This is a genomic window from Aeromonas sp. Lyrl_2, from assembly GCF_051948815.1.
In the GTDB taxonomy this organism is placed as follows: Bacteria; Pseudomonadota; Gammaproteobacteria; order Enterobacterales; family Aeromonadaceae; genus Aeromonas; species Aeromonas veronii.
In genome coordinates this window covers 168600-224795 of the sequence record NZ_JAYJLJ010000004.1, presented here as the reverse complement: position 1 = coordinate 224795, position 56196 = coordinate 168600, and the positions used below count along the sequence as shown (strand labels likewise).

Annotated in this window: 52 protein-coding genes, 1 tRNA gene and 1 riboswitch (1 of these 54 cut by a window edge); of the genes, 23 read left to right on the top strand and 30 right to left on the bottom strand. The window is 61.1% G+C overall.

Annotation, left to right across the window (positions count from 1 at the left end):
* Nucleotides 1-143 precede the first annotated feature (143 nt).
* A complete protein-coding gene (locus VF684_RS05360) occupies nucleotides 144-320 on the bottom strand; it encodes a hypothetical protein (RefSeq protein ID WP_139440331.1) in 177 nt (58 codons plus the stop codon).
* A 100-nt stretch (nucleotides 321-420) separates the two neighbouring features.
* Here VF684_RS05360 and sgrR point away from each other — a divergent pair, with 100 nt between their 5' ends.
* The 4 genes from sgrR to VF684_RS05340 all read left to right on the top strand — a co-directional run bounded on the left by sgrR (nucleotide 421) and on the right by VF684_RS05340 (nucleotide 5853).
* Nucleotides 421-2124 carry an HTH-type transcriptional regulator SgrR gene (gene sgrR, locus VF684_RS05355; protein WP_162516063.1) on the top strand — a complete coding sequence of 568 codons (1704 nt, stop codon included), beginning with the start codon at nucleotides 421-423 and terminating at the stop codon, nucleotides 2122-2124.
* Nucleotides 2125-2269: 145 nt separating this feature from the next.
* The gene (gene katG, locus VF684_RS05350) at nucleotides 2270-4447 is read left to right on the top strand and encodes a catalase/peroxidase HPI (protein ID WP_139440329.1); all 2178 of its coding nucleotides are present in this window, start codon (nucleotides 2270-2272) and stop codon (nucleotides 4445-4447) included.
* A 264-nt stretch (nucleotides 4448-4711) separates the two neighbouring features.
* Nucleotides 4712-5107 (top strand): acyl-CoA thioesterase, encoded by a 396-nt coding sequence (locus tag VF684_RS05345; protein ID WP_021231790.1) that lies wholly within the window; start codon nucleotides 4712-4714, stop codon nucleotides 5105-5107.
* Nucleotides 5108-5151: 44 nt separating this feature from the next.
* Nucleotides 5152-5853 (top strand): hypothetical protein, encoded by a 702-nt coding sequence (locus VF684_RS05340; RefSeq protein WP_139440360.1) that lies wholly within the window; start codon nucleotides 5152-5154, stop codon nucleotides 5851-5853.
* Nucleotides 5854-5889: 36 nt separating this feature from the next.
* Here the strand turns inward: VF684_RS05340 and VF684_RS05335 are convergent, their stop codons facing one another.
* The 3 genes from VF684_RS05335 to tyrS all read right to left on the bottom strand — a co-directional run bounded on the left by VF684_RS05335 (nucleotide 5890) and on the right by tyrS (nucleotide 8981).
* The gene (locus tag VF684_RS05335; protein ID WP_440173879.1) at nucleotides 5890-6639 is read right to left on the bottom strand and encodes a lipase secretion chaperone; all 750 of its coding nucleotides are present in this window, start codon (nucleotides 6637-6639) and stop codon (nucleotides 5890-5892) included.
* Nucleotides 6636-7547, bottom strand: coding sequence for a lipase family alpha/beta hydrolase (locus VF684_RS05330; RefSeq protein WP_236284927.1), 912 nt, complete (start codon nucleotides 7545-7547; stop codon nucleotides 6636-6638). The genes VF684_RS05335 and VF684_RS05330 overlap by 4 nt, the downstream gene beginning before the upstream one ends.
* Nucleotides 7548-7715: 168 nt before the next feature.
* Entirely contained in the window at nucleotides 7716-8981 is a 1266-nt protein-coding gene (gene tyrS, locus VF684_RS05325) for a tyrosine--tRNA ligase (RefSeq protein ID WP_440173877.1), read from the bottom strand.
* A gap of 145 nt (nucleotides 8982-9126) precedes the next feature.
* Here tyrS and VF684_RS05320 point away from each other — a divergent pair, with 145 nt between their 5' ends.
* The gene (locus tag VF684_RS05320) at nucleotides 9127-9975 is read left to right on the top strand and encodes a helix-turn-helix transcriptional regulator (RefSeq protein ID WP_139440326.1); all 849 of its coding nucleotides are present in this window, start codon (nucleotides 9127-9129) and stop codon (nucleotides 9973-9975) included.
* A gap of 12 nt (nucleotides 9976-9987) precedes the next feature.
* On the opposite strand, the gene VF684_RS05315 is transcribed toward VF684_RS05320, so the two are convergent.
* Both VF684_RS05315 and VF684_RS05310 read right to left on the bottom strand, forming a co-directional pair.
* Complete coding sequence (locus VF684_RS05315) at nucleotides 9988-10764, bottom strand: substrate-binding periplasmic protein (RefSeq protein ID WP_139440325.1); 777 nt, start codon at nucleotides 10762-10764, stop codon at nucleotides 9988-9990.
* Between the two features lie 109 nt (nucleotides 10765-10873).
* Nucleotides 10874-12244 (bottom strand): hypothetical protein, encoded by a 1371-nt coding sequence (locus VF684_RS05310; protein WP_139440324.1) that lies wholly within the window; start codon nucleotides 12242-12244, stop codon nucleotides 10874-10876.
* Nucleotides 12245-12467: 223 nt separating this feature from the next.
* Between VF684_RS05310 and VF684_RS05305 the strand changes: the two genes are divergently transcribed.
* Entirely contained in the window at nucleotides 12468-12785 is a 318-nt protein-coding gene (locus tag VF684_RS05305) for a DUF1496 domain-containing protein (RefSeq protein ID WP_139440323.1), read from the top strand.
* A gap of 309 nt (nucleotides 12786-13094) precedes the next feature.
* On the opposite strand, the gene VF684_RS05300 is transcribed toward VF684_RS05305, so the two are convergent.
* Nucleotides 13095-14543, bottom strand: coding sequence for a catalase (locus VF684_RS05300; protein WP_139440322.1), 1449 nt, complete (start codon nucleotides 14541-14543; stop codon nucleotides 13095-13097).
* Between the two features lie 161 nt (nucleotides 14544-14704).
* Here VF684_RS05300 and VF684_RS05295 point away from each other — a divergent pair, with 161 nt between their 5' ends.
* Together VF684_RS05295 and VF684_RS05290 are read left to right on the top strand one after the other, a co-directional pair.
* Nucleotides 14705-15202: a GNAT family N-acetyltransferase gene (locus VF684_RS05295; RefSeq protein WP_005356757.1), complete on the top strand. Its 498-nt coding sequence runs from the start codon at nucleotides 14705-14707 to the stop codon at nucleotides 15200-15202.
* A gap of 4 nt (nucleotides 15203-15206) precedes the next feature.
* The gene (locus tag VF684_RS05290; protein WP_139440321.1) at nucleotides 15207-16064 is read left to right on the top strand and encodes an AraC family transcriptional regulator; all 858 of its coding nucleotides are present in this window, start codon (nucleotides 15207-15209) and stop codon (nucleotides 16062-16064) included.
* A gap of 97 nt (nucleotides 16065-16161) precedes the next feature.
* Here VF684_RS05290 and VF684_RS05285 read toward each other — a convergent pair whose 3' ends face one another.
* Nucleotides 16162-16749 (bottom strand): superinfection exclusion B family protein, encoded by a 588-nt coding sequence (locus tag VF684_RS05285; RefSeq protein WP_005336432.1) that lies wholly within the window; start codon nucleotides 16747-16749, stop codon nucleotides 16162-16164.
* A 172-nt stretch (nucleotides 16750-16921) separates the two neighbouring features.
* Nucleotides 16922-17029: riboswitch (yybP-ykoY riboswitch) on the top strand.
* 87 nt (nucleotides 17030-17116) lie between these two features.
* Here VF684_RS05285 and VF684_RS05280 point away from each other — a divergent pair.
* Complete coding sequence (locus VF684_RS05280; protein WP_440173873.1) at nucleotides 17117-18103, top strand: sodium:calcium antiporter; 987 nt, start codon at nucleotides 17117-17119, stop codon at nucleotides 18101-18103.
* 67 nt (nucleotides 18104-18170) lie between these two features.
* Here VF684_RS05280 and VF684_RS05275 read toward each other — a convergent pair whose 3' ends face one another.
* The 3 genes from VF684_RS05275 to pepA all read right to left on the bottom strand — a co-directional run bounded on the left by VF684_RS05275 (nucleotide 18171) and on the right by pepA (nucleotide 23226).
* On the bottom strand, nucleotides 18171-21023 hold the full coding sequence (locus tag VF684_RS05275; RefSeq protein WP_106843440.1) for a valine--tRNA ligase: 2853 nt from the start codon (nucleotides 21021-21023) through the stop codon (nucleotides 18171-18173).
* Between the two features lie 64 nt (nucleotides 21024-21087).
* On the bottom strand, nucleotides 21088-21543 hold the full coding sequence (locus VF684_RS05270; RefSeq protein ID WP_167566148.1) for a DNA polymerase III subunit chi: 456 nt from the start codon (nucleotides 21541-21543) through the stop codon (nucleotides 21088-21090).
* A 174-nt stretch (nucleotides 21544-21717) separates the two neighbouring features.
* Nucleotides 21718-23226, bottom strand: a complete 1509-nt coding sequence (gene pepA / locus VF684_RS05265; RefSeq protein WP_005336423.1) for a leucyl aminopeptidase — start codon at nucleotides 23224-23226, stop codon at nucleotides 21718-21720.
* A gap of 172 nt (nucleotides 23227-23398) precedes the next feature.
* On the opposite strand from pepA, the gene lptF reads away from it, so the two are divergent.
* Both lptF and lptG read left to right on the top strand, forming a co-directional pair.
* Complete coding sequence (gene lptF / locus VF684_RS05260) at nucleotides 23399-24511, top strand: LPS export ABC transporter permease LptF (RefSeq protein ID WP_005356742.1); 1113 nt, start codon at nucleotides 23399-23401, stop codon at nucleotides 24509-24511.
* 25 nt (nucleotides 24512-24536) lie between these two features.
* The gene (lptG, locus tag VF684_RS05255) at nucleotides 24537-25607 is read left to right on the top strand and encodes an LPS export ABC transporter permease LptG (protein WP_005355217.1); all 1071 of its coding nucleotides are present in this window, start codon (nucleotides 24537-24539) and stop codon (nucleotides 25605-25607) included.
* Between the two features lie 74 nt (nucleotides 25608-25681).
* Here the strand turns inward: lptG and VF684_RS05250 are convergent, their stop codons facing one another.
* Nucleotides 25682-26215 (bottom strand): RDD family protein, encoded by a 534-nt coding sequence (locus VF684_RS05250; RefSeq protein ID WP_042053459.1) that lies wholly within the window; start codon nucleotides 26213-26215, stop codon nucleotides 25682-25684.
* 143 nt (nucleotides 26216-26358) lie between these two features.
* On the opposite strand from VF684_RS05250, the gene VF684_RS05245 reads away from it, so the two are divergent.
* Nucleotides 26359-26444 (top strand) — tRNA-Leu (locus VF684_RS05245).
* Between the two features lie 239 nt (nucleotides 26445-26683).
* Here VF684_RS05245 and VF684_RS05240 read toward each other — a convergent pair.
* The 8 genes from VF684_RS05240 to VF684_RS05205 all read right to left on the bottom strand — a co-directional run bounded on the left by VF684_RS05240 (nucleotide 26684) and on the right by VF684_RS05205 (nucleotide 37051).
* Entirely contained in the window at nucleotides 26684-27349 is a 666-nt protein-coding gene (locus VF684_RS05240) for a PepSY-associated TM helix domain-containing protein (RefSeq protein WP_374884879.1), read from the bottom strand.
* A 21-nt stretch (nucleotides 27350-27370) separates the two neighbouring features.
* On the bottom strand, nucleotides 27371-29413 hold the full coding sequence (locus VF684_RS05235; protein WP_139731417.1) for a TonB-dependent receptor: 2043 nt from the start codon (nucleotides 29411-29413) through the stop codon (nucleotides 27371-27373).
* A 294-nt stretch (nucleotides 29414-29707) separates the two neighbouring features.
* Complete coding sequence (locus tag VF684_RS05230; protein ID WP_139731418.1) at nucleotides 29708-30745, bottom strand: acyltransferase; 1038 nt, start codon at nucleotides 30743-30745, stop codon at nucleotides 29708-29710.
* A gap of 223 nt (nucleotides 30746-30968) precedes the next feature.
* A complete protein-coding gene (gene pbpG, locus VF684_RS05225; protein WP_139428262.1) occupies nucleotides 30969-31880 on the bottom strand; it encodes a D-alanyl-D-alanine endopeptidase in 912 nt (303 codons plus the stop codon).
* Nucleotides 31881-32139: 259 nt separating this feature from the next.
* Complete coding sequence (gene yjeM, locus VF684_RS05220) at nucleotides 32140-33606, bottom strand: glutamate/gamma-aminobutyrate family transporter YjeM (protein ID WP_064341782.1); 1467 nt, start codon at nucleotides 33604-33606, stop codon at nucleotides 32140-32142.
* Nucleotides 33607-34041: 435 nt separating this feature from the next.
* The gene (locus VF684_RS05215) at nucleotides 34042-34884 is read right to left on the bottom strand and encodes a DMT family transporter (protein ID WP_201998022.1); all 843 of its coding nucleotides are present in this window, start codon (nucleotides 34882-34884) and stop codon (nucleotides 34042-34044) included.
* 70 nt (nucleotides 34885-34954) lie between these two features.
* Nucleotides 34955-35875 (bottom strand): ABC transporter substrate-binding protein, encoded by a 921-nt coding sequence (locus VF684_RS05210; protein WP_128834413.1) that lies wholly within the window; start codon nucleotides 35873-35875, stop codon nucleotides 34955-34957.
* Between the two features lie 120 nt (nucleotides 35876-35995).
* The gene (locus VF684_RS05205) at nucleotides 35996-37051 is read right to left on the bottom strand and encodes a porin (protein WP_440173869.1); all 1056 of its coding nucleotides are present in this window, start codon (nucleotides 37049-37051) and stop codon (nucleotides 35996-35998) included.
* 221 nt (nucleotides 37052-37272) lie between these two features.
* Between VF684_RS05205 and glpX the strand changes: the two genes are divergently transcribed.
* On the top strand, nucleotides 37273-38283 hold the full coding sequence (gene glpX, locus VF684_RS05200) for a class II fructose-bisphosphatase (protein ID WP_005336386.1): 1011 nt from the start codon (nucleotides 37273-37275) through the stop codon (nucleotides 38281-38283).
* A 134-nt stretch (nucleotides 38284-38417) separates the two neighbouring features.
* Nucleotides 38418-38669, top strand: a complete 252-nt coding sequence (locus VF684_RS05195) for a YkgJ family cysteine cluster protein (RefSeq protein WP_005336384.1) — start codon at nucleotides 38418-38420, stop codon at nucleotides 38667-38669.
* Between the two features lie 70 nt (nucleotides 38670-38739).
* On the opposite strand, the gene VF684_RS05190 is transcribed toward VF684_RS05195, so the two are convergent.
* From VF684_RS05190 to hemC, 4 genes are read right to left on the bottom strand one after another with little or no spacing between them, the layout of a single operon-like run.
* Entirely contained in the window at nucleotides 38740-39903 is a 1164-nt protein-coding gene (locus tag VF684_RS05190) for a heme biosynthesis HemY N-terminal domain-containing protein (protein WP_113740243.1), read from the bottom strand.
* A gap of 10 nt (nucleotides 39904-39913) precedes the next feature.
* Nucleotides 39914-40963, bottom strand: coding sequence for a uroporphyrinogen-III C-methyltransferase (locus VF684_RS05185; RefSeq protein ID WP_076495577.1), 1050 nt, complete (start codon nucleotides 40961-40963; stop codon nucleotides 39914-39916).
* Nucleotides 40960-41694: a uroporphyrinogen-III synthase gene (locus tag VF684_RS05180; RefSeq protein WP_440173867.1), complete on the bottom strand. Its 735-nt coding sequence runs from the start codon at nucleotides 41692-41694 to the stop codon at nucleotides 40960-40962. Before VF684_RS05180 ends, VF684_RS05185 begins: the two co-directional genes overlap by 4 nt.
* A complete protein-coding gene (gene hemC, locus VF684_RS05175) occupies nucleotides 41691-42620 on the bottom strand; it encodes a hydroxymethylbilane synthase (RefSeq protein ID WP_139440358.1) in 930 nt (309 codons plus the stop codon). The genes VF684_RS05180 and hemC overlap by 4 nt, the downstream gene beginning before the upstream one ends.
* 323 nt (nucleotides 42621-42943) lie before the next feature.
* Here hemC and VF684_RS05170 point away from each other — a divergent pair, with 323 nt between their 5' ends.
* Nucleotides 42944-45463, top strand: a complete 2520-nt coding sequence (locus VF684_RS05170; protein WP_021231823.1) for a class I adenylate cyclase — start codon at nucleotides 42944-42946, stop codon at nucleotides 45461-45463.
* A 66-nt stretch (nucleotides 45464-45529) separates the two neighbouring features.
* Here VF684_RS05170 and VF684_RS05165 read toward each other — a convergent pair whose 3' ends face one another.
* A complete protein-coding gene (locus VF684_RS05165; protein ID WP_139440310.1) occupies nucleotides 45530-46183 on the bottom strand; it encodes an alpha/beta hydrolase in 654 nt (217 codons plus the stop codon).
* The gene (cyaY, locus tag VF684_RS05160) at nucleotides 46180-46494 is read right to left on the bottom strand and encodes an iron donor protein CyaY (protein WP_139440309.1); all 315 of its coding nucleotides are present in this window, start codon (nucleotides 46492-46494) and stop codon (nucleotides 46180-46182) included. The genes VF684_RS05165 and cyaY overlap by 4 nt, the downstream gene beginning before the upstream one ends.
* Nucleotides 46495-46567: 73 nt before the next feature.
* Here cyaY and lptM point away from each other — a divergent pair, with 73 nt between their 5' ends.
* The 6 genes from lptM (at nucleotide 46568) to VF684_RS05130 (ending at nucleotide 51507) form a co-directional block, all read left to right on the top strand.
* Nucleotides 46568-46744 (top strand): LPS translocon maturation chaperone LptM, encoded by a 177-nt coding sequence (gene lptM, locus VF684_RS05155; protein WP_139440308.1) that lies wholly within the window; start codon nucleotides 46568-46570, stop codon nucleotides 46742-46744.
* 32 nt (nucleotides 46745-46776) lie between these two features.
* The gene (gene lysA / locus VF684_RS05150) at nucleotides 46777-48027 is read left to right on the top strand and encodes a diaminopimelate decarboxylase (protein ID WP_064335261.1); all 1251 of its coding nucleotides are present in this window, start codon (nucleotides 46777-46779) and stop codon (nucleotides 48025-48027) included.
* Nucleotides 48028-48191: 164 nt separating this feature from the next.
* Nucleotides 48192-49022, top strand: coding sequence for a diaminopimelate epimerase (dapF, locus tag VF684_RS05145; protein ID WP_005336371.1), 831 nt, complete (start codon nucleotides 48192-48194; stop codon nucleotides 49020-49022).
* Nucleotides 49023-49113: 91 nt separating this feature from the next.
* A complete protein-coding gene (locus tag VF684_RS05140) occupies nucleotides 49114-49794 on the top strand; it encodes a DUF484 family protein (RefSeq protein WP_005336370.1) in 681 nt (226 codons plus the stop codon).
* Nucleotides 49787-50764: a tyrosine recombinase XerC gene (gene xerC / locus VF684_RS05135; RefSeq protein ID WP_139440307.1), complete on the top strand. Its 978-nt coding sequence runs from the start codon at nucleotides 49787-49789 to the stop codon at nucleotides 50762-50764. Before VF684_RS05140 ends, xerC begins: the two co-directional genes overlap by 8 nt.
* 32 nt (nucleotides 50765-50796) lie before the next feature.
* Nucleotides 50797-51507 carry an HAD-IA family hydrolase gene (locus VF684_RS05130; RefSeq protein WP_139440306.1) on the top strand — a complete coding sequence of 237 codons (711 nt, stop codon included), beginning with the start codon at nucleotides 50797-50799 and terminating at the stop codon, nucleotides 51505-51507.
* Nucleotides 51508-51583: 76 nt separating this feature from the next.
* Here VF684_RS05130 and VF684_RS05125 read toward each other — a convergent pair whose 3' ends face one another.
* Nucleotides 51584-51982 (bottom strand): STY0301 family protein, encoded by a 399-nt coding sequence (locus VF684_RS05125; protein ID WP_139440305.1) that lies wholly within the window; start codon nucleotides 51980-51982, stop codon nucleotides 51584-51586.
* 45 nt (nucleotides 51983-52027) lie between these two features.
* Complete coding sequence (locus VF684_RS05120) at nucleotides 52028-53554, bottom strand: mechanosensitive ion channel family protein (protein WP_139440304.1); 1527 nt, start codon at nucleotides 53552-53554, stop codon at nucleotides 52028-52030.
* Nucleotides 53555-53699: 145 nt separating this feature from the next.
* Between VF684_RS05120 and VF684_RS05115 the strand changes: the two genes are divergently transcribed.
* On the top strand, nucleotides 53700-54083 hold the full coding sequence (locus tag VF684_RS05115; protein WP_088868371.1) for a hypothetical protein: 384 nt from the start codon (nucleotides 53700-53702) through the stop codon (nucleotides 54081-54083).
* Between the two features lie 12 nt (nucleotides 54084-54095).
* Here VF684_RS05115 and VF684_RS05110 read toward each other — a convergent pair whose 3' ends face one another.
* Nucleotides 54096-54878, bottom strand: coding sequence for a gamma-glutamyl-gamma-aminobutyrate hydrolase family protein (locus tag VF684_RS05110; protein WP_076495568.1), 783 nt, complete (start codon nucleotides 54876-54878; stop codon nucleotides 54096-54098).
* Between the two features lie 396 nt (nucleotides 54879-55274).
* Nucleotides 55275-55799 carry a ribosome biogenesis factor YjgA gene (gene yjgA, locus VF684_RS05105; RefSeq protein WP_440173862.1) on the bottom strand — a complete coding sequence of 175 codons (525 nt, stop codon included), beginning with the start codon at nucleotides 55797-55799 and terminating at the stop codon, nucleotides 55275-55277.
* A gap of 114 nt (nucleotides 55800-55913) precedes the next feature.
* Here yjgA and pmbA point away from each other — a divergent pair, with 114 nt between their 5' ends.
* On the top strand, nucleotides 55914-56196 hold the beginning of the coding sequence (pmbA, locus tag VF684_RS05100) for a metalloprotease PmbA (RefSeq protein WP_040068810.1). The gene runs 1061 nt beyond the window's last position; only the first 283 of its 1344 coding nucleotides appear in the window; its start codon is at nucleotides 55914-55916; the stop codon falls past the right edge of the window.

Sequence of the window (56196 nt, the reverse complement as noted above, 5' to 3'; positions counted from 1 at the left end):
TCCTTGTTGGATGTTGCTTATGGCAGTTATAGATGGATAGACGTCCAATCTATCAGGCCCGTGGCCGATGTAAACAGCAAGATCCGGCAAAGCAGTGTCGCCCGCAGGGGATGCGCGTCCCGAGTGGTTGGCATGGCCCGCACTCAGAAACGACGGCGATACTCCTTGTCATCGATCTGGTTCATATCCCACTGCATCAGGCGGTTGAGCTGCTGCATGGGATCCTCGATGAGCGCCAGCGGGCGCGGCAGGATCCGCTTGAAGTAACGGCGCAAGGTCTGCTGGATCCGGTTCGGTTTGATGGGGTTGGCGTGGCTCATGATGGTGCTCCTCTGCTGTGGTTCTCACGTTCATCAGCAGTATTGAGCTAAAATGCGGAAGTAAAAACTGATGACTTACAGCAACGGGATTTCCTCTTTTATGCCGACCGGTCGCCTCTACCAGCAATTTCAACGACTCGCCCAGCTGCTTGGCAGCGACGAGCGGGAGATCAGTCTCGCCGAGGTGGCGGATCTGCTCTGCTGCACCCCGCGCAACGCTCGCCTGCTGCTGCGGCGGATGCAGGATCTGGGCTGGCTCAGCTGGTCGGCAGAAGCGGGGCGGGGGCGGCGCTCCCGACTCACCCTGCTCGATAGTCAGGAGAGCCTGACCCGGCGCCGCTTGCGGGAGCTGCTCAGTCAGGGCCAGCTGGCGCAGGCGGTACGGCTGGCCGAAGATCGCCTCGATCTGCTCACTCCGTTGCTGATCGAACAGCTCGGTCAGGCCACCCGCGAGGGGCGCCAGATCCTGCGAGTGCCCTACTACCGACCGCTGCCGCAGTTGCTGCCCACCGGCCCGATGCGCCGCTCCGAAATTCACCTGAGCCGCCAGATCTTCAACGGCCTCACCCGGCGAAATGAGGAAAATGGGGAAATCGAAGGGGATCTCGCCCACCACTGGGAGTGTCTGGGCCCCTGTCACTGGCGTTTCTACCTGCGCCCGGCGGTGCGTTTTCACCACGGTCGCGAGCTGGTGGTGGAAGATGTGATGGAAAGTCTGCTGGCCCTGCGGGATCGGCCGCTGTTTTCCCATCTGACTCGGCTGGAGAGCCCCTGGCCGCGCACCCTGGATCTCTATCTCGACAGCCCGGATCCCTGGCTGCCCCACCTGCTGGCGGAGCCGGTGGCGACCATTTTGCCGCGGGAGCTCAAGGGGGAGGCGGGCTTTGCCCTGCAACCGGTGGGCACAGGCCCCTACCGGGTGGCCGCCAACGATCCCCTGCATCTTTGCCTTGCGGCGTTTGACGACTACTTCGGCCTGCGCGCCCTGCTCGACGAGATCGATATCTGGATGCTGCCGGAGCTGGCGGAGCGGCTGGAGACCCACCTGCAGCTGGGGCGCGACAGCCCTGAGCTCGGCACCATGCGCGGCGAATCGGAGCTGGAGTCGGGCTGCTACTTCCTGCTGCAGGACGATCGTTCCGGATCCTTGCAGGATCCCGCCCTGCGCCAGTGGCTGGGCCAGCTGCTCAATCCGGTGGCTCTGATGGGGCGGGTCGCCCCCGAGTTGCAACGGGGCTGGACCAGCGCCCTCGGCCTGCTGCCCCACTGGCGCGAAGCACTGCCCGCCCCCTTGCCCACACCGGCGCAGTTGCCGACGACCTTGGTGCTTGCCTGCTTCAACCAGCATCTGGAGTTCAACGAGTGCGCCAACGCCATGAGCAGCCTGCTGGCCGAACAGGGGATCCGGCTGGAGGTGCGCACCCTCGATTACGGCCGCTGGGTGAGTGGCGAGGATGAAGACGTGGATCTCTGGCTCGGCACCCTCAACCTCGAACATGCCGGCCCCTTTGCCCCCTACGCCTGGTTGCAGGGCACCCCGTTGCTGCGCAAGGTGTGGGGCAGTCAGCATGAGTTGTGGCAAGGGTTGATGCAGTGGCGGGCCAGTGGTGAGGAGCCCGGCCCCCGCGCCCTGCTGGCAAGGGTGCAGCAGCAGAGCTGGTTTGTGCCGCTGTTTCACCACTGGCTGGAGCTGGAGAGCCGGGTCGGCGTACACGGGGTGCGGATGACAGCGCTCGGCTGGTTCGATTTTCGCAGCGCCTGGCTGCGGCCCGAGCCGCCCCATCAGCCCGCAGAGGCGCCATAGTTCGTCCAATTTCTGTCGCGGCTGACGGTCGCTCCGTGGCCGCTTGCGTGAAAGATCCGTAAATCGGCCGCTGCTGCACAGTTTGTGTCACGCCTCTGTGCCATGCTGTTTCAGGTTATGGACAGCAGAGCAAATGAGGAAAACGATGAGCAACAATTCAGACAGTTCCGCAGGAAAATGCCCGGTCATGCACGGGGGAACCACCTCCGTCGAGACGTCCAGAATGGAGTGGTGGCCGAAGAGCCTCAACCTCGACATTCTTCACCAACACGATACCAAGACCAATCCGCTGGGGGCCGGTTTCAACTATCGGGAAGCCTTGAAGGGGCTCGATATGGCGGCCCTCAAGCAGGATGTGACCGCCCTGATGACCGACAGTCAGGAGTGGTGGCCCGCCGACTGGGGCCACTACGGCGGCCTGATGATCCGCATGGCCTGGCACTCGGCCGGGACTTACCGCATCGCCGATGGCCGCGGCGGCGGTGGCAGCGGCAACCAGCGTTTCGCCCCTCTCAACTCCTGGCCGGATAACGCCAACCTCGACAAGGCCCGTCGCCTGCTATGGCCCATTAAGAAGAAGTACGGCAACAAGATCAGCTGGGCCGATCTGATCATTCTTGCGGGCACCGTGGCCTATGAGTCCATGGGGCTCAAGACCTTCGGCTTCGCCTTTGGCCGCGAGGATATCTGGCATCCGGAGAAGGATATCTACTGGGGATCGGAGAAGGAATGGCTGGCGCCCAGCGGCAAGCCGGGCGGTCGTTACTCCGGCGAGCGGGATCTGGAAAACCCGCTGGCGGCGGTGATGATGGGGCTTATCTACGTCAACCCGGAAGGGGTGGATGGCCAGCCCGACCCCCTGAAAACTGCGCAGGATATGCGGGTCACCTTCGCCCGCATGGCGATGGATGATGAAGAGACGGTGGCGCTGACCGCCGGTGGCCACACTGTCGGCAAGGCTCACGGCAACGGCGACGCCAAACAGCTCGGGCCCGAGCCGGAAGGGGCCAGCCTCGAGGAGCAGGGGCTCGGCTGGATTAACCACCACAGCCGCGGCATCGGCCGCAACACTGTGACCAGCGGCATCGAGGGGGCGTGGACCACCCACCCGACCCAATGGGACAACGGCTACTTCGAGCTGCTGTTCAAGTACGACTGGTGGTTGCAAAAATCACCGGCGGGGGCCCATCAGTGGGAACCGATCAATATCGCCGAAGAGGATATGCCGGTGGATGTGGAGGACCCGTCGATCCGCTGCAAACCCATGATGACGGATGCCGACATGGCGCTCAAATTCGACCCCGACTACCGCAAGATTGCCGAGCGCTTCCGCGATGATCCGGCGGCCTTCTCCGACGCCTTCGCCCGCGCCTGGTTCAAGCTGACCCACAGGGATATGGGGCCGAAGAGCCGCTATGTCGGCCCCTATGTGCCGACAGAAGATCTGATCTGGCAGGATCCGGTGCCAGCCGGACGTGCCGATTATGACGTGGCGGCGGTCAAGGCCAGGATTGCCGCCAGCGGCCTCTCCATCAGCGAGCGGGTCACTACCGCCTGGGATAGTGCCCGTACCTTCCGAGGCTCCGACAAGCGGGGCGGAGCCAACGGTGCCCGCATCCGGCTGGCGCCGCAGAAGGATTGGCCGGGCAACGAACCGGCGAAGTTGGCGAAGGTGCTGGCGGTCTATGACAAGCTGGCGGCCGAGTGTGGCGTCAGCGTCGCGGATCTCATCGTGCTGGGGGGCAACCTCGCCATCGAGCAGGCTGCCCAGGCCGCCGGAGTGACGGTGAGCGTGCCGTTTGCGCCGGGCCGGGGGGACGCCACTCAGGCCCAGACCGATGTGGCCTCGTTCGAGGTGTTGGAGCCGCTGGCCGATGGCTTCCGCAACTGGCTCAAGCAGGACTATGTGGTGACGGCGGAGGAGCTGCTGCTGGATCGCGCCCAGCTGATGGGGCTCACCGCCTGCGAGATGACGGCGCTGGTCGGCGGGATGCGGGTGCTCGGCACCAACCACGGCGGAACCGGGCACGGGGTCTTTACCGACCGGGTTGGGGTGCTCAGCAACGACTTCTTCGTCAACCTGACCGACATGGGCTACCAGTGGCTGCCGAAAGCGAGCAATCTCTACGAGATCCGCGATCGCCGCAGCGGCGCGCTGAAGTGGACGGCCACCCGGGTGGATCTGGTGTTCGGCTCCAACTCGGTGCTGCGCGCTTATGCCGAGGTCTATGCCCAGGATGACAACAAGGAGAAGTTTGTCTGTGACTTCATCACCGCCTGGAACAAGGTGATGAATGCGGATCGCTTCGATCTGTTAGGCTAGTCCCCGAGCCGTTTGGTTATCTGCATCAGCCCCGCACAGCCAAGGTGTGCGGGGCTTTTTACTGCCCGCTTTTCTGTGCAGCCCTACAATCCGCCGCACTGCGACACCTGCTGGCTGGTCGCGCAGGGTCGTGGGCATCTCTGTGCTTGGGCCAGCAGTATCATGTAACATGCTGATCCGCTGATGATGCCCGGCGGCCACCCATTGGCCACTGATGTCCCATGAACGGACAAGGACAGAAACAAAGAGACAAGGAGTCAACCCATGCTGGAAATGCAGATCCAACCCCGCTTTCAGGAGACGGATGCCCTCGGCCATATCAACAATACGGTGCCGGCGGTCTGGTTCGAATCGGCGCGGGATCCCCTGTTCCGGATCTTCTCCCCCGATCTGGATGTGCATAACTGGCATCTGATCATCGCGGGCTATGCGGTGCAGTTCAAACGGGAGCTGTTCTACGGCCAGCCGGTCACCATCAAGACTGGCGTACGCCGCATCGGCACCAGCTCATTTACGGTCTGGCAGGAGGCCTGGCAGGGCGGCGAACTGGCCGTCACCGCCGAAACGACCCTGATCCATTTTGACTACCGGGCCCGCCAATCCCTGCCCCTGAGCGATGCTCACCGGGAAGGGCTGCGGGCCTGGCTGACAGAGAGTTAACCACGGGCCGGATGGCCCATCACAGGAGTGTTATGTACAACTCAATGCGCAACACAGCGATCGCGCTGACCCTGGGATTCTGCTCCCTCCCTTCTCTGGCCGCTTCTCTCGCCGAGCAGTTTACCCTGATGGAGAAGGGGGCCGAGAGCGCCCTCGATACCCGTCAATTCAGCCATGACGGCGTCGATATCAAGGCCTGGATCGATGGCGCCCCCGTCATCATCGCCGTGCCCATCATGAACGAGCTGGGCAAGCTGGAAGGGGAGAGCCGCTACTACTTCAAGGGCGGCAAGCTGTTCGGGGTCAAAGAGCCCGCCGCCCAGTTTGCCTTTGATGACAGCGGCAAGCTGACCCAGTGGCTGGACGAGAAGGGCCAGCCCGCCGAGTTCGTCAGCAAGATGAGCATGCAGCAGCGTCAGGAGTGGCTCACCAAGCGGGCCGCCGAGCTGAGCAAGCTGTTTGTGGTGAGCGCGGGCGAACAGAAGGCGGCCAAGGGTGGCGTCAAGCTGAAGGGGGCGGATCTCGCTCACTGGCTCTGCAACGGCAAGCTGATGGATCTCGCCCACGGCGACAAGGTGATCTTCGAGCAGGATAAGCTGAAGATTGGCGAGCAGGGGATCGAAGGGAAGGTCTCCCTGCGTCAGGAGAAGGGGTGGCAGGAGCTGAGCCTCAAGTGCGAGGTGCAGGGCACTCAGGTGACCCGCCTCACCTGGCAGCCGCTGCCGGGTGCCAACAAGCCGCAATAAGCGCAGTAGCAAGGTGGCCCATCACGGGCCCCCTTCTCATTCGGCTTGTGGCTCCCCCAGCTTGAGGCGGGTGAGCGCCTCGACCCGGCGCCACTGTCCGGGCTCGAACCAGCGGGCCAGCACCTCCTGCTGCTGTTCGGCCCTGGCCTCGTTCGGTAGTTGCCTGAGCTCGGCCAGAAAACCGCTGAGCTGCTCCTCGAACCCTTGCCGGTTCTGCTCCAGCTGGCGCATCCGATCCACCGCTTCCGGCCCCCCTGTCTCCAGCAGCAGAGCCTCCCGTTTGGCCGGGTCCATCTGCGCCAGCCCTTGCAACTCCTCAAGCAGACGGCTGTTGGCCTCCGCCTCGCGAAACCAGCCCGGTTGCTCCGCCAGCCAGAGATCCAGCTCGCTGGCCAGCTGCGACTTGTCGCTGTCTCTTGCCTCCGCCAGCGCCCTGCGGCGCAGGGTCAGCTGCTCCATCAGTCGATCCTCGGCAAACAGCTGGGCCTGCTCGGCCGGGGTAAAGCTCTGCTGGCGCAGCTGCTCCCGCTCGTCAAACAGGATCTGCAAGCTGGCGAGGGAGATCTCGGTGGGCACCGTCAGGCTGCTCTGGGCGGAGACAAAGGTGCGATAGCGCGCCTGCAGGGCATCGGCGGCCTCCTGCTCGGGATCGTGCGGGTGGCTCTGTGCATGCTGGCTGGCTTGAGCGGGGGATGAGTCTGCCGTCGGTGCCGTGGGCCAGAGCAACACCCCGCCAAGCAGCAGGGTGATGGCGCAGGGCACGACGAGCAGGGTGGCTATCTTCATAGTCCCAGCTCCTTGAGACGGTTGGCATGCTGGCGATAGAGGGTGACCGGATCGGTCTCGAACAGATGGTGGATGCCGAAGGACTGGTTCACTTCGTCCAGATGGTTCATCCGGTAGCCGGTGCCGATCACCTTGCCGAGGTGGCTGCTGCAGACCCCGACCAGTCCGTCATTGGGCTCCTTGAAGAAGGCGCCGGTCAGCGCCAGCGCAGGATCCACCGGATCCAGCAGATTGGTCAGGTTGCCGCGTCCGCTCCAGGAGAAGTAGTAGACGCCGTTGCTGGCCTGCATCGGCCCCTCGCCGCAATAGCGGCTGGGCAGTCCCTCCGGGTAGCGCTGGTTGAACTGGCTGGCTCCCTTGCTGGTGAGGGCATCGAGGGCGGCGACCGGATCTTGCGGCAGTTGGCTCCCGCCCGAGAGCAGTGAAATCATGCCGGAGAGGGCGTGGGCAGCGGCGGCAGCCAGCTTCTCGGCGGCACTGCTGGGGGCGGCATTGGCCCGCACCAGATCGGCAATCTCGGAGCCGTAGTTGACGCCGCCGACGCTGGTGGCGGAGGCGACCAGCTCGGGGGCGACCGAGGCGACATAGCGGATGGTAGGGCCGCCGTGGGAATGGCCGATCAGGTTGACCTTCTCGGCGCCGGTGGCCGCCAGCAGCAGCTCAATCTGGGCGAGCAGCTGCTCCCCCCGTTGTTCCGAACTGGCGGTGGCTGACACCTGGGCCACGTAGACTTTGGCACCATCCCGGCTCAGGGCCTGGGGAATGCCGTAGAAGTAATCGACCCCGAGCAGCTTGTCGAAGCCGAACAGGCCGTGCACCAGCACTATGGGGTAGCGGGTCTGGGTGTATCCGCTGGCGTGTGCCAGCATGGGCAGGGTGCAGAGCAGCACCAGAAGCCATCTCTTCATCATCAGCATCCTTGTTGAATCGTGAGGAACAGATTGTGTGGCGTACTCCATGTTCGCCGGTGCCAGTATGGTGGCTGCTGACGGGAGAGGCTGTGAGGGGGATCGCAACTCGGGATTCAAAAGGGGTTCAGGGTGCGGGCGGGGAGGCTGTGCTCCCCGCCCTGCGGCTTATTGCCACTCCACCAGATGATACTGCTTCTTGCCCCGGCGCAGCAGCAGGTAGCGGCCAAACAGCCGATCATTGGCACTCAGCTGATCATCTTGCTTGAGCGCACCATTGAGGCTGATGGCGCCTGCCGCCAGCAGTTCGCGGGCGATACGCCTGGAGTTAGCCAGACCGCAGCTGACCAGCAGGCTGACCAGATCGGTCTCGCCGCTGACGGTGCTGCTCGGCATGCCATCCTGCGCCAGCTGGGCCAGATCGCTCTCGCCGAGGCGGGCCACATCGCCGCTAAACAGCAACTCGCTGATGCGCTGCACCGCTGCCAGCGCCGCCTTGCCGTGTACCAGCTCGGTCAGCTCGTTCGCCAGCACCTGCTGGGCCTGCTTTCGCCCCTGCCGCTTCGCGTCTTCCGCCTCCAGTGCATCAATCTCGCTCAGCGACATAAAGCTGTAGTAGCGCAGGAAGCGGTAGACATCCTCATCCGCGGTGCCGAGCCAGAACTGGTAGAAGGCGTAAGGAGAGGTGAGCGCCGGATCGAGCCAGACCGCGCCACCCTCGGTCTTGCCGAACTTGGTGCCGTCTGCCTTGGTGATAAGGGGCAGGGTCATGCCGTGCACCTGAGCCTGATGGAGGCGACGGGTGAGATCCATGCCGCTGGTGATATTGCCCCACTGGTCGTTGCCGCCAATCTGCAGGGTGCAGCCGAGTCGCTGGTGCAGCACTGCAAAGTCGTAGGATTGCAGCAGAGCGTAGGAGAACTCGGTGAACGAGATGCCCTGATCCGGGCGGGCCAGCCGCTGGCGCACCGACTCCCGCGCCAGCATGGCGTTGACCGAGAAGTGCTTGCCGATATCCCGCAGAAAATCGAGGGCGGACATCTGCCCCATCCAGTCGCCATTGTTGACCAGTTGCGGGGCCGACAGGCCATCATCGGCGGGCAGCAGCGCCCTGATTTGGGCCGACAGGCTGGCGACCCAACCCTGCACAGTATCGGCACTGTTGAGGCTGCGCTCGGTCGCCTTGAAGCTGGGATCGCCGATAAGGCCGGTTGCCCCGCCCACCAGTGCCACCGGGGTGTGGCCCGCCAGCTGGAAGCGGCGCAGCATCAAGAGCGGCACCAGATGACCGATATGCAGGCTGCCGGCGGTGGGATCGAACCCGCAATAGACGGTGCGCGAGGTGGCAAGATGATCGGCCAGGGCCGCCGGGTCGGAATTCTGGGCCACAAGGCCGCGCTCGGTCAGCTCATCGAGCAGGTGGGGGTTGATCATGTGTGCTCCAACAACAGGGGAAAAGCCGTCATCCTCGCCGTTCTGGCTGGTGGCGGATATGTCCCCTGAGGGACAGTTTTGCCACTCTCGTGCTAGCATTCAGCCATAGCGGAGAATCGCTCCCCGTCACCGGAAACGTGCCAACATGACCCAGCCATTCACCACAGATGCCTTGACCCGCAGCATGACCGAGGTGGTCGATGCCCTGCACAGCAGCGCCTTTGCGGCGGCGCTGGTGCGGCTGATCCAGCAGCAGGTGGCGTTTGATTGCGCCCTGCTGCTCGGGGTGGGGCAGCGGCCCGTCTACCTCTACGACAACCTCAACCATCAGCGGGCTCTGCTGTTTGATCGCTACCTCACCAGCCACTTCAGTCAGGATCCCTTTATGCAGGCGCTGGAACAGGGCTTGCCTGCCGGCGTCTGGACCCTGGCGCAGGTCTCCCAAGGGCGGCTCGATCCCGAATATCGCCACCACTTCTATCAGGCCACCGGCTGGCAGGAGGAGGTGGGGCTGATCCTGCCGGTGCGGGACGGACTGACGCTGATGCTGTTTCTGGGGCGGCTCGACAAGCGCAGTACCCTCAGTCGTGACGAGCTGGCGAGGCTGGAGCAGCTGTTCCCGCTGGTGCATTCGCTCTGTCGTCAGCAGTGGCGGCAGAGCCAGCCGCTGTTGGCCCAGAGCACTGCGCTGCCAGACTGCGCCAGCCTCCGGAGTGCGGTGGAGCAGGCTATGGCGAGTGTCGGGGGGGATCTGCTCACCCGGCGCGAGCGGCAGGTGGCGGAGTTGTTGCTGCAGGGGCTGGATACGGAGGCGATTGCCGCGGAGCTCGGGATTGGCAGCGGTACGGTGAAGAATCACCGCAAGCATCTCTATGGCAAGCTGCGGCTCGGCTCGCGGGCAGAGCTGTTCAATCTCTTTCTGAACCACCTCATTACGGCGCCGATGGAGGCATCCCCCGTTTCATCGATGGGAGATACAACGAGCCCACCATAGGGCGGGCCGGGGTTACTCGAGGCGCGGGATGGGGGGATTGGTTTCGGGCAGGATACTGAGCAACTGGTAGCGCTTCACCAGCTGCTTGTATTCATCCCCCTGTCTGACCTTGTCCAGCGCCTGTTGCAGGCGGGCAACCTGTTGTTTGTCTGCCCTCAGGTTGAAGGCGAAGCAGTTGTCCTGCTCTTCAAGAATCGCGACGGTGACAAAATCCTCGCTGGGGAAACCCAGCTCCTTGGCCTGATGGCGCAGCATCACCTCGTTGCCCGCCACCAGATCGGTGCGTGCCATGATGAGCTGGCGCACCACCTGATCCATGCGCTCCACCGACATCATATTGCCCGGGCTGATCCCGCGGTTGAGCAGCAACTGCTCCCCGACATCCGCCTGCATCACGCCGATCTGCAGCTTGGCGAGATCCGCTTTGCTGGCCACTTTGGGGGCATCCTGCTTGCGGCCGACCAGCGCGACCCTGGAGTGGCTGATGGGGCAGACCCAGAGGAAGTGGGGATCCCGCTCCTTGGTATGGGCCGTGGTAAACAGCACGGCCTCTTGCTGCTGGGTCAGCAGATACCAGCCGCGGGCCCAGGGCAGAAAGTGGATGGGTTGCTCCGGCTCTCCCATTTCACGCCACATCAGGCGCAGCAACTCGACCGCCAACCCCACAGGCTGACCATTTTTATCCTGGCCATTGAGCGGCATGTTCTGCTCCGAATAGTAGATAAGTGCCGGAGCCGGGAGCGCGATAAACAGAGCGAGAAAAGCGAGAGCAGGGAGTAGACGACGCATGATGCACTCCTTGTGCGGGTAGTTACCTAAGAGTCTATGTGGCCTTTTCCATAACGTCATGATCCGGTAGCGGGATAAAAAACAGGCCACCTTGCGGTGGCCTGTCGGTTTATTTGAGCAGGGCTTCCATCTCCGCCTCTGCCTTGGCGCGAGCCTTGGCCTCCGCCGCTCTGGCGGCATCGGCGACGCTCTCTCCGGCCGTATGGGAGGCAGCGCTGACGGCCTGTTTGGCCGGAGCGGCAACGGCTTTGGTCGCTTCTTGTGTCACGGTAGCTGTGGCACTGCTGACTGCCTGTTTGGCCGGAGCGGTAACGGCCTTGGTGGCTTCTTGCGTCGCGGTTGCAGCGGCGCTGTTGACAGCCTGTTTGGCAGGCGCGGCAAGGTCTTTGGTGGCTTCTTGCGTCGCGGTCGCAGCGGCGCTGCTGACGGCCTGTTTGGCAGGAGCGGTAACAGCCTTGGTGGCTTCTTGGGTCACGGTCGCAGCGGCACTGCTGACAGCTTGTTTGGCAGGAGCGGCAACGGCTTTGGTCGCTTCTTGTGTCACGGTTGCTGTAGCGCTGTTGACGGCTTGCTTGGCAGGAGCGGCAACAGCCTTGGTGGCTTCTTGGGTCGCGGTCGCAGCGGCGCTGTTGACGGCTTGCTTGGCAGGAGTGGCAACGGCCTTGGTGGCTTCTTGGGTTACGGTCGCAGCGGCGCTGCTGACGGCTTGCTGGGCAGGAACGTCAACGGCTTTGGCCGCTTCTTGCGTTGCGGTCGCAGCGGTGCTGCTCACCGCTTGCTTGGCTGGCGCAGTGACAGCGGTGGTTGCACTACGGGTCAGATCGGTCGCACTTTGGCTCACCGTTTGGGTGGCCTGCCCTGTGGCGTTTGCGGCTGCGCCGCTGATGGCCTGGCTGGCGCTGTTGGTCAGCGAGCCGGTGACGCCGCGGGTCACTGTGCCCAGCGCGCTGCCAAGGGAGAAGGGGGAGGCGCCACTCTGACTGGTCGCCGCGCCGGTCAGGGCATTGGTAGTCGGGGTGAGCTGGCTGGTGGGGGTCTGCCAGCCCTGCATGGCGGTTGGCCAGGTCGGTGCCGTGCCCGCCAGATTTTCGCCTAAGGTCAGGGTGGTGCCATCCCCTTTTTGCAGCAATACCGACATCTGGTTGGTTTGCGAGTTCCACACCATCCCCGCCTGCTTGGCGATATCCGGCACGGGCGCATACTCGGAGACCACATAGAAAAGCGGCCCCTCCTGCTGTAACTTGTCGGCAGTCTTGAGCAACTGCATGGTGCTGTCGTAGTTGGGGCCAAGGATGGCGGTCATCCGATCCTTGATCAGGGGTTGTTCGAACAGATTGACCTCGTTCGGGTCAAAGCCGACCAGCGGCTTGAGCAGGGCCCACATCAGCTGGCTGGTGGGGCTCATCATCAGCAATGGGGCAACGCAGGCGGACAACATCAGGCTCAGGCAGGCCGCCTGAAGCAACGGCATGATACGCATTGGGATAATATCCAAATAACGATTTGATAAATAAGGTTATATTTTGTCAGGACGTGACAAATTCACCGGAAGTTTGCGCGTGGCAGCGAGAGACTGCCCGCAGGCGCTGGCAGGCTACCATATTGGTTCCACAATGCCAGCAGGCAGTATGATTGTCAGTCAAGTAAACCCCGGGGCTGGTCGACTCTTCGAGAATGCCTCCCATCGAAACAGGATCACCCTCATGAAAAATGTACTGCTTTGCCTGCTGGCCTCCCTCTGGCTCGCCCCCGCTCTGGCCGCGTCCAAAACCACTGTGGTGGGCGAGTCTGCCAGTCCCGAGCTGGTGTTGCCGCTGGGCTCATTGCCCGAGCGGGTCTGCTGGTTTGCGGATCAGAAATATTCCGAAGGGGCCCGCATTCTGCAGGGCGATATCTGGCTGGAGTGCGGCCCGCTGAACGACCTCGAGAGCAATGGCGCGCTGGCCTGGCGCTCTCCTGTGGTGGTGTTGCCTGCCACCCGGGGAGCAAAAGATCAGAAGACGATTTCCGTGGGTCAGTGAGGCTTTTCTTGATCCAGCTAAAGACATGGACGTGATCCCTGTCGCATAATGCAGCTCCTTTCTTCTCTTGGCTGGAACCTAAGAAATGGCTCGTCGCTCTTCCAATGCACAACGTCGTCGCAGTAGCTGGTGGTACAAACGCTTGTTGGCAAGGGAGCGGGAAGAGCGCGAAGCGCGTTCCGTCCGGGATTGATACTGCATTGAAAAACGGAGCCTCGGGCTCCGATTTCTATTTCTCACCGTCAATAGCACGATAACGGGGGCCATCAGGCCCCCGTTTTGCTTTTGCAGATGTTGCCTGCTTGCGGCTTAGCGCTGCAAGGCGGCCAGTGCCAGTTCGACTCGTTTGGCGTACTCGGGGTCGGCCTGCTCGAAGTGTTTGAGCTGGGCCGCGACGATGGCGTCATCCTCCACATTGACAAGGGATCGGGCCAGGTTGGCGGCGAGCCGTGAACGCTGCCCCTCGTCCATGATGCGGAACAGGTTACCCGGCTGGCTGTAGTAGTCGCTGTCGTAGTCACGGAAGTCGTAGTGCAGGGCGGCCCCTTCCAGACTCAGCGCCGGTTCGTGCTGTTCGCTCGGTTGCTGAGTACCGAAACGGTTCGGCTGATAGTTGGGGCTGGCGCCGCCATTGCTGTCCGCCCGCATGGCACCGTCACGATGGGCGCCGTGATGGAACGGGCAGCGTGGGGCGTTGACCGGCAGCAGACCGTGGTTGACGCCGAGGCGATAGCGCTGGGTGTCGCCGTAGGAGAAGAGTCGCCCTTGCAACATGCGATCCGGCGAGAAGCCGATTCCGGGCACCACGTTGGCCGGGGTAAAGGCGGCCTGCTCCACATGGGCGAAGTAGTTGTCCGGGTTCTGGTTGAGCTCCAGCACGCCCACCGGGATCAGCGGGTAGTCGCTGTGCGGCCACACCTTGGTCAGGTCGAACGGGTGGATGTTGTAAGTCTGGGCTTCGGCCTCCGGCATCACCTGCACATAGACCTTCCAGCGCGGGAAGTCGCCCCGCTCGATGGCATTGAACAGATCCGCCTGGCTGGTCTCCCGATCCTGCCCGACAGCGGTGGCGGCCTCTTCATCTGTGTAGAAGCTGTGGCCCTGCTCGGTCTTGAAGTGGAACTTGACCCAGAAGCGCTCGTTGGCATCGTTGATAAAGCTGAAGGTGTGGCTGCCGTAGCCGTTCATCTCTCTCAGGCTCTTGGGGATGCCGCGATCGCTGAACAGTATGGTGACCTGATGCAGGGATTCCGGATGGCGTGACCAGAAGTCCCAGGCGGCGGTGGCGCTGCGCAGGTTGGTGCGCGGATCCCGCTTCTGGGTGTGGATGAAGTCAGGGAATTTCAGCGGATCACGGATGAAAAAGACCGGGGTGTTGTTGCCCACCAGATCCCAGTTGCCCTGCTCGGTATAGAACTTGAGAGCGAAGCCGCGCACGTCGCGCTCGGCATCGGCGGCGCCCTTCTCACCGGCCACGGTGGAGAAGCGCAGGAAGACCGGGGTCTGCTTGCCGATGGCGCTGAACAGATCGGCCTTGCTGAACGCTCTGATGTCGTGGGTCACGGTAAAGGTGCCGTAGGCGCCCGAGCCCTTAGCGTGAACCACCCGCTCGGGAATGCGCTCGCGGTCGAAGTGGGCGAGTTTCTCCATCAACCAGATATCTTGCATCAGGATGGGGCCGCGCGGACCGGCGGTGAGGCTGTTGTTGTTGTCGACGACGGGGGCGCCGTTGGCGCTGTGCAGGGTCTTGTCAGTCATGGCTTCTCTCCTTGTTGATATGGGGTCAGCCTACGGATCTGCGCCGTGCTCGGCCAATGGGCCTTTCCTCGCCCTTTGATAGGCAAGACAAATGGGTGTTGCTGGGGGATGTGTAACCGCGCCGGATATTGCATGATGGTGGCTTCGAGAAGGAGCCTCATATGCAGATTACTATCCGTCATGCCGAACCCGCTGATGCCCCCGCCTTGCGGGATCTTTACGCCATGCCCAATGCCCAGGCGGGCACTTTGCACTTGCCTATGCCACCCCTTAGCCAGTGGCAAAAACGGTTGGAGAACGGTGATGTGGTCGCCTTGGTGGCGGAGGCCGATGGGAGGCTGGTGGGTCAGATCTCCTTGCATGTGGAGCCCAATCCCAGACGCAAGCATGTGGCCGGGATTGGCATGGGAGTGCGGGATGACTGGGCTGGCAAGGGGGTTGGCTCTACCCTGATGGCCGCGGCGCTGGATCTGGCCGATAACTGGCTCAACCTGCACCGGATTGAGCTGACCGTCTATACCGACAATGAGGCCGCACAGGCGCTTTATCGCAAGTTCGGTTTTACCGAGGAGGGGCGAGCCCGTGACTATGCCTTCCGCCAGGGGCGTTATGTGGATGCGCTCTATATGGCCAGAGTCGCGGGGGGCGCCAGTCGCTAACGGTATGGTCGATTATCAGGCCAGATTGCGCCCGGTGATCCGGGCGCTGGAGCAGAATCCCGATCTCTCCATCGAAACGCTGGCGAGCAGTGCCTGCTTGTCTTTCTACCATTTTCACCGTGTGTTTACGGCTGTGGCGGGGGAGACGCCCGGGGAGATGTGTCGTCTGCGCATCCAGCGGGCTGCTTGGCAGCTCTGCTATACCGATGCCAGTGTCACGGCCATTGCGTTGGGGGCGGGGCTCGCCAGCTCCCAGGCGTTTGCCAAGGTATTTCGCCGTTACTATGGTTGTACGCCGGGAGAGTTTCGCCGCGACAAGAGCAAAAATGGACACTTGATGAGCAAGGATGGATACGCATTTGTGAAGCCGAATCCTTATGCTGAGGGTCACTCATCTGCAAGGAGCAATACCATGAAAATCATCGAGATGGACGCCCGTACTCTGGCCTATATGCGTGTCACCGGCCCCTATGGCGAGGGGTATGACCCCGTCTGCAGCCAGCTGCATCAGTGGGCCAGCGCCCGCGGTCTGGAAGGTGGGGAGTGGATCTTCATCTATCACGATAACCCCGAGGTGACCCCGCCAGCCCAGTGTCGCACTGACATCGGGGTGACGGTGCCTGCGGGGACGGTGGGGATGGGAGCGGTCGAGATCCAGCTTATTCCCGCCGGTCGTTACGCCCAGTCCCGTTATCTTATTACCGACCGCAGCCAGTATGGCCCGCGTTGGCAGGAACATATCGGCGACATCGTTGCTGCCGGGCTGGAGTTTGGCAATGGTCCCTGCTTCGAGCTCTATCACAACATGAGCGATGATCCGGTGCAGGACGATGTCAGCTTTTGCTCCAGCCTCAAGGGGTAGGGCACAACAAGACGCAAGGGATGGTACAGAACGTCGCGCAGAAACGAGAGAGCCGGACAGTGTCCGGCTCTTTTGCATCTGGCGGATGGGGCGGCGGTTAGCGCTGGAACCCCTTCTGGGCGAACTTGGGTCTGGCATTCATGATCTGCTCCACCTGCTCGTCGCTCATCTTGCCGCGCGACAGCCCCAGCACCTTGTAGGTGAGCAGCGGTCGGGCGGGCAGGGCGATCATCAGGGCGCGGATCTGGTTCTCGTCATCCTTCTCCCGGGTCGGCTTGCCGTAGGCGTAGGTGAGGACGCCGGCATCCATCAGGTTTTTGACGGCGGGTTCGGTGATCGGCAAGTTTATGACGCTTTTACGCTGCAGCACGAACTCGCGCAGCACCGCCTTCTCGTTGAAGTCGAGGAAGCCGATCATCTGGGCCAGCTGGTCCTGCTGACGGCGCGCCTGCCACTCTTCGCATGCCCACTCCCAGGCGATCAGGAAGCCCTGACTGCAGAAGTAGGAGATGGCGATCAGCATGCCGACCCCCAGCCAGGCCGCATGATCCGCAGCCCACTGGCTGACGGCCCCTTTCATCAGCCCGGCCGGAAACAGCAGAATGATGCTGCAGCAGAGCAACAACCAGACCATCAGCCAATTGAGGCGGTTCAGTTGATAGAAATGTTGGATCCACCGTTTCATTGTTCATCCTTCCCAAACTGTTGTGGATAGTGAACTACCTACAGCAATCGGTGTGCCAACAGCGCAATAGCGGTGGGGAGGAGGGACTGGCGAGGTTACATTCCCTTACAACTTATTGAATGAGTTGTCATTAATTTGCCTTGTGAGGCGGTGGTCGAGTTGCTAAAACGTCTCCTCAGTCATTGGGGAGTAGCAACCCGCCCGCATTCCGGGCCGGGCCCATGTCAACACTCTTGGATCCTCGCATCCATGGCATGGGCGGCGATAGGCACTATCGCTCTGCAAGACCTTTGGCCTCGATATGCACGCCAGCCGGGCGAGCCATGTCGGGTCCATCGGTTATTCTGCTCGCCTGGCGGTATCTATTATGTTGATTACCCTGCTGTTATTTCTCGTCTCTGCGGTCACCATCTACCTTGCCTGCGAATACTTCGTCAACGGCATTGAGTGGACCGGCCACCACTTCAAACTCTCCCAAAGCGCCACCGGTTCGCTGCTGGCGGCACTGGGTACGGCGCTACCCGAGTGTATCGTGACCCTGACCGCTCTGCTGATGGGCAACACAACCGCCCAGCAGGAGATCGGCATTGGCGCCGCCCTTGGCGGGCCGCTGGTGTTGGCGACCATCGGCTATGCGGCAGTCGGCCTCACCCTGCTGCTTTGCATGGGGCGTACCGAACGGGCCATCGATGGCGAGGTGCAGCGCGAGATTGGCCGGGATCAGCGCTGGTTTATCGGGATCTTTCTGGTGGCGACCGCGCTGGGGCTGGTCGCCTTCACCGGCAAGAGCTGGCTGGCCCCGCTCTTCCTGCTGGTCTACCTCGTCTATGTAAGGCGCGAGCTGAAACAGAGTGACAGTCACGAGGTCGAATTGCCGGAGCCCCTCAAGCTGGCCCCAGATGCGGTGATCCCGCCCCTTGGCAAGGTGCTGTTGCAGACGCTGGCTGCGCTGGTAGTGGTGGCGCTGGCGGCCCAGCTGTTTGTTCATCAGCTGGAGAGCGTGGGCGAACTGTTTGGCCTCTCGCCGGTGCTGGCAGCCCTGCTGTTGAGTCCGGTGGCGACCGAGATGCCGGAGCTGATGAACGTGCTGATCTGGGTGCGACAGGGCAAGAACCGGCTGGCGCTGGCCAATATCTCCGGGGCCATGATGATCCAGGGCACTATCCCCAAGGCGTTCTGTCTGCTATTCACCCCCTGGCTGCAGGATGGCGCCATGATGGCCTCCTCGCTGGTGACGCTGCTGGCGGTGGGGTTGCTCTGGTGGGGGTTCAGAAAGGGGGCCATGACCGCCGGACGGCTGGCACTGGTCGGTCTGCTCTATCTCGGTTTTTGCGGCTGGTTGCTGGTGAGCTGAAGCGGGAAGCGCGGATATGAAAAAGCCCCCTTGGCAGGGGGCTTTGTTGTATCGGTTGGGGCGGTGCTTACAGCGCGGCGATCTCGGCCTGCTGGGCTTCCAGCTTGGTCAGCTGGAGACGGTAATCTTCCAGCTTCTCGCGCTCTTTGGCGATGACCGCTTCCGGCGCCTTGGCGACGAAGGCTTCGTTGCCAAGCTTGCCTTCGATGCGACCACACTCGCCCACCAGACGGGCAACCTCTTTGGCCAGACGGGCCAGTTCGGCATCCTTGTCGATGAGACCGGCCATCGGGATCATCAGCTCGGTCGCACCGATCAGCTTCTTCACTGACAGCGGGGCGGTTTCACCGTCCGCCAATACGCGGATAGATTCCAGACGGGCCAGCGACTTGAGGAAGGCCTCGTTGTCAGCGGCGCGCTGGGCATCCTTGGCATCGCACTGGAGAAGCACGTTCAGGGGCACGCTCGGCGCCACGTTCATCTCGGCACGGATGTTGCGGATACTGACGATGAACTCCTTCACCCACTCCTGATCCGCCATCGCGGCTTCGTCCACCTTGGCGGCATCGAACTCCGGGAAGGCCTGAATCATGATGGTGTCGGCGTGTACGCCAGCCAGCGGGGCGACCGATTTCCAGATGGTCTCGGTGATGAACGGGATGATCGGGTGTGCCAGACGCAGCAGGGTTTCCAGCACGGTCACCAGGGTATGGCGGGCAGCGCGCTGCTCGGCCTCGGAACCCTTGGTCAGTACCGGCTTGGTCAGCTCCAGATACCAGTCACAGAACTGGTTCCAGATAAATTCGTACAGCACGCCAGCCGCGATATCGAAGCGGTAGGTATCGAGGGCGGTACGGAAGTCACGGATGGCCACTTGCAGCTGGGACTGGATCCAGCGATCCGCCAGACTGAACTGCATCTCGCCACCGGCAAAACCGCAGTCCTGATCTTCGGTGTTCATCAGCACATAGCGGGAGGCGTTCCACAGCTTGTTGCAGAAGTTGTTGTAGCCGTCCAGGCGCTTCATGTCCCAGTTGATGTCACGACCGGTAGAGGCCAGCGCGGCCAGAGTGAAGCGCAGGGCGTCGGTGCCGTGGGCATCGATCCCTTCCGGGAACTGCTTGGCGGTACGCTTGGCGATCTTCTCGGCCATCTGCGGCTGCATCATGTTGCCGGTGCGCTTCTCCAGCAGATCTTCCAGCGAGATGCCGTCGATCATGTCGAGCGGGTCCAGCACGTTGCCCTTGGACTTGGACATCTTCTGGCCCTCTTCGTCACGGATAAGGCCAGTGATGTAGACGGTCTTGAACGGGACTTGCGGCTGGCCGTTTTCGTCCTTGATGAAGTGCATGGTCATCATGATCATCCGGGCAATCCAGAAGAAGATGATGTCGAAGCCGCTCATCAGCACGTCGGTCGGGTGGAAGGTCTTGAGTGCCTCGGTGTTGTTCGGCCAGCCCAGGGTGGAGAAAGTCCACAGGGCGGAGCTGAACCAGGTGTCGAGCACGTCTTCGTCCTGACGCAGTACGGTTACGGCCGGGATGCTGTGCTTGGCGCGCACTTCGTCTTCGCTGCGGCCAACGTAGACGTTGCCGGCGTCGTCATACCATGCCGGGATACGGTGACCCCACCACAGCTGACGGGAGACGCACCAGTCCTGAATGTCGCGCATCCAGGAGAAGTACATGTTTTCGTACTGCTTCGGCACGAACTGGATGCGGCCATCTTCCACCGCTTCGATGGCGGTCTTGGCCATCGGTGCCACGCGCACGTACCACTGGTCGGTCAACATCGGCTCGATGGGCACGCCACCGCGATCGCCGTAAGGCTGTTGCAGCACGTGATCCTTGATCTCGTCCAGCAGACCCAGCTCTTCGAGCTTGGCCAGAATCGCTTTACGGGCAGCGAAGCGCTCCAGACCGGCGAACTCGGCCGGCAGGGCAGCGTCGTAGGCTGTGCTCGGGTTGCCGTTGGTATCGACAACTTCGGCCTCGGCACGCACGTGGGCGTCCAGGGTGAAGATGTTGATCATCGGCAGGCTGTGGCGCTTGCCCACTTCGTTATCGTTGAAGTCGTGGGCAGGGGTGATCTTCACGCACCCGGTGCCCTTCTCCATGTCGGCGTGTTCATCGGCAACGATGGGGATCAGGCGGTTCACCAGCGGCAGCAGGATGTGCTGGCCGATCAGCGCCTTGTAGCGCGGGTCTTCCGGGTTCACGGCCACGGCGGTATCGCCCAGCATGGTCTCCGGACGGGTGGTGGCGACGATCAGGTAATCCTTGCCTTCGGCAGTCTTGGCGCCGTTGGCCAGCGGATAGCGCAGGTGCCACATGTGGCCCTTGATCTCGCGGTTCTCCACTTCCAGATCGGAGATGGCGGTGTTGAGTTTCGGATCCCAGTTCACCAGACGCTTGCCGCGGTACATCAGGCCATCTTCGTAGAGACGAACAAACACTTCCTGCACGGCGGCGGAGAGACCCTCATCCATGGTGAAGCGCTCGCGCTCCCAATCCACGGAGTCGCCCAGACGGCGCATCTGGCGGGTGATGGTGCCACCGGACTCTTCCTTCCACTGCCAAATCTTGTCGATGAAGGCATCACGGCCGTAATCGTGGCGAGTCTTGCCCTCTTCTGCGGCGATCTTGCGCTCAACCACCATCTGGGTGGCGATACCGGCGTGGTCGGTACCTGCCTGCCACAGGGTGTTTTTGCCCTGCATGCGGTTGTAGCGGATCAGGGTATCCATCAGGGTTTGCTGGAAGGCGTGACCCATGTGCAGGCTGCCGGTGACGTTCGGCGGCGGGATCATGATGCAGAAGGAGTCTTTGCTGGTGTCGCCGTGGGGCTTGAAGTAACCCTGGGCTTCCCAGTGCTGATAGAGCGCCTGTTCGATGGCGTTGTGATTAAAAGTCTTTTCCATGGTCTCGCCGTAATCTGGATGGATGGAGTCTGGTGTTGATTCTTTATGGATCAATTGGTTGCAGTCAGGGCTGCGCCGGATCCGGTGCGGCAAGGACGGGCTGCTCCCTCATTTCGAGGGTATGGCCTGCCTGGCGATAGTGCTTGTAGCGCTCGCGGGCTTGCTGCTTTTGTGTTTCGTCAGTGGGGACAAAATCTACCACTTGAGCGAAGTGTCCTGCAAACAAAGGTGTCGCAGTGGCCAGATTGATGAGGCGGGCGTAGCGCCGTTTCGGTGGCTGATAGCCGATCTCCACCGGGGCCATGCCGCTTTCGCCCTGCAGCTGGTGCGGCACAAAGCGCTCCGGCGGCAGTTGCCACAACAGCTCGTCCAGACGCAGGGCCTGGGCCTCGTCGTTGCAGAACAGGTAGATATGGCCCGCGCCCCACGACTCGGCAGCAAGAGTGCAGGCCAGTCGCTCGACCGCAGAAGCCTGCGCGTCGTCCTGTTCGCTCATCAGGTAAAAGGTCACTTGGCTCATCAGGTTGATCCCGTTTTGCGGTGACGGACTGTTGACCGCCTCATGAGGCTGACGGGGCGTTTCCCGTCCGCAGCTCACTGATTCAAGAATGAAACAAGGAAGAGGCGGGCCTCTTCCTTGTGGTTCAGGGTAACGCCAACCCTTCCGATGCAGCCATCGGCAGGGGCCGGAGAGTTACTCTTTCTCTTCGATATCCACGCCAGCCCGGTTCAGCAGGAACTGGGTCAGCAGGGGCACCGGACGACCGGTAGAGCCTTTATCCTTGCCACTTTTCCAGGCAGTTCCGGCGATATCCAGGTGGGCCCAGTTGTACTTCTTGGTGAAGCGTGACAGGAAGGCGGCCGCGGTGATGGTGCCGGCCGGACGACCACCGATGTTGGCCATGTCGGCGAACGGGCTGTCGATCTGCTCCTGATACTCGTCGAACAACGGCAGACGCCAGGCGCGATCACCCGCCTGCTCGGAGGCGTTGAGCAGCTCGTGGGCCAGCGGGTTGTGGTTGGCCAGCAGACCCGAGGTGTGATGGCCCAGCGCGATGACGCAGGCACCGGTCAGGGTCGCCACGTCGATCACGGTTTCCGGATCGAAGCGATCCACATAGGTCAGCGCATCACACAGCACCAGGCGACCTTCCGCATCGGTGTTGAGCACTTCGATGGTTTGGCCGGACATGGAGGTGAGAATGTCACCCGGGCGATAGGCGTTGCCACCCGGCATATTCTCGCAGCCAGCCAGTACGCCGATGACGTTGATCGGCAGTTGCAGCTGGGCCAGCGCATGCATGGTACCGAGCACGGAGGCGGCGCCACCCATGTCGTACTTCATCTCGTCCATGCCGTCGGCCGGCTTGATGGAGATGCCGCCGGAGTCGAAGGTCAGTCCCTTGCCGACCAGCACGATGGGCTTGGCATCCGGATGACCCTTGTATTCGATGATGGCCATCATGGCTTCGTTGTCAGAGCCGCGCGCCACCGCCAGATAGGAGTTCATGCCGAGCTCGGCCATCTCCTGTTCGCCCACCACCTTGGTGGTGATGTTGTCGTAGGCATCGGCCAGACGACGGGCCTGAGAGGCGAGATAGGCCGGATTGCAGACGTTGGGCGGCATGTTCGCCACGTCGCGGCAGACCCGCACACCCTTGGCCACGGCCAGACCGTGAGCGATGGCTTTTTCACCAATGGTCAGTTCCCGACGCGTTGGCACGTTGAATACCAGCTTGCGCAGCGGGCGACGTGGCTCGGCCTTGTTGGTCTTGAACTGATCGAAGCTGTAGAGGCCCGCCTTGGTGGTTTCTACCGCCTGGCGCACCTTCCAATAGGTATCCCGACCCTTGACGTGCAGCTCGGTGAGGAAGCAGACCGCTTCCATGGAGCCGGTTTCGTTCAGGGTGGTGATGGTCTTGTTGATGATCTGCTTGTACTGGCGTTCGTCGAGTTCCCGCTCCTTGCCGCATCCGACCAGCAGTACGCGCTCGCTGAGCACGCCCGGTACTTGATGCAGCAGCAGCATCTGGCCTGGTTTCCCTTCCAGGTCGCCACGGCGCAGCAGCGAACTGATATAGCCATCGCTGATCTTGTCCAGTTGTTCGGCAACCGGAGAGAGGCGACGAGGCTCAAATACGCCGACTACGACGCAGGCGCTCCGTTGCTTCTCTGGACTGCCACTCTTTACACTGAACTCCATGGAATCTCCTACATCCTAAAGACAAAAGGCACCTTTTATTGAATAATGCGGTGCTTGTTGGGGTATCAGAGGCGGAGCGAACAGCCACAGGCTCCGCAGTTCAAACTGGTAAAAATCCAATATACGGCCCTATTTTTCAGGCATTCGACTAAAAACACAAGTTTACTTGGGAATGACTGTGATCGTTTTCCGATATTTGTTCAGGGAAACCCTGAAAACCCAGCTGGCAGTGTTATTCGTATTGCTGCTTATCTTTGTCAGCCAACAATTTATCAAGATCATCGGTGACGCCGCCGATGGCGAGGTGCCGACACGTCTGGTCTCCACCCTGCTGTTGCTCAACTTGCCCAATATGGCGCTGTTGATGCTGCCTATCAGTCTCTTTTTAGCCATTTTGTTTGCCCATGGTCGCCTCTACGCCGAAAGCGAGATGACGGTGATGCATGCGGTCGGCTTCAGCCACCGTTTCGTGATGCGCAGCGCCATGTTGCTGGCCTTGCTGACGGCGGTGGTAGCGGCGTTCAACACTGGCTGGATCGCCCCGCAGGCCAAGGAGCGCGAGTATCAGGTGATCGACGAGTTCAAGTCGGACCCGGGTATCTCCTTCCTGCAGGCGGGCCGCTTTATGGAGCTCGACAAAGGGCGCCTGGTTGCCTATATCCAGGATTTGAACGACAACGGCTCAAAACTGCAAAAGATCTTCGTGCTGCAGCGGGCGGAGGGGAACAATCCTCCCTCGGTGGTGGTGGCGACCGAAGGGGTGGTGACGGTCGACGAGAACGGTCTGCAGTGGCTGACCCTGATGGATGGCTCCCGTTACGAAGGGAACTTCTCCGGCAAGCAGTTCCAGATCTCCGATTTTCGCGAATATGGTCTGGTGATCCGCCAGCAAGAGATGGAGCGTTCCAACCGCAAGGCGGCGGCCAAGCCGACCATGGAACTGTTCGGTACCCAGGACAACGCCATGATGGCGGAATTGCAGTGGCGTATCTCGCTGCCCCTCTCCATTCCGGTGCTCACCCTGCTGGTGGTACCGCTGGCGCGGGTCAATCCCCGTCAGGGGCGCTACGCCAAGCTGTTGCCGGCCATCATGCTCTATCTCTCCTACTTCCTGCTGCTCAGCGCTGCCCGTTCGGCCATCGACAGCGGTCGGCTGCCCTACTGGCCGGGGATGTTCCTGGTGCCGCTCGGTTACCTGCTGTTTATCGGCCTGCCCCTCAATCTGCAGGGCACCAGCTGGTGGAACGGGGTGAAAGGGCGCTATTTCAACAGAAAATCAGCATGATGCTGCAACATAGGAACTTCTGCTGATGTTTGGCATTCTCGATAGGTATATCGGTAGGGTCATCTTTATGTCGATCCTGCTGTGTGAAATCACGCTGGTTGGTCTGGCGGGGCTCATCAAATATGTGGAGCAGCTCAAGTCGGTCGGTGATGGCAACTACGACATGATCAACGCCCTCTACTATGTGCTGCTCTCCATGCCCAAGGAGGCGGTGCTCTTCTTCCCGCTGGCCGCGCTGCTGGGTGGTCTGATTGGCCTGGGTCAGCTGGCGACCAGCTCCGAGCTGGTGGTGATGCAGGCGGCGGGTCGCTCCAAGATCAGTATCGTGATGGCGGCGCTCAAGACGGCGATCCCGCTGATGATCATGGTGGGGTTGATGGGGGAATATGTGGCCCCCATCGCCAAGCGGATGGCAGATGACATCAAGGCGGGCGCGCTGTCCGAAGGTCGTCTGACGGTTTCCGCCTACGGGGTGTGGGCTCGCGATGGCAACAACTTCGTCAATATCAATGGGGTGCGTAACGATGGCGCCCTCACCGGCATTACCCTCTATCGCTTCACCCCCGAGCGCAAGCTGATCGACGTGGTGCAGGCGCAGGAGGGTGTGTTCGAGCGTCACCACTGGCTGCTCAAGCAGACCCAGGTTACCCGCTTCGACGATCCCGCGCAGATCCGCAGCGAGCAGCATGACAAGATGGAGTGGAGCTCAGAGTTGACGCCCAAACAGCTGGGGGTGGTGAGTATCGACCCCGAGAACCTCTCGGTCTCCGGTCTGCTCGATTACATCGGCTATCTCGATGCCAACAAGCAGGATGCCGGTCGCTACAAGCTGGAGATGTGGCGCAAATTACTGTCACCGCTCTCGGTGGTGGCGATGATCCTGCTGGCCTCCTCCTTCATCTTTGGCCCGCTACGCTCGGTGAGCATGGGGGCTCGGATGCTGATGGGGATCATGACCGGCTTTGCCGTCTATGTGAGTGATCGGGTGTTTGGCCCCATCAGTCTGGTCTATGCGGTACCGCCCATTCTGGCGGCTATCGCGCCCAGCCTGCTGTTTGGCGGTATCTCCTTCTACATCCTCAGCCGCAAGCAGTAACCCGCACGAGGTTATGAGGAAATGCAAAGAGGGCACCTGTTGGTGCCCTCTTTCGTTGCTGCATTGATCCGGGATTACTTGTTCAACAATTCCAGATTTTCCTGCTTGCTCAGCACAATCACTTCGCACTCGGCCCAGATATCCTGAAACGCCCGCGGACGCTGGCGGTTGAACAGGCACATCAGGTTGCCCAGACCAAAGGCGGCGGTAGCGAGACGGATCAGCGCCTGGGTAACGCGGATGTGGCTGCCATCCTCGTTCTGAATGCGCAGCCGCCAGGCGCGCATGCCGACGGTCTGGCCAGCGCGGGTCCAGAACCAGGTGTAGAAACCGCAGATGACGAAGGCGAGCCACAGGGTGTAGATCAGGCTCAGGTGGTGGCGGGTCAGCAACCAGACGGTATCTTCACCCGCCGGTACGCTGGCCATGCCGGTGACCAGCAACAGCTTGGCGACACCCATGCCGATAAAGCCGGCGATGATCAGCAGCGAAGTCACCACCAGCGCATCATAGATCAGGGCGCCGAGGCGACGCATCAGACCCGCTGACGGGTATGGCTGAGTGGCGGGAGAGGGGGATTTTTGTTGGACTTTTTTAGGCTTGGCCATCGTTTTTATTCCATTAAGATGATGGCGGCATTCTATGTAACTGGCCCCGCATCGGCAAGGCGTTGAATAAATGAACAAACGGGAGTGTTCAATCGAAAAACACCTTGCATGGCATCGCGCCATTCGTATAATCCCTCGCAGTTGCCCGGGTGGCGAAATCGGTAGACGCAGCGGATTCAAAATCCGCCGGTGAATAACCGTGTCGGTTCGAGTCCGACCCCGGGCACCATCAAATTCATGACAAAATGCCATCAGCAATGATGGCCTTTTGTTTTTTGGCGTTCCTGCGCATTGGTGCGTTGCTGCTGAGCAGGCAGTACTTCCCGTTACCTCTTGGTATCCCTTCTCTTCTTCCGCTCTCCGTTATTTCCTTTTCTTGATGTGGCCGCTGACGGCATCACCGCCAGCGGCCTGTTTCTATTGCGGTTTTCTTTCCAAACCTTGCTGCATCAGGTCATGATTGCTGCGTTACCCCAGCAGGGCAAACAGCAGGGTGCCGAGGCTGCCAGCGAGCGTCAGCGCGATGATGGCTCTGGGTGTGCCGTGCAGCTTGGTCCACATAAACAGGCTGGTGAGGGCGAGCAGTAGCAGGGCCAGGGCGGCGATATCGCCAAACAGCTGCCAGCCGAGGCCGGTACCCATGCCGCGGTGCAGCCGGTTGAGGCTGGCGGCAAAGTTGGCTTGCTGCAGGTCGGTACGTACCAGCAGGGTACCCTCAACATAGCTGGCGGCCACGCTCTGGCTGAGGGTGACGCCGCGCATCTCCCACTTGGCGGGCAGGGTGAGCGGGCCGTTCGGGGTGGGCAGGGTCTGGGCCGGGGTGATCATGGTTCGCCCGTCGGAAAAGGTATCGGGATAGCGCTGTTGCAGCAGGCTTTTCAGCTGCTCCGGGCTGGCGAGTGGCGCCTCCAGCACTATCTCTTCACTCGATTTGTCGGTGTGGGGGCCGGGGATGGGCAACACGGCACGGTGTTGCAGCCAGAGGCCGGTGATGCCGTACATCAGCATCAGGGCGAGGGTAAAAAAACCGGCCCAGGCATGGAGGCGGCGTACCCATTTGTTGTTGTGAAGGGGAACTCTTCTGCGTTTCATCGTGGTTGCTTCATAAAAAACTGGCCAGCAGGGGCTGGCCAGTCGGGGTGGTTGTCACAGAGATCAGAAACGGTAGGTACCGGTCAGACTCAGCTGACGGGGCGTACCCGGCATGATCTGGGTGGCACTGGTGGCGCTGACAAAGTACTCGTGATCGGTCAGGTTTTCGGCGCTCAGCTCGGCTTCCCACTGCTGCCAGCGATAACCGGCGCGCGCATCGAAGCGAGCGTAACCGGGCAGAGTGGTGGAGTTGGCGTTGTCGGCAAAGCGATCGCCCACCGCCGTCACGCCGGTTTCGCCGAACCAGCCCTGCTCGCCACTCTTATAGCCGAGATAGAGCTGGCCATTCTGACGGGAGACGTTCATCGGGCGCTTGCCCTGCAGATCCGCATCCGCCTTGACCTGCTCCGCATCCTGAATGGCGAAGCCGCCACGCAGATAGATCTCGTCGGTCAGCTCGGCGCGGGCGCTCAGCTCGACCCCTTCGGTACGCTGCAGGCCGGTGAGGATCACCTTGGTGGGATCCAGCGGATCCTTGGTGCGCTTGTTGTACATCTCCAGTCGATAGAGGGAGAGAGTGGTCGCCAGCTTGCCGTTCAGCCAGTCACTCTTCACACCACTTTCGTAGAGGCGGGTGTGCTGGGGTTCCAGCCCGTTGTTCTTGTCACCCGGGGTGATGCCGATCAGCTCGCCGCCCACCGGAGTGAAGGTCTTGCTGTAGGAGGTGTAGAAGGCGTGATCCTCGAGGGGATTCCACACCAGACCGAGGCGCGGGCTCAGGCTGTTGACCGAGACGCTCTCCTCCTTGTTGAGGTCGTAGCGGCGACTGGTGACGGTGAAGTCGTCACGGCGCAGCCCGCCAACCAGATGCCAGTCACCCAGGCTGAGCTGATCCTGCAGATAGAGGCCATTGCCGCGCACCTTGTGTTTGGCGTCGCTGGAGAGCTTCATGGCGCCATTGTAGGTAGGCAGTGAGCCCGGGTCGTAGAGATTGCCAGACGGAATGGCGGTGGCATTTTGGTAGAGCTTGGGTGTGCGCTCCTGCCAGTTCTGCTCGAAGCCGGCCAGCAGGCGATGTTCCACCGGGCCGGTCTGGAACAGACCTTCGGCCTCGGTGTTGCTGATCAGGTTCTTCGCTTTCAGATCCTGCTGCCAGCGGGAGCGGGTCACCTGATCCCCTTTGACGCTGGTGACATAGGTGTTGTCAAACTGGCTGTCGAGGGTGGAGTAACCGAGCTGCTGGCGCAACTGCCACTGATCGTTGATATCCCAGGAGAGGCGGGAGCGGGTGGATTGCGCCACGTCATCGATGAAGTCACGGCTGGTATCGCTGTAGACATACTCTCGCGGCACATCGGCCGGACGGCCATTGACCCCGGGAATGCCGCGATCCGGGGTGCGGTCATGTTCGTTGCGCTCGTACTGCACCAGCCAGTTGAGGTTGTCGCTGATCTCCCAGTTGGCGGAAGGGGCCAGCAGAGTGCGCTTGCTCTTCACGCCGTTGCGGAAGCTATCTTTGTCCTCTTGCGCCATGTTGAGGCGCAGTTGCACCTGCTCACTCGCCTCGCCATTGAGGTCGGCGGCCAGCCGCTGGCTGTCAAAGCTGCCGACCCGGGCGGTGACGCTGGACTCCTGCCCTTTTTGCGGCTTCTTGCTGACTCGGTTGACGATGCCCCCCGTGCTGCCGCGGCCGTAGAGCACGGCAGCCGGGCCCTTGAGCACTTCCACCCGCTCGATGTTGCCGAGATCCCGGGTGTACTGCATGTCGTCGCGGAACCCGTCGAGATAGAAGTCGTTGCTGGCGCTGAAGCCGCGGATATTGACTCCATCGAAGCGGGTATCACCGCTGGCGTTGACACCGGGAATGCCGCTCAGGGCTTCACTCAGCGTCGGTTGGCCGAAGGCGGTCAGCTCGCTGACCTTGACGCTGTCGATGGTCTGGGGAACCAGCTTGGCTGGCGTATTGGTACGGGTTGCGGTGGCAACTTCCTGATGCTGGGAGCGTTTGCCAACCACTGTCATGGTTTCATCAGTGGCCTGGGCAGTGAAGCCGGTGCCCAGCAGTGCCAGCGAGACTAGCGTTCTGCGAAAGTGAGGGTGCTGCATATTCAATATTGACTCTTTGGATGTCGACCTGACGGCTCGAACATATTGATTTAATTATAATTAGCCTGACCCGCTCAAGCGGGATGCCAATGATATTGATTTTCATTTGTCTGGCAAGGTGAAAATAGAGGGGGGCTGTGGTGGCAGGTTTTACGGTTGGGGAAGCGCGGCTGAAAAGTAGAACCATTGCAGCAAACTGCGGTAATGAAGCGAGAGCAAAAAGGGCGTAGCGGAAGAGAAAGGGGCTAAACGTGAAGAGGTATCCGGCCCGATAGGACGGGCCGGATACCGGACTCAGCGAGTACGCAGCAGTCGGCGGGCGAGGGGAAGGGCCGCCATCAGGCGATAGGCCAGCAGAGACGATCCCAGCAGCAGCGGCACTTTGGCAATCTCCCACAGGATGGATGCGCCCTGCGGGCCGAACACGAAGAGCCAGACCACCAGCATCATGTGCAGGCAGTAGATCCCGAGCACTTTGGGGGCCTGGCGCTCAAGCCAGCAGCCCTTGCCCCACTCGGGGTTGGCCAGCAGCAGGCCAAACAGGCCGATAGCCCAGGGAAGGGAGCCGAGCAGGAAGTCGTGGCGGGTGAGCGGTACTGCGGCAAAGTGCTGCAGTGCCCAGGCTTCACAGCCATAGAGCGCCACGCCCGCCAGCAGCAGTTGCCAGCCGATGCGGGCATCGGGCTGCCACTGACGCTGGCGCAGCAGGGCACCAAGCGCCACAAACAGCAGGGAGAAGAAGGGGCCGTTACGGGTGAGCAGTGGCCACTCGGCACCCAGTAGCGGCTTGGCATAGGAGCCCCCCAGCAGCGCCAGCAGGTAAAGGCCAAGACCCAGCCAGAGGGCGAGCGATGGTCTGCCAAGCCGATAGCAGAGTGCCAGCAGGGCCACCGCCATCACCAGGGCTGGCAGAAACCAGAGGTGGATCATGCCGCCCACCAGCCAGCCATTGAGGGGGTCGCCGAGCTGGAATTGCCACTGCCCGCGCAGGGAGGCCAGATAGCCTTGCTGCACGGCATCCAGCGGATTGAACGGCACCAGCAGGTAGACCAGACTCCATACCAGCCAGAGCAGCAGCAAGGGGTGGCAGTAGCGCCAGGCAACGGTCAGCGGCGCTTCGCGGCTCAGTCTCGGCTGCAGAAAGTAACCGGCACAGAGGAAAAACAGCGGCACGGCAAAGCGGCATAACTGGTTGATGGTGCCGCTCAGCCAGAGCCAGGATCCACTTCCCCACAGGGCGGGATTGAAGGGATTGGCGAAGGGGGATACGTGAATGGTCATTACGGCCAGAATGGCCAGTACTCGCCCGCACTCGATACTGGAAATGCGCATGGTGGCTCGTCGTTACAGGGGTTGTGATGGCACGCTAAAATTCTTGCCGAAAACTTACAACCAATTGATTCTATTAGTGTGAATTACGCTGTTGAGTAGTTACGTTTTGTAACTGGATGGCGGAAGGTGTTACCTGTAACGGGAGCAAGCTCCCGTTTTTAGGGCGCGCTCATGCAGATAAAAAAAGCGAGGCTGGCGCCTCGCTTGGTTGGGGATCTCGAGCTTACTGGTGAGTCAGCATGCTGCTCTGGTTGGCTGCAAGGGTGGTTCTGCCCGAGCTCTCCAGCCAGGTTTTGATCCGCTTGGCGTCGGCGACCCGATCGTTGGTGGTCTCGGCATTGAGCAGCACCATGATCACCGGCTCACGATTGACCTTGGTGCCCAGCACCAGACAGCGGCCCGCTTCGCGGATATAGCCGGTCTTGGAGAGGGTGAACTCCCATTGCCCTTCGCGGATCAGCCGGTTGGAGTTGAGGTAGTGCAGCTGACGCTTGTTGGTGCGCACATAGCTCTGCTCGTCGGTGGAATATTGGCGGATCAGCGGATAGGAGGCCGCTGCGGCGGCGAGTTTGGCGAGATCCTGCGCGGTGGAGACATTGCGCGGGTTGAGCCCGGTACTGTCGGCGTAGCGGGTATTCCACATCCCCAGCATGCGGGCTTTGGCGTTCATCGCCTCGACGAAGGCGCGCTGGCCGCCGGGATAGTGGCGGGCCAGCGCCGAGGCGGCGCGGTTTTCAGAGGACATCAGGGCGATATGGAGCATTTCGGCGCGGCTGAGCCTGGAACCTATCGCCAGGCGGGAGCCGGTTCCCTTGATGCGGTCGATGTCGGCATTGGTCACGGTGAGCATTTCGTTGAGCCGCAGGTTGGCATCCAGCACCACCAGCGCCGTCATCAGCTTGGTGAGTGAGGCGATGGGCATTACCCGGTTGCCGTTGCGCTCGGAGATCACCTCGCCGGTTCTGTGGTTGGCTACCACGAAGGCAGCCGAGCTGAGGTTGGGCACATCCCGTCGCTCGAGAAAGCCGCTGCTGCTCTTGCTGTTGGCGGAAAAGGGGTTGGCATGGGCACTGTCCATAGTGGCCGGCAGCATTACTGCGCCAAGCAACAGGGGAAGGAGGGAACGCATCATCATGATCAGCTCTACCGGACGAAATACAGGGATATCTCGCTAAGTTATATGTCGTGAACTGGCGCTTCACAATCATTCTCACCTTGATATTGATAATTTACGGCGTTGAGCGCGCTCTGACGGCGAGGAGAGCGTAAAAGAGGTCTCCATAGAGTCCTTTCTTGCATTGAAACTATGGACTGGTCGTGATGGCGAGCGGAAGCCGGCACTAAAAAAATCGGGACCAGAACAGTCCCGATTGGCATGGAGCATTGCTTACCGTTTAGTGGGCATCTTCCTGCTTGATCTTGAAGCGCATGGCGATCACCACGAACAGCAGCGGGCCAATGATGGTCCAGACGCCGGTGGAGATATCGCCGGAGATAAAGGGGGCCACCACGGTAAAGACGTTGCCGAAGGCGACCAGGATCAGGCTGATGATGGTGGCCAGCAGTACCGAGCCTGCGCTCTTGAAGAAGATCAGATCCTTGCCCAGCGCCGGGTTGTTGCGATAGCGATACCAGGCGTAGATGAGGAACATATAGGGCAGGGTCATGCCGACGTTGGTCATGGTGATGATCAGCTCATAGAGGGCGGCGGCCCCTTCCGGGTTGATCAGGGTAAAGATGGACTTGGCGGCAATGAACAGACAGACCACCCAGGCTTGCACCTTGAGGGCTTCAATCCGCACGCCATTCTCGTTCTCGCGCTGGAAACGCTCCGGCCAGAAGTAACTCGGGGTGCCGGTGATGAACTGGCGCAGTGGCGCGTAGGAGAGGGCGATAAAGGCACCCAGATAGCTCAGAAACATGCCCAATCCGGCAAAGCGCATGAGCACCTGTCCAAGCCACTCGCCACCGAGATGGCGCCCCAGCTCCAGCATGATGATGAAGAGGGCGGAGAGAGAGGTGATCCCCTCGGCCGGGAAGTCGCTCCAGCGCATGATTGAGCCGACCGCCAGAAAGCCGATGATGTAGCAGAGTACGATGAAGGCGCCGGAGAGGAAGATGCCGCGCTTGAGGTCACGCTCGGGATCTTCCAGCTCGTCAGCCACTCCGGCCATCGCCTCGACCCCGCCGTAGGCGAAGATGGCGAACACCATAAAGCCGAGGAAGGGGATGATGTCGTTGAAAGCGGCATTGGGAGAGGCAGTCAGCGATGCCTGGGTGAAGGGCTCCTGCAGAGTCATGCCGCTCACCGCGAAGGTGAAGACGCCGCCGACCAGCAGCAACACGTTGAGCGCCACTACGGAGAGGCCGCCGATGGCCGCGACTTTGGCGAAGCGGGCGCTGCCCAGAGTGATGAGCTTGGTGACGGTGGCAACCAGCGCGATGGCGACCACACCCAGAATAAAGGGGCCAAAGTCGATGCCGGTGCCCAGGGTGACCGGGATGACGGTGATGTCGCGGCCAAACAGCATGAAGGAGAGGGGCACCCACATGGAGAGCGCCTTGCCAAACATCCAGATGACGTAAGAGGCGAACCACATGGTCAGACCGATAAAGGCGAATCGGGTCGAGACCGAGTGGCGCATCCAGGTAAAGATGCCGCCCGCCTCTTTGCGAAAGCCGGTGCCGAATTCGATCATCATCAAAATGAACGGGATGAAGAAAAACAGACCGCCGATCACGAACATCGGAATGGCGGCATATCCCATTCGGTAAAAACCGATCCCGATATTAGTGACGCCAAATACCGATGTTAATATCATCAATATAAAGGCGCCCAACTTCAGCTTTTTTGCTGACATATTAAAAACTCCCTGATGGTGCTGGATTTAAAATAATCAAAAATTAAACAGACGAAACCGGACCCATTAATAACGCGGTAGCGCCATGCCATCCTGCTGTGGCGGGCGCGATCGGGTCATCTCTGACCGGGCTGGCTTACCCGTCAGGCGGTCAATGAATGTATGGGCGGAGCGGCATGGTCTGTGCCATGCGCGGTATTGGTCAGCGTTGCCGAAAATTAACTGTGAACGATTTTATCATTAATGCTGCTGGGCAGGTAAGTTTCCCGAATGAAGCTGTGGTTGAAATAAACAGACCTGCCAGTTAATTGATACGTTGCGGATGTAAACATTTACGCCCGGGCCGACACTTATTTCCATTATTGGTATTCGGCATATTTGGCGGAGTGAATTACGCCATCCTGCCTGATAAATACGCACCAATGGCGACAGCGCTTATCCTCCCAGCCGGGTCAGCAGCACGCCGCCGGTAATAATGGCAGCCGCCGTCAGCCGCATGCGCCCGAGCGGCTCTTTCAGCAGCCAAACCGAGAGCAGCATGGCAAACAGCACACTGCTTTCACGCAGCGCTGCGACCACGCCAATGGGGGCTTGGGTCATGGCCCAGATAACAATTCCGTAGGCGAGCAGTGACATGGCACCTCCTGCTATTCCCGCCATCGCATGGCGACGGATCTGGCGCCATGCGTTGCGTTTCTGGTGGACGATCAGCACCAGCAGCATCGCCAGCCCGGTACAGGCAAAGAGCCAGAGGGTGTAGCGTACCGGTTCACCCCCTGCGCGGGCGCCGGCTCCATCCGAGAGGGTATAGGTCGCCGTGAACATGGCCGTGATCAGTGCCGCCCGAACCGCTTTGCTGTCAAGGCGCTGCTGCCCGCCTCGCCAGGCCATCAGCAAGACCCCCATGATCAGCACGCAGGCGCCGATGATGCCGCCGTAACCGGGGTAGTCCCCCAGCAGCAGGGCACTTAACGCCATGGCGAGCAGTGGGGCACTGCCACGGGCCAGCGGATAGATCTGGCCAAAATCGCCCTGATTGTAGGCATGGCTGAGAAACAGGCTGTAACCGATATGGAGCAGGACTGAGAGGCCGAGCCAGGGCAGCTCGGCAGCAGAGGGAAGCCCCATTGGCAGCAGCGCCACAGCGGCGATAAGCCCTGAGAAGATCGCCACCAGTGACACCCCCACCAACCGCTCTTCGCCAATTTTGACCAGCGCATTCCAGCTGGCGTGAAGCAGGGCTGCCAGCAGAACGGCAAAAAAGACGGTGGTGCTCATGGGGAAAGGGCTCTCGGGCGATGGGGGTCAACAGCATACCCGCCCGGAGCCTGATTGGCCGAGATCTTTATCAAGGCTTCGGCTTTTCGGGGCTCGCCTCCTGCGTGGTGGCGTTACCCAGCTGCCCCAGCACCAGTTTGGGATGGGGATCGGTCTGCAGCGGTATATCCTGCAGTGCTGTTCCCTGCTGGTGGCGGTGGATGATCCCGGCGGCCATCTTGCCCAGTGCTTCGTAGCTGCTGATGGTGCCAACGCTGCAGCCGTGCTCGACGAACAGCTCGGCACTGCAGATGGTAGGGATGGCAGCTTCGTTGAGCGCATTCAGCAAACGGGGGGCGATGGAGAGCAGATAGCTGTCTGCGGCCAGAAAGACGATGTCGTTTTTGGCATCCTGTTGCAGACGCTTCAGTTCGTTGTCCAGCCGCCGTGGGTCAGGGGCCATTCGCCAGGTGACCATCTGCCACTGGTAGCGTTTCGCTTCATTGAGCAACATATCGGCCACCAGCAGGGTGTTCTGCTCACGGGGGTTGAAGGGTAGCAGCAGCCGTTTTCCGGTGGCCAGGTGCTCGCTGGCGTTGGCCAGTTGCAGCGCCATCGGCACCATGTTGCTCACCCCAGCCACCATGCTGTTCTGGGCTTTGTCTTCCGAGAGGATGTCTGCCCCGACCGGATCGGAAACCACATTGAAAATCAGTGGCTTGCGGTTGGCCACCAGACTCTTGGTCATGGTGGTGGCGGTGGTGCCAAAAGTGTAGATGTAGTCGTATTCGGCCAGTTTCGGCAGCATCTGCTGGCGCAGCATGGTTGCCAGCGCCGTACGATCCTGATCGGCGTTATAGGTGGTGATGGTGGCCTGATAGCCAAGACGGGTCAGCTCTGCCCGAAAGCCCGCTTCGGCTGCGGTTTCACCGCGCCACAGCACCATGGCGATAGAGAGGGCGTGAGCGGGAAGAGCCAGCAGCAACAGCAGGACGAAAGGCAGCCTGACCATGATCATCTCTCCGGCGATACATCTACTGTTGAGCCTAGGCCACTTTCTCCGGTCGTGAACGACGCCCAGCAAAAAGCGCGATGGCAAGCCATCGCGCTTTGGGGATCCGCAAAACCTCGATTAGAAGTCGTAGCGGGCAGCCAGCTGGAAGTCATCCTTGACGTTGAGCTTGCCGCTCTCCTTGCTGTCCAGATTGTTGATACGGTACTCGCCAATCACCCGCAGGTTCTTGTTGAATTTGTACTGGGCACCCAGGGTGTAGTAGTCCACGTTGTCTTTCTTGATGCCAGCCTTGTCCTGCTCCTGCTTGTTCCACAGGGCCATCAGACCGAAGCCGTTCTCGAAGTTGTAGCCCAGCGCGGCTTCCCAACCGGTGTGATCAGTGCCGGTCGCAAGGAAGTCGCTGCCATCGGCATAGCTCAGGGCGGCGTAGGCGGCCTTGTTGTCGAACTTGGCGGAGATCAGCCACAGCTTGGCATCTTCTTCACCGCTCTTGTCGCGGATACCGACGTTGTAGGCGGTACCCAGTGACAGGTTGAACGGGAAGGTATAGGCCACGGCAGCACCGTAGGCGGCGTCGCTATCCTTGCTGGTGGTCTCTTCGGTGTCACCACCGTCGAACTTGTAGCTGGTGTCGAGCTGGAAGCCATTGAACAGGCCGGAGTATTTCAGCACGGAACCGGCGCGGTTGGTGGCGAAGGTGTCGGTCTTGGCGCCCAGCGCTTCGTTGCCGTAGCCGTCGGAGAGGGAAACATCAGTCCAGTCGGCTAGGAAACCCGGGGCCCCTTTTTGGCGACCGAAGGTCACGGTGCCCCAGTCAGCGCCGACACCGGCGAACGCCAGACGGGTGCGCAGGTTGTCGGAGTTCTCGCTGATGGCCTTCTCGCTGTCATTGATATACATCTGTACTTCGTACTGAGCCAGAGCCTTCAGGCCGCTCTGGATCTGGGTCTCGGCCTTGGCGCCGAAACGGACAAACTGGTTGGCACCCTGTTTGTCGCTGTATTCGCTTTTCGGTTTGCCGCTGGCATCCAGTTCCTTCTTGTCACCAAAGAAGTGGCCAGCGTAGATACGGCCATAGAGATCCAGCATGGAGGTGTCATTTTTGTACACTTCAACGGCTTGAGCCTGGAAGGCTGCGGTGAGAGCCAGTGCCACTACAGTCAGCTTTTTCATCTTAATCCCTTGTGGTGTTGCAAGCTTTTGTTTTGAAAACGGGGTCATGCTAGGCAGCGGGGATGACAGCGGGGTGACAGTTGGATGAAGAGTCGATGGCAATTGGGTTGCAATTGGATGAATTGGCTACATTCTTGCTCGCAGCGGCTACTTTTGTGCGCAAAGGTTTGCCCTTGTGGTAGAATGCCGCCCGTTTTCGAGCTCCATAGGTTGGATATGCGATGAGACGTGAACTGGCAATCGAGTTTTCCCGAGTGACGGAAGCGGCTGCACTGGCTGGCTACAAGTGGCTCGGACGTGGTGACAAGAATATCGCTGATGGGGCGGCCGTAGCGGCCATGCGCCACATTCTCAACCAGATCGAGATCGATGGTGAGATTGTGATCGGCGAAGGTGAAATTGATGAAGCGCCGATGCTCTATATCGGCGAGAAGGTTGGTACCGGACACGGCGACGCGGTGGATATCGCGGTCGATCCCATCGAGGGTACCCGCATGACTGCCATGGGTCAGGCCAACGCGCTGGCCGTGCTGGCGGTGGGCGACAAGGGTTCTTTCCTGAAAGCGCCTGATATGTACATGGAAAAGCTGATCGTCGGCCCCAAGGCCAAAGGCGCCATCGACCTGGATCAGGCTCTCGAGCTGAACCTGAAGTCCGTGGCCAAGGCGCTGGGCAAGCCGCTCTCCCGTCTGACCGTGATTACCCTGGCCAAGCCGCGTCATGACAAGGCAATCAAGGAGATGCAGGGTCTGGGCGTGCGGGTGTTCGCCATTCCTGATGGTGACGTTGCCGCCTCCATCCTCACCTGTCTGCCGGACAGCGAAGTCGACATGCTGTATGGCATCGGCGGCGCACCGGAAGGGGTGATCTCCGCGGCGGTGATCCGCGCGCTGGATGGCGACATGCAGGCCCGTCTGGTGCCGCGTCACCGCGTCAAGGGCGACAGCCCGGAAGTGCGTGCGCTGGGCGAGCAGGAAATTGCCCGCTGCGAAGCGCTGGGCATCGATGTGAACAAGGTGCTCAAGCTGGAAGACATGGCGAAGAATGACAACGTCATCTTCTCCGCTACCGGCATTACCAAGGGTGATCTGCTGGACGGCATCACCAGCGATGGCGTGATGGCGACCACCGAGACTCTGTTGATCCGTGGTAAATCCCGCACCATTCGTCGTATCAAGTCGATCCATTACCTTGAGCGCAAAGACAGCGTGGTGCGCGATATCATCCTGTGATGATGGCTCGCTGAACCGGCTGTGTTGTCTGAAGCCTGATCGCCCGTGCGGTCGGGCTTTTTCTTGTGCGCCAGCTACGTTTGTGCCGCCGCTTCGGCTATGGTGGCTCAGACCATCCCAAAGGAGTGGAGTCTATGGAGTGTCGTAGCGGCTGCGCTGCCTGTTGCATCGCCCCCAGTATCAGCAGTGCCATTCCCGGTATGCCAGATGGCAAACCGGCTGGCGTCCCCTGTATCCAGCTCGATAGCGCCCTTGGCTGCAAGATCTTCGGTCAACCGGAGCGGCCGGCGGTGTGCGGCGGTTTTCGCCCCATGATGGATGTGTGCGGCAGCCACCGTGCCGAGGCTATCTGGCTGATCGGCGAGCTGGAGCGGCTCACCACCTGACGAGGGCAGGGCGAAGAGATAAAAAAAGAGGCCGCATCATGCGGCCTCTCGCGTTTCTGTTTGCCGGGGATCAGACTCCCGCCAGTTCCAGTGCCTGACGATAGTACTCGTTGGCCTTGTTGGTGAGGCGGCGTTTGTCCATCAGCTGGCCGAGAGCGTGATAGGCGGCGGCGCTCGGCGCCCGCTCCACCTCCTGCTCCAGCAGCTTCTGGGCATCGTCCAGCTGACCGGCCAGCAGATAGAGCTGGGCCAGTGCGGTGTCCACCTCCGGTTGCCCCTGCTGTTTTTGCAGCAGCGTCAGCAGCGGCTGGTAGCTGTCGAGTTTCAGCTTGGGCAGGCGAGCCAGCAACTGCGGCATCGGCTGTTTGCGCAGCGCTTCCTGCCACAGGGTGGCGGCCTCGCCGTCGGCACCCAGCTGGCGCAGCAGATCGCCGTAGCAGGCCAGTAGTTCTGGCTCAAGGCGCAGCTTGCGCGGCAGATCCTGCCATACCGCCTTGAGGGTCTCGAGGCTGCTGGCAGCCTGTTGCAGACGACCACACCAGGCCTGTTGCAGCAGATCTTCTTCCTGTTTCGGGGTCAGCTTGCCCACCTTGTGCAGGCTGGGGATAAGGTCGCACAGAGCGCTCCAGTCCTGACGGGCCAGATGCACCTGGCGCAGCTGATCCAGCACCATGGGGTGGCGCGGGTTGAGGGCGTAGACCGACTCCAGCATCGCCAGCGCGGTATCGTACTGGCCCTGCTCGATCTGCAACTGGGTCTGGGTCAGGGTGAGCGCCAGCTCGGCCTTGGGATTCTCCTCCTGCGCTTTTTGCAGGTATTGATCCCGGCGCGCATCGTCACCACGGGCCTGTGCCGCCTTGGCGGCGCTCAGGTAGTTGAGCAGCGGGGTGTCGCTGTTGCTGGCCCCCTTGATCATCAGCTTTTCAGCCTGACTGTAGTGCCCTTCGGCCATTGCCAGGGTGGCGGCGACGGTCTGTTGATTGGCCTTGCGGCGGCGGCGCGAGCCGTACCAGCCGAGGGTCTTGCGGCGCAGGCCGAATACCCGACCCAGCAGCCACTCGACGATCAGCAGGGCGCCGTAGAACAGCACGGCCAGGATCACCGCGCTGGTGACGGAGGATTCGATGGTGTAATTGCCAAGAGCAATCAGCACATAGCCCTTGTTACCGGAGGCTTGCGGGCCAAAGATCAGCCCTGCGACCATCACGGCAACCAGAATGATTATACGGATCATGGTGCCCTCCTCAGCTGCTGGCCAGAATGCGTTGCAGGCGTTCGGTCAGCACCTGCTCCAGCATGGCCTGGGTCTTGAACTGGGCCGGATAGTCGATCTGGATCTGCTCACCCTTGAGCTTGTCGATCTCGCCCTGCATGTAGCGGGTGGCGCTGTTGTCGGTATCGAAATACTGGGTCAGCCAGCGCTGGGCCTTGTCCAGGCTGTCTTCGTAGAGCGCCTGCTGCTCGCGATAGACGGAGAGCTGGGCCTGCAACAGCTTGGTTTTGAGGTTTTCACGCAGGAAGATCTCCTGCTGCGGCGAGAGCAGCGCCTCGACCGCGCCATCGCGGCGACGGATGGTGACGAAGTTCTCGGTGAACTTGACCCAGTTCTTCTTCAGGTTGCTCTCCCACTCGTCGGGATTGGTGCTGACCGCCTGATCCGGCTCGGCTTTGGCTTCCGGCATGCTGACGGTGGAGAGGGGCAGCAGCTCGATCTGGTCGGACAGTGCAGCCAGCTTGAGGGTCAGTCCCTCGCGGTCGATGCGCGGCATCCCCTTGAGCTTGGCGATATCCTCGGCCAGCGCCTTGCGGATCGGCATCAGGCTGGGGTCGTTGAGGGCTGCGATACGCTCGTCGGCATTGCCGAGCAGGGTGATGGCGGAGACGAGGTCATGCTCCAGCCACAGCTTGCGGCCCGCCATCCGTACCAGATACTCGGATTCGGCCAGCATCCAGTCGTTGGGGCGTTTGTCGTTGAGATCCAGTACCCGGTTCTGCAGACCCTGCATCTCCCCCTGCAAGCGCTGCTGGGTTTGATCCAGCGCGGCCAGCTGCTCGGCATCCTTGCTGCTGGTCTGGTCGATCTTGCTCAGGGCGCTGGCCAGCTGCTGCTTGAGCTGGGCCAGTTCAGCCTGCTGGGCCACGGCATTCTTGTGACCGTGCAGATAGAGACCGCCGGTCAGGCCAAGGGCCAGCAGGATGGCGACCCCTCCCAGTACGGCACCGGAGCGGCTCTTGCTGCCATTGACCACAGCGGTCGGCTGGGGTTTGACCTGGGATTCTTGTTGTTCTGTCATTCCATCTTCCTCAGTTCCAGTGCGGCCGTCAGGGCCTGGTTGGATGCACCTTGGGCAATCGTGATATGGATAAAGCCCGCAGCACTGGCCATCTCGGCCACGCGCGGGCTGGGGACCACCAGCAGGCGGTCAAAAAGCCAGGGCCGCTGGTGGTCGGGAACCAGTTCCAGCAGCCGTTGCAGCAGTTCACCACTGGTAATGAGCAGGCTGTCCAGCCCCGCTGCCTGCCAGTGGTGGGTCAATGTGTCCCCGTCCAGCTCGGGGTAGTGGCGCTCATAGGCCGCACAATAGTGCATCAGAGCACCGCGTGAGGCCAGCGTGCTGGCGATGAGATCCCGCCCGCCATTGCCCCGCAGGATCAGTACCCGTTTGCCTGCTATCTGCTGCAGGGCGGGCAGGGCCAGCAGCCCTTCGCTGCGCGGGTCATCCGGGCAACTTGCCGTGATGCCGATGGCTGCAAACGCATCTGCGCTGGCCTGACCCACCGCAAAGTACTCAATATGTGGCCAGGTCTGACCAGTTTGCAACAGAAAATCGTGTGCAAAATGAACGGCATGGATGCTGACGGCGATAACCGCGTCAGCACTGCGCAACAGGTCGGGCAGGAGAGGGAGTTCACTGCCCGCCACGGTTTCCAGCAGCGGGCAGCAGAGTGGTGCATGACCGTGCTGGCGCAGCAACTGCACCAGCTCGGCGGCCTGGGCGGCCGGACGCACCACCAGCGGGGTCATGCGCGGTAGACCTCGGCCAGGATCTCGTCGGCACCGGCGGCCAGCAGGCGCTGGGCCAGTTGCTCGCCGAGGGCCTCACCATCGGCCAGCGAGCCGCGGATCTCGTCACGGATTACCCGGCTGCCATCCGGGCTGCCCACCAGACCGCGCAGCCAGATCTGCTCGCTTTCGACCAGTGCGTAGGCACCGATAGGCACCTGACATCCCCCTTGCAGAGCGCGGTTCATGGCGCGCTCGGTCAGCACCCGGGCGCGGGTCTCGGCGTGCTCCAGCGGCGCCAGCAGAGCGTGCAGCTCAACGTCGTCGAGGCGGCATTCGATGCCGACAGCCCCCTGACCGTTGGCGGGCAGACTCTGCTCCGGCTCGATAAAGGCGGTGATGCGGTGCGCCATCTCCAGTCGTTTCAGACCGGCGGCGGCGAGGATGATGGCGTCGTACTCACCGGCATCCAGCTTGGCGAGGCGGGTGTTGACGTTGCCACGCAGGTCGCGGATCACCAGATCCGGGCGGGCGGCGCGCAGCTGGCACTGGCGGCGCAGGCTGGAGGTGCCGACCACGGCCCCTTGCGGCAGTTCGGCAATGGCCTTGAAACGATTGGAGACGAAGGCGTCGCGGGGATCTTCCCGCTCGCAGATGGTGTGCAGGCCGAGCCCCTCGGGGAACTCCACCGGCACATCTTTCATGGAGTGAACGGCGATATCGGCCCGTCCTTCCAGCATGGCGGTCTCCAGCTCCTTGACGAACAATCCCTTGCCGCCCACTTTGGCCAGCGGGGTATCGAGGATCTTGTCACCCTGAGTGCTCATGGGCACCAGTTCGACCTGCAACTGCGGGTGCAGGGCTTCGAGCCGGTCTTTGACAAAGTTGGCCTGCCACAGGGCCAGCGGGCTCTTGCGAGTGGCAATTTTCAGGGTTCGGGCTGCCATATCAATCAGTTGTTTCATTTTTAGAAGGAAATCGATATTACCACCCTTTGCCCGGGCTTTCATGGCGGAGCCGGCAAAAGCGGGGCCAAGCTCAAAAATGCATGCTGAAAATGATTTTCATTAAGCAAGTAGTGTTGATTAATTCATTGAATGTATTGGAATTTAATGATTTCCCCTGATACTTGATGTGGTCATACCAGAAATAATCTGGCGTTTAGCTGAAGGCTTGTTTACCACCGCTGTTTGCATTGTTAACATGATCACACTTTTTTGACGTATCCCCCTTTTGGTGCGTCATTTTCACTTAGGTGATAGGCAGGGCATTGCAGGAACACATCGATACGCTGGTTGCGCGTTATGACGACATTACCCGTCTCAAGACGCAACGGGCGTTAGGCCTCATGAGTCGCTATGGGCAGCAGGTATTCCAACTGCTGCCTGTCATGCTGCACTTCAATCATCCCCTGCTGCCCGGTTATGTCTCCGGTGATGTCCCTCATGGCATCTGGAGCTTCAGCGCCACCGCCGAGCAGCAAGCCTTTATCGATGACCTCTGTCGCAACGCCAACTGCCAGAGTGGTCTTGCCACCCATGATCGAGCCATTCAGGGGCTCTACTCCATGGGCAGCACCTCCTCCATCGGCCAGTGCTGTCACTCCGATCTTGATATCTGGGTCTGCCACGTGGCCGGTTTGTCGCAGGAGCGGCTCGATCTGCTGGAGCTGAAATGCCAACAACTCTCCAAGTGGGCCGAACAGCGCGGGGTCGATCTCAACTTCTTCCTGATCCCGGAAGACAAGTTCCGCCAGACCAACGATGCCCAGATGCAGGGGGAGAGCTGCGGCAGTGCCCAGCACCTGCTGTTGCTCGACGAGTTCTACCGCAGTGCCATGCGTATCGCAGGCAAACGCTTGATCTGGTATCTGGTGCCCACCGAGTGTGATGATCACTACGATGAGTATGTGAACGAGCTGTTCGAGAGCGGCAAGCTCAAGCAGGACGACTGGCTCGATCTAGGCAGTTTTGACCGTATTCCGGCCGAAGAGTATTTCGGCTCCGCCCTGTGGCAGCTCTACAAGGGGATCGACTCCCCCTACAAGGCGGTGCTCAAGTCGGTGCTGATGGAAGCCTACTCGCACGAGTATCCCAATACCCGCCTGCTGTCGATGATTGGTCGCGACTGGTTCCAGCACAACGAGGGGATGCACTACCGGCTCGACAACTACTGTCTGATGCTGGACAAGGTGACCAACTACCTCAAGTCCATCGGCGACATGGCGCGGCTCGATCTGGTACGCCGCTGCTTCTACCTCAAGGTGTGCGACGGTCTCAGTCATCCCAAGGATGATCACTCCCCCGAGTGGCGCCGCGAGCAGATGAGCCAGCTGGTCTCCTACTGGGGCTGGAGTCAGGACAAACTCTATCAACTCGATCATCGCCACGAGTGGAAGATCGAAGAGGTGAAGATCGCTCACGCCGAGCTGCTGGAAGCCCTGATGCAGAGCTACCGCAACCTGATCCAGTTCGCCCGCCGCAACAACATCAGCGAGTCGATCAACCCGGAAGATATCGGCATTCTGTCGCGCAAACTCTACGCCGCGTTCGAGAGCCTGCCGGGCAAGGTGCAGCGCATCAACCTCAAGATTGCGCCGGATCTCAGCGAGCCGGACCTCAGCTTCGTGCAGGTGCCGCACGGTCGCCTAAATCGCGCCGGCTGGTATCTCTACAAACATTCGCTGGAGCCGGTGGACATCATTGGCCGCGCGCCGCTGGAGTTCAACGGTTACATCAGCAAGCTGGTCTCCTGGGCCTACTTCAACGATCTGTTGACGCCCCAGTCGCGGGTGCACCTGTTCAATCAGGGTTCGGATCTGCACATCGACAATCTGCACCAGTTCTGCCGCGATCTCTCCGGCTGCTTCCCCGAGAAGTACCCGCTGGCCACCAACCTGGCGCTCAGCCGGCCGTGCGAGATCCGCCAGCTCTCCATCTTCCTCAATCTGGAGATGGACCCGACCAGCCACTGGGTCGGTCAGGTGATCGAATTTGACGCCAATACCGTGGATGTCTTCTCGTTCGGCCGCAATCAGGAGTGTCTGGTGGGCTCGGTGGATCTGGTCTACCGCAACTCCTGGAGCGAGATCCGTACCCTGCACTTCCAGGGGGATGAAGCCGTGGTCGATGCCCTCACCACTATCCTCGGCAAGATGCATCAGGATGCCGCCGCCCCCGAGATGATCGAGGTGTTCTGCTACAGCCAGCACTTCCGTTCTCTGGTGCGCTCCCGCTTCCAGACCCTGGTGGCGGAGTGTATCGACCTGCGGCTGGCCCGCGACAAACAGCAGCTGGTCAAGACCATGGCCCTTGGCCGCGAGAAGTACGGCATCTTCTTCGAGCGGCGCGGGGTGTCGGTGAAGAAGCTGGAAAACGCCATCGATTTTTACCGCCACATCTCCCACAACAAGCTGGATCACCTGCCGCTGCGGCTCGACAAGACCCACAGCCAGCATCTGCCGAGCATCGTCGATGCCTACGCCAGCGAAGGATTGGTGCAGTTCTTCTTCGATACCCGTGATGCGGGCACCAACATCTATATCCTCGATGAGGCAAACCGGGTGGAGATCTACCAGCACTTCGCCGGCAACAAGGATGAGCTGGTGGCGGGGGTCAACCGCTTCTATACCTCCAATCACGAGCGGTTCAGCGATGACGGCCAGTTCATCAACTTCAACCTGCCCCAGTACTACGAGATAGTACAAGTGAATGGCGAGCTGGATGTGATCCCCTATCGCAGTCAGGGCACTCTGCGAGAACAGGTGCCGCCCGCTCGAGAAGTGGGCTGACCCGTCAGTTGGAATCGCCATAAAAAACGGCCTGCAGATGCAGGCCGTTTGCTTTATCGGGGTAGCTCAGGCCCCGAGGCGGGCCAGCAGCCAGCTGCGAATGTCGTCGAGCTGCGGACGGCAGATCTCATGACGCATCGGGTACTCGTGCCACTCGGGGGCGAGTCCGGCGCTTTCCAGCCGGTTCTTGGCATCCCAACCGAGCGACAGGCTCACCACATCGTCGTAGATGCCGTGCATGTAGCAGATGGGCAGGGCGCGAGCAGCCTCGCTCATCTCGCCGAGCAATTTGTCGGGGGCTGCCAGATAGGTGGACATGCAGAGCAGGCCCGCCAGCGTTGCCTGATAGCGCAGCGCGGTGAAGGAGGCAATCACCCCGCCCTGAGAGAAACCTGCCAGCACGATATGCTCGGGGGCAAACCCGTCGGCCACCAGCTGACCGAGCAATGCGGCAATCTGGTCGGCCGATTCCCGCACATGGGGCTCCACGGCCCGCTCGGCGGGATCCTCGAAGCTCTTGATGTCGTACCAGCCGCGCATCTTGTAGCCCATGTTGATAGTGATGGGGCGCTCGGGGGCATCCGGCAGCAGGTGACGCACCGGTAGCTCGGCGGGCAGATCCAGCGCGTCTACCAGCGGGGCGAGACCGGCGCCGGAATCACCCAGCCCATGCAGCCAGATCACCGCGTGACTGGCGCCCTGCGGGTGCAGGTCGATCATGGGAACACCACCTCTTCGCCCGCCTGAGCGGTGCAGGATTGGCTCAGCAGCGCCTTGAGCTCGTGGCCGAAGCGGTTGTCGATCCAGATGTCACCCTGCAGTTCGAAGTGGAAGCCGTTCTCGCGGGTGGCGACCCAAATCTGGTGCAGTGGCTCCTGCTTGTTGATGATGACCTTGGTCTTGTTCTCGAAAGAGAGGGTCAATACGCCACCGTTGCGTTCGCAGTCGATATCCGGATACCCCTCGTCGAGCGTGTCTTCCACATATTGGAAAAAGGCGTCGGTCAGGGCGTGATACTCGTGATCCTTCATCGGTTTATCCTGTTGCTTTTAACAATGTGAGTGCGATTATAGAGGGCCAAAAATTTTTTCGCAGCGAACCATTATGATCACCCAGTTCACCAAGTGTCTGCTTGCCACTCTTCTGTCCCTCGGATTGGCCGCGTGCGGTCTGAAGGGGCCGCTCTATATGCCGCCCCCCGAGCAGCCACAGAGCCAGAGTACACCGCAAGCAGCACCGCCTGCGATCACTGAGGCTGCCACCGAGGCCGCGCCGCACTAATGCCGCACCCATTCTAGGAAGGAACCGCCCCCTTGGATCACTTTAACTACGACGCCGACGGCCAGCTTCAGGCCGAGCAAACCTCGCTGCAACAGCTTGCCGAGCAGTACGGTACCCCGCTTTACGTCTACTCCCGTGCGACCCTCGAGCGCCACTGGCACGCCTTCGACAAGGCTGCTGGCGATATTCCCCATCTGATCTGCTATGCGGTGAAGGCCAACTCCAATCTGGCGCTGCTCAACCTGCTGGCCCGTCTGGGCTCGGGGTTTGACATCGTCTCCGGTGGCGAGCTGTCGCGGGTTCTTGCGGCGGGCGGTGATCCGGCCAAGGTGGTCTTTTCAGGCGTGGCCAAGAGTGAAGCGGAGATGCGCCTGGCGCTGGATAAAGAGATCCTCTGCTTCAATCTGGAGTCGGAGGCCGAGCTGGAGCGCCTCAATCGGGTGGCGGGCAGTATGGGCAAGAAGGCTCGCGTCTCGGTTCGGGTCAATCCGGATATCGATGCCGGTACTCACCCCTATATCTCCACTGGCCTCAAGCAGAACAAGTTCGGCATTCCCATCGAGCTGGCGCCAGCCATCTATCGCAAGGCGGCCGCGATGGCGAACATCGAGATCGTCGGGGTAGATTGCCATATCGGCTCGCAACTCACTGAATTGAATCCCTTTATGGAAGCGGCTGACAAGTTGCTGCGGCTGATCGACGGTCTGGCTGCAGAAGGCATTCATATCCACCATCTGGACGTGGGGGGCGGCCTTGGGGTCAACTACGGTTCCGAGCAGCCACCCCATCCGACCGAGTATGCCGAAGCGCTCAAGCAGAAGCTGGCGGGCCGGGATCTGACCCTGCTGTTCGAGCCGGGCCGTGCCATCGTCGCCAATGCCGGTGTGCTGCTGACCCGGGTCGAGTACCTGAAGCCGGGCGAGACCCGCAACTTCGCGCTGATCGATGCCGGCATGAACGACATGCTGCGCCCCTCGCTCTACGGCGCCTGGATGAACATCATCGAAGTGGATAGTCGTGCCGGCCATGCTCCCGCGCTCTATGACGTGGTGGGCCCGGTGTGCGAGACCGGTGACTTCCTCGGCAAGGAGCGCACCCTGGCGATTGCCGAGGGGTCGCTGCTGGCGGTGCGTTCGGCCGGTGCCTACGGCTTTACCATGTCATCCAACTACAACACCCGTCCGCGGGCAGCCGAAGTGCTGGTGGATGGTGCCGAGGCGCACCTGATCCGCGAGCGTGAGCAGTTGGCCGATCTCTGGCGCGGTGAGCACCTGCTGCCCTGATGCAGTAGATAGAGACGACAGAATTTTACAGCCCTGACAGCACAGGAATGCACGATGTGGATAGATTGTTCCAGGATGCATGGGGCTTTGGACAACGACTTCATGGCGCTTGGCGACCCTTGGTTCGGTGAATTTTTACAGCCCTAACAGCACAGGAATGCACGATGTTGATAGATTTTTCCAAGATGCATGGCTTGGGCAACGACTTCATGGTGGTGGATGGCGTCACCCAGAAGGTATTTTTCAGCAATGACGTCATCAAGAAGCTGGCAGATCGCCACTTCGGGATCGGCTTTGACCAGCTGCTGCTGGTGGAGCCGCCCTATGACCCTGAACTCGACTTTCACTATCGCATTTTCAATGCCGATGGCAGCGAGGTGGAGCAGTGCGGCAACGGCGCCCGCTGTTTTGCCCGTTTCGTGCGTCTCAAGGGGCTGATCAACCGGGATCGCATCGCGGTCAGCACAGCCCGGGGTCGCATCGTGTTGCAGCTGGAGGGGGAGAACCAGGTCACGGTCAACATGGGGGTGCCCCAGTTTGAGCCGGGCAAGATCCCGTTCCGGGCCCAGAAGGCAGAGAAAACCTATCTGCTGCGGGCGCAGGAGCATACCGTGATGTGTGGTGTGGTCTCCATGGGCAATCCCCACTGCGTCATCGAGGTGCCTTCGGTCGCCGATGCACCGGTCGAGACGCTCGGTGCCATCATGGAGCGCCACGAGCGTTTTCCCGAGCGGGTCAACGTCGGCTTCATGGAGATGGTCAATGCTACCGAGATCAAACTGCGTGTATTCGAGCGGGGCTGTGGCGAGACCCTGGCCTGCGGCACCGGTGCCTGTGCGGCGGCGGTGATTGGCATCAGTCAGGGCAAGCTCAAGGAGCGGGTCACCGTCAGTCTGCCGGGCGGCAAGCTGACCATCGCCTGGAAGGGGCCGGGCCAGCCGGTCTACATGACAGGCCCCGCCGAGCATGTGTTTGACGGCCAGATAGAGGTTTAGCCGATAAAGGTTCAGGTACGGGGGGCGCTGGCCCCCTTTGCCCATGATGTCGGGGCAGCAAGCCCCATTTCTCTGATGGATCAACCAATTTATGAGCGAACTCAAACGGCAGGAGCAATCGGTGGATGAAGCCACTGTGCTGGAGTACCTGGCCCGTTATCCCGAGTTTTTCCAACGCCATGCCGCCGTGCTGGACCGGATCCGCATTCCCCATGAACGCAAAGGGTCGGTCTCGCTGGTTGAGCGCCAGCTGGAGCGGCAGCGCGAGCGGATCGAACAGCTGGAGCAGGAGATCACCGAATTGATGGGGATCGCCAGCGAGAACGAACGGATCTTCCGGGTCTATGCCGATCTCTACGGCGAGCTGTACGGTTGCCAGACCCTGTTCGAAGTGAGTGCCGTGATGGGCAAGGCCTTTGTCCAGCGGCTGCGCCTGACCGGGCTGCGGCTCTGGCTCAATCCCAAGAAGTTTGCCCTGAGCGGGCCCGAGCAGCGTTTTCTGGCGCAGGGCAAGCAGCTCGAATCCCTGCTGGGTCAGCGTTTGCCGGGGCAGGATTACTACTTTGGCCGCCTGAGCCAGAGCGAGAAGCAGGCGCTGTTTGGCCACGATGTGCTGGTCAACTCGGTGGCCCTGATGCGGCTCGGCGATCTCGGTGTGCTGGCCTTCGCCAGCTCGGATCCCGGCCACTTTACTCCCCACAACGACACCCTGCTGCTGGGCCAACTGGGGCGCCTGCTGCAACTGCGTCTGCCCGAGTTGACTCATGGCTAGAACACCGGCCAAGGCGCCTGCCAAAGCACCCGTCATCGCACCGCCACTGCCTGCGGCACTGGCGGACGAGCTGGCGGCCTTTATCGAATACCTGAGGGTCGAGCGTCAGCTCAGCCCTCATACCCGCAATAACTATCAAGCCCATCTGGAGGCGATGACCGCCGAGCTGGTGACGCTGGGTCTGGCTGACTGGGGCCTACTCGAGGCGAGTCAGGTGCGTACTCTGGTGACCAGGATGCACAAGGTGGGCCTTGCTCCTCGTTCCCTTGCCACCAAGCTCTCTGCCCTGCGCAGCTTTTGCGACTGGCAGGTGCGGCAGGGGCGGCTGACCGCCAATCCGGCCCGCGGCATCGTCACTCCAAAACAGGGACGACCGCTGCCGAAAAACCTCGATGTGGACGAGATGTACCAGCTGCTCAATATCACCGACGAGCAGGATCCGCTGGCGGTGCGGGATCGCGCCATCATGGAGCTGATGTACTCCTCAGGGCTGCGCCTTGCCGAGCTGGTGGGGATCAATCTGGTGGATCTGAAGCTCGATGACCGTCAGCTCAAGGTGACCGGCAAGGGCTCGCGGGAGCGGGTGCTGCCGATCGGCCGGATGGCGGTCGAGTGGCTGCAGAAATGGCTCAAGGTGCGCCCGCTGCTGGCCGGGGACGAGAGCGAGGCGCTGTTTGTCTCCAGCCGCAAGCAGCGGCTGTCGGCCCGCTCGGTGCAGGCCCGCCTCGATGGCTGGGGCAACAAGCAGGCGCTCAACGCCCACGTCCATCCCCACAAGCTGCGCCACAGCTTTGCCACCCATATGCTGGAGTCCTCCGGCGATCTGCGGGCGGTGCAGGAGCTGCTGGGACACGCCGATCTCTCCACCACCCAGATCTATACCCACCTCGACTTTCAGCATCTGGCCAAGGTTTACGACAGCGCCCACCCAAGGGCCAAGCGTGACCCGGATGCGCAGGACGATGAATAACGGGCCCCGAGTCCCGTTGCAGAGGAGAGTCCATGCACTTCTATCGCCGCTGGCAGCCGGTTGCTGCCATCTCGTTTGACCTCGATGACACCCTCTATGATAACGGCCCCGCCATCGTGCGCGCCGAGCAGTGGATGCTGAGCCATCTGCGCAGCGAATATCTGGCCACCGCCATGCTCGACAAGCCGCGCTGGCTGGAACTCAAGCGCAGTGTGCTGAACAGCTCCCCCGAGCTGCGCCACGATGTCAGCCTGGCGCGCCAGCAGACCATCCGCGCCGCCATGGTCGCGGGGGGCATGGCTGACCAGCAGGCCAGCCGCGAGGCGGAGCAGGTGTTTGCTGCGTTTCTGGCAGAGCGCTCGAAGATCGAGGTGAGCGAGTCAACCCATCGGCTGCTGGCCAGACTGGCCGAGCGCTACCCGCTGGTGGTCATCACCAACGGCAATCTGGATCTGGCGCAGGCAGGGCTTGAGCCCTATTTCACTCTGGTCTGCAAGGCGGGGGCGGGCGCCAGAATGAAACCGGCGCCGGATATGTTTGAGCAGACTCGTAGCGCCCTCAAGCTGCCAGCGGAGCGGATCCTCCATGTGGGGGATCATCCCGAGACCGATGTGCTGGGGGCCCGCTTGCACGGCTTTCGCGCCGCCTGGCTCAACGAGCGGCAGCAACCGTGGCAACAGCTGCAACTGTTGCCGGACGTGGAGCTGACGGCGCTGGAGGAGCTGGCCGAGCTGCTGCTCTGATGGCGCTGGCGGGTGGCTATGCTCAGGCGGCAATGGCTGTCAGCGAATAGCGATGTATGGCAAGGGGTTACGACCGCTATTTGCGGCAAACCAGCCCGAGCAGGGTGTAGCGGTCGCGCTGGTTGACGCGACAGTAACTGATGCCGACGGGCAGCGCCTGCTGCAGGGTGATGGCGCTGTTCTGATAGCGGCAGACCAGATAGAGGGGGCTCAGGCTGCTATCGAGCTGGCTCCAGTAGTGGATCTCGTCGTTGTCGCCATTATCCGGTTTGAGCTGGGCCAGCTCGGCTGGATCACCGTCGAACAGGGCCAGATTATCGAGCCGGTGGCTGAGGGTTTCGTCCGGTTTGCCATCGTCATCGCGGGTGAACGCCTGCCAGCCCTGCTGCGGGGTTAGCAACTGCTGGCGAGTCTCGATGGTGGCAGGGCAATCAAATTGCAGGCTGGCGGCAAGGGCCAGGGTGGTCAGTAACATGGCCGCGGTTCTCTCTTCACGTCCTCACTATCGCGCCATGTTACGTCATCTTCCACCGAACAGCTTCATCAGTTTATCAAGCAGATCAAGCTGTTGTGGTGGCTGTTTCATGGCTTCCGCCTCCCGCTCCAGCAGCGCCCGCTGCTCCTGCTGGCGGGCGCTCAGCACCCGATAGAGAGGCTCGACCAGCGCCTCGCGCTGCATCACCAGCTCCTGAAACATTGCCTGATTGATGCGATAGGTTTCGACGGTGGCTACCGCCCGTACCGTGAAGGAGCTGGGCTCCCCGGTGAGCAGGCTCAGTTCGCCAAAGAAGTCTCCCGCGTTGAGCGTACCAAGCTTCAGCTCTCGCCCTTCGACATTGACCACCATCTCGGCCTCCCCTTTGACCAGCACGAACAGCCAGCTGGAGACGTCCCCCTGCTCCAGCATGATGTCGCCGCTGACGAAGGGAGCAAACTTCACCTGATCGGCCAGCTGAAGCAGCTCATTCTCCTGCAACATGGCAAACAGCGGCAGCTTGCGCAGGGTATCGGTTCGTTCGGCGGTGTGGCGCTTGTGGCGGGCATCCAGATGCTGCTTCTCCTTGGCCATAAAGACGTTGAAGATCGGCGGGGTGAGGCGGCGATCGTTGCGGCGCAGGGCGGCATCGATCAGGCTGCGCACCATGGAGTCGGTCGGATCGTCGCGAGCCAGGTCGGTCAGCCAGTAGCGCACTGCATAGCGGGCAATCCCACCCTCGACATTCATCAACAGGCAGTCCGGTTGCGGATGCTTGGCGACGCAGGGGAGCTTGGTCTCCCGCAGGGATTTCTCGATCAGCGCGATGATCTGGGTCGGCAGGGTATCCAGGGTCAGATCGAACCAGACCCAGCGCCGCCACTGCAAGGGTTCGCCACGGCGGCGCCCGAGCACGGTGAAGCGCTGTTTGAGCAGGTGGCTGTTGGGGATGACGACTGTCTCCCAGTTGCGGGTCTCGATGGTGGTGGCACGCCAGTTGATCTCTACCACCCGGCCCTGGGTGGTGTCGACTTGCAGCCAGTCACCGATGGCGATGGAGTTGTCGAGCTGAATGGAGACCCCGGCCAGCAGGTTGCCCAGGGTGTCCTGCATGGCGAAGGCGATGACCGCAGTGATTACCGCGGAGGTAGTGACTATCTCCCCGAGCGCCATGCCGGAGGCGTAGAGGCGAAACAGACCCCAGCCGATATAGCCGATGGTGATGACGATATCGGCGATGATCCGCGGGATCCGCACATGGCAGAGGGGGAGCAGAAACTCGAACAGCAGGATCCCCCATATCTTGACCAGTATCAGGCCGGCCAAGAGGGTGGAGATCTCGATCAGCAATTGATGGGGCAGCGGCAGTTTGAACCAGCCCCCTTCCAGCTGGATCAGCAGGATCACCACCGCGCTTATCATCACGAAACTGAGCTCGGAGAGCAGCTCCCGTCGCTGTCCCGGACGGCGCCAGAAGTGGAGCAGCATCAGGGAGAGGGTGAGCAGGGTCCAGAACGGGTGTTCGCCAATCCAGATCAGCGTCGGTAGCGCGGTGAGGTTTTCGCCAGCCATAGCAGCACCTTATTGTGGTTTTATTTCCAGCATAGCTGCTGCGGCGCGGGGAAATGGTGCGTTGGGGCGGCAATTTATTTATCCTGTGCAGAACCGGGCAAAGGAGTGCGATTGAGTGAAATTTTCAAAGAAAATCATCTGTTTGATGGCTCTGTTTCCATTGGCTGGCTGCGACCTGCTGGCCGAGAAGTATCGGGTCGAATTCCGGGATGGCTCCTGGCGTGAAATAGCCATTACCCCCTTCTCCAGCGAGGCGCGCTGGCGTGAGGGGTGTGCCACCGGCGAGGTGCTGAGCGACATGAAGGTGCCCATCAAGCGGGGTGACACGGTCAATGGCCGCGAGCAGCTGCTGATCGGCGGCGAGAAGTTCGAGCTGGATGACAACAACCTCTACCGCAGCAACGGCATGGTGTTTGGTCATTCGCCTGACCATATCCAGCGCGGGCTCAAGGGGATGGATATCTGTCGCACCTTGCGCCCCGAGCGAGGTGGACTGCCCAAGCTCAAGGCGCGCGGGTTTGGCGACTGAATCGATGAGGGATTAACTCGCTGCCATCAATGCACAACGCTGGCGGCAGGCATCGCCAAAGGCTTGAAAGATCTTGATGGAGTGGGGGTTTTCATTGGCTTTCCACTCCGGATGCCACTGCACTGCCAGCAAAAAGGGTGACAGTGCGGGAGCATGAAGTGCCTCGATCAGCCCATCTTCGGCGTGGGCCAACGGCTCCAGACCCTTCCCCAACCGGTTGATGCCCTGCCCATGCAGGGAGTTGACCGGAATCTGTTCTTCCCCCATCAGTTCGGCAAACCAGCTGCCCGGCAGCAGTTTGATCTGATGGCTCGGCCCATACTGCTCGTCGACCGGATCGTCGGCATCCTCCCGGTGATCGTCATAACCCGGCTCGTTATAGACCTTCTGATGGATGTCTCCCCCCAGCGCCACGTTGATCTCCTGCATTCCGCGGCAGATACCGAGGATCGGCAAGCCACGGGCGAGCGCCCCCTTGATGAGGGGCAGATCGAACAGGTCGCGATCCCTGTCCTGCTGTTTCTCCGGCGTGAGGTTCTCCTGACCGTAGAGGGCCGGATCGATATTGGAACCGGCGCCGCTCAGATAGACCCCATCGGCGAGATCCAGATACTGCTCCAGATCGGCGGTGCCGCAGCAGGTGGGTACCAGCAGCGGGACGCAGCCGCTTATCTCCACCAGCGGCATGATGTATTTGTGGGTCATCACCTGATAGGCGTGGCCGTTGCGGGGCTGGGCGCCCATGGTCATCAGCACCACAGGTTTACGGGGAGCGGGAGGCTGGGGATTTGGCATAGGGCACCTTGATTATCCTTGGCGTTGAAGTCTCATCCTGCGCCTTGGGCAGGCCCTTGCAAACCGGCAGGGCAAGGGCATGCCTCAAGGCATGGTCATGGGATCCCGCGTCGGGCCGGGTGACAGAATCGTTGGTCAGCCTGGGCAGCGACAGCCTGGATCCTCTCTTCAGTCTGCCAAGGCCGTTCAATATGTCAAACAAAATGATACCAAATTGTTAACGCGTCTGTTTTGGTCTGCTCTGAAGCGATGATTTAACGGGGTTGTTGAGATGGGCCGTTATGGCTGGGGTAGCAAAATGGTGGATATATTAAACGCGCAGGGCTGGCGGGGGATGTGGAGAGGAAAAGGCATCAATAGAAGCACGCCTCCCCGAGGGGAGGCGTGTTTCGGGGATCACAGCAGGTCTTCGATCTCGCCGCGCAGATACTGGTACATCTCGCGATAGGCGACCGGCGGTTTGTTCAGCTCCCGCTCCTGGTTGGCGGAGCGGATCAGCTGGCGCAGCTTCTGGCGATCCAGCTCGTGGAACTGGGACATCAGCTCGTTGAGGGCGCTGTCACCTTCGGTGATCAGGCGCTCGCGCCACTGCTCCAGCCGATGCAGGCGTGCATTCACGGTGGAGTGACGGTTCTTGATGATGGAGAGCGCTTCGGCAATCGGCTCGATATCGCGGCTGCGCATCAGGCGGCCGATGAACTGCAGATGGCGACGGAAGGACTCATCCTTCTTCGGCTTCAGTTTGCGACCCAGCTCGACCGCTTCTGCAAGTTCTTCATCCAACGGGATTTTTTCCAGCTCGCTGTGGCTGAGGGAGACGATCTCTTCCCCCATTTTCTGCAATGCTTCGGCATCGCGCTTGAGCTGGCTCTTGCTGGGGCCCCAGTCTTCGAACTCGTTGTCGTCTTGATATTGACTCATCGGTCTCTTGATTCCTGTCATTCACGTTTGGCGGATATGTTACCAGCTTCTCCCGCTGGGCGCAGGGGTCTGATATGCTTACCCCCCTTTCCTTCTTTCATACAGATGTGAGTTATGGATCAGCAAGACCAAATCCGCCAGGATCAAGCCCATCTCGAGGCCGTGGTTGCCGAAGCCCTGGAGATAGCCAAAGGACTGGGCGCCTCGCTGGCCGAAGTCTCCATCAGCAAGCAGACCGGGTTGTCGGTGAACACCCGGGGTTGTGAACTGGAAAGCATTGAATTCAATAAGGATGGCGCCCTCGGCATCGCTGTCTATCGCGATGGTTGCAAGGGATCTTCCTCGACCACCGATCTGAGCAAACCCGCCATTCGTGCCGCCGTTGAAGCGGCCATCG

Coding starts and splice junctions, on each gene's coding strand:
- VF684_RS05360 (WP_139440331.1), bottom strand. CDS start 320: ATGAGCCACGCCAACCCCATCAAACCGAACCGGATCCAGCAGACCTTG.
- sgrR (WP_162516063.1), top strand. CDS start 421: ATGCCGACCGGTCGCCTCTACCAGCAATTTCAACGACTCGCCCAGCTG.
- katG (WP_139440329.1), top strand. CDS start 2,270: ATGAGCAACAATTCAGACAGTTCCGCAGGAAAATGCCCGGTCATGCAC.
- VF684_RS05345 (WP_021231790.1), top strand. CDS start 4,712: ATGCTGGAAATGCAGATCCAACCCCGCTTTCAGGAGACGGATGCCCTC.
- VF684_RS05340 (WP_139440360.1), top strand. CDS start 5,152: ATGCGCAACACAGCGATCGCGCTGACCCTGGGATTCTGCTCCCTCCCT.
- VF684_RS05335 (WP_440173879.1), bottom strand. CDS start 6,639: ATGAAGATAGCCACCCTGCTCGTCGTGCCCTGCGCCATCACCCTGCTG.
- VF684_RS05330 (WP_236284927.1), bottom strand. CDS start 7,547: ATGAAGAGATGGCTTCTGGTGCTGCTCTGCACCCTGCCCATGCTGGCA.
- tyrS (WP_440173877.1), bottom strand. CDS start 8,981: ATGATCAACCCCCACCTGCTCGATGAGCTGACCGAGCGCGGCCTTGTG.
- VF684_RS05320 (WP_139440326.1), top strand. CDS start 9,127: ATGACCCAGCCATTCACCACAGATGCCTTGACCCGCAGCATGACCGAG.
- VF684_RS05315 (WP_139440325.1), bottom strand. CDS start 10,764: ATGCGTCGTCTACTCCCTGCTCTCGCTTTTCTCGCTCTGTTTATCGCG.
- VF684_RS05310 (WP_139440324.1), bottom strand. CDS start 12,244: ATGCGTATCATGCCGTTGCTTCAGGCGGCCTGCCTGAGCCTGATGTTG.
- VF684_RS05305 (WP_139440323.1), top strand. CDS start 12,468: ATGAAAAATGTACTGCTTTGCCTGCTGGCCTCCCTCTGGCTCGCCCCC.
- VF684_RS05300 (WP_139440322.1), bottom strand. CDS start 14,543: ATGACTGACAAGACCCTGCACAGCGCCAACGGCGCCCCCGTCGTCGAC.
- VF684_RS05295 (WP_005356757.1), top strand. CDS start 14,705: ATGCAGATTACTATCCGTCATGCCGAACCCGCTGATGCCCCCGCCTTG.
- VF684_RS05290 (WP_139440321.1), top strand. CDS start 15,207: ATGGTCGATTATCAGGCCAGATTGCGCCCGGTGATCCGGGCGCTGGAG.
- VF684_RS05285 (WP_005336432.1), bottom strand. CDS start 16,749: ATGAAACGGTGGATCCAACATTTCTATCAACTGAACCGCCTCAATTGG.
- VF684_RS05280 (WP_440173873.1), top strand. CDS start 17,117: ATGTTGATTACCCTGCTGTTATTTCTCGTCTCTGCGGTCACCATCTAC.
- VF684_RS05275 (WP_106843440.1), bottom strand. CDS start 21,023: ATGGAAAAGACTTTTAATCACAACGCCATCGAACAGGCGCTCTATCAG.
- VF684_RS05270 (WP_167566148.1), bottom strand. CDS start 21,543: ATGAGCCAAGTGACCTTTTACCTGATGAGCGAACAGGACGACGCGCAG.
- pepA (WP_005336423.1), bottom strand. CDS start 23,226: ATGGAGTTCAGTGTAAAGAGTGGCAGTCCAGAGAAGCAACGGAGCGCC.
- lptF (WP_005356742.1), top strand. CDS start 23,399: ATGACTGTGATCGTTTTCCGATATTTGTTCAGGGAAACCCTGAAAACC.
- lptG (WP_005355217.1), top strand. CDS start 24,537: ATGTTTGGCATTCTCGATAGGTATATCGGTAGGGTCATCTTTATGTCG.
- VF684_RS05250 (WP_042053459.1), bottom strand. CDS start 26,215: ATGGCCAAGCCTAAAAAAGTCCAACAAAAATCCCCCTCTCCCGCCACT.
- VF684_RS05235 (WP_139731417.1), bottom strand. CDS start 29,413: ATGCAGCACCCTCACTTTCGCAGAACGCTAGTCTCGCTGGCACTGCTG.
- VF684_RS05230 (WP_139731418.1), bottom strand. CDS start 30,745: ATGCGCATTTCCAGTATCGAGTGCGGGCGAGTACTGGCCATTCTGGCC.
- pbpG (WP_139428262.1), bottom strand. CDS start 31,880: ATGATGATGCGTTCCCTCCTTCCCCTGTTGCTTGGCGCAGTAATGCTG.
- yjeM (WP_064341782.1), bottom strand. CDS start 33,606: ATGTCAGCAAAAAAGCTGAAGTTGGGCGCCTTTATATTGATGATATTA.
- VF684_RS05215 (WP_201998022.1), bottom strand. CDS start 34,884: ATGAGCACCACCGTCTTTTTTGCCGTTCTGCTGGCAGCCCTGCTTCAC.
- VF684_RS05210 (WP_128834413.1), bottom strand. CDS start 35,875: ATGGTCAGGCTGCCTTTCGTCCTGCTGTTGCTGCTGGCTCTTCCCGCT.
- VF684_RS05205 (WP_440173869.1), bottom strand. CDS start 37,051: ATGAAAAAGCTGACTGTAGTGGCACTGGCTCTCACCGCAGCCTTCCAG.
- glpX (WP_005336386.1), top strand. CDS start 37,273: ATGAGACGTGAACTGGCAATCGAGTTTTCCCGAGTGACGGAAGCGGCT.
- VF684_RS05195 (WP_005336384.1), top strand. CDS start 38,418: ATGGAGTGTCGTAGCGGCTGCGCTGCCTGTTGCATCGCCCCCAGTATC.
- VF684_RS05190 (WP_113740243.1), bottom strand. CDS start 39,903: ATGATCCGTATAATCATTCTGGTTGCCGTGATGGTCGCAGGGCTGATC.
- VF684_RS05185 (WP_076495577.1), bottom strand. CDS start 40,963: ATGACAGAACAACAAGAATCCCAGGTCAAACCCCAGCCGACCGCTGTG.
- VF684_RS05180 (WP_440173867.1), bottom strand. CDS start 41,694: ATGACCCCGCTGGTGGTGCGTCCGGCCGCCCAGGCCGCCGAGCTGGTG.
- hemC (WP_139440358.1), bottom strand. CDS start 42,620: ATGGCAGCCCGAACCCTGAAAATTGCCACTCGCAAGAGCCCGCTGGCC.
- VF684_RS05165 (WP_139440310.1), bottom strand. CDS start 46,183: ATGATCGACCTGCACCCGCAGGGCGCCAGTCACGCGGTGATCTGGCTG.
- cyaY (WP_139440309.1), bottom strand. CDS start 46,494: ATGAAGGATCACGAGTATCACGCCCTGACCGACGCCTTTTTCCAATAT.
- lptM (WP_139440308.1), top strand. CDS start 46,568: ATGATCACCCAGTTCACCAAGTGTCTGCTTGCCACTCTTCTGTCCCTC.
- dapF (WP_005336371.1), top strand. CDS start 48,192: ATGTTGATAGATTTTTCCAAGATGCATGGCTTGGGCAACGACTTCATG.
- VF684_RS05140 (WP_005336370.1), top strand. CDS start 49,114: ATGAGCGAACTCAAACGGCAGGAGCAATCGGTGGATGAAGCCACTGTG.
- xerC (WP_139440307.1), top strand. CDS start 49,787: ATGGCTAGAACACCGGCCAAGGCGCCTGCCAAAGCACCCGTCATCGCA.
- VF684_RS05130 (WP_139440306.1), top strand. CDS start 50,797: ATGCACTTCTATCGCCGCTGGCAGCCGGTTGCTGCCATCTCGTTTGAC.
- VF684_RS05125 (WP_139440305.1), bottom strand. CDS start 51,982: ATGTTACTGACCACCCTGGCCCTTGCCGCCAGCCTGCAATTTGATTGC.
- VF684_RS05120 (WP_139440304.1), bottom strand. CDS start 53,554: ATGGCTGGCGAAAACCTCACCGCGCTACCGACGCTGATCTGGATTGGC.
- VF684_RS05115 (WP_088868371.1), top strand. CDS start 53,700: ATGGCTCTGTTTCCATTGGCTGGCTGCGACCTGCTGGCCGAGAAGTAT.
- VF684_RS05110 (WP_076495568.1), bottom strand. CDS start 54,878: ATGCCAAATCCCCAGCCTCCCGCTCCCCGTAAACCTGTGGTGCTGATG.
- yjgA (WP_440173862.1), bottom strand. CDS start 55,799: ATGAGTCAATATCAAGACGACAACGAGTTCGAAGACTGGGGCCCCAGC.